This window comes from Catellatospora paridis, assembly GCF_009720365.1.
Classification (GTDB): Bacteria; Actinomycetota; Actinomycetes; order Mycobacteriales; family Micromonosporaceae; genus Catellatospora; species Catellatospora paridis.
In genome coordinates this window covers 87,752-145,043 of record NZ_ML769319.1, presented here as the reverse complement: position 1 = coordinate 145,043, position 57,292 = coordinate 87,752, and the positions used below count along the sequence as shown (strand labels likewise).

Sequence of the window (57,292 nt, the reverse complement as noted above, 5' to 3'; positions counted from 1 at the left end):
CCGACGTGTCCAGCACCAGCACCACACCGCGCCGCGCCGCGGCGGTCTCCGCCGACGCGACCTGCTTCGACGTGGCCTCGAAAGTGCGGTCGCCGGCCTTGACCGCGACTTTGTCGAACGCGGTGCCGGCCGGCAGGTCCTGTGCCGACAGATAGAACTCCAGCAGCCCCGCCTCCTGGCGCAAGCCGGAGATGCTCAGCGCGGGATCCGCCGCCGCGGCGGGCGTGGCGGCCAGCCCGACCATCGTGGCGAAGACCGCGGCGGACAGCGCCCCGAAGCCGAATCGGCGCTTCACAGGCCCCTCCCGAAGAGTTCCGGCGCGATGACGATGCCCTGGTCGGCGAGCTGGTCCACGAACCTCGGACGCAGCCCGGTGCTGGTCAGCGCACCCTGATGGCGGCCGTACTGGTCCTGGCCGGCCCGGTAGTCGAAGGCGAACAGGTCCTGCATGGTGATGACGTCGCCCTCCATGCCGGTGACCTCGGTGATGTGCGTGATGCGGCGGGTGCCGTCGCGGAGCCGGGCAAGTTGCACGACCACGTCGACGGCGCTGGCGATCTGCTCGCGGATCGCCCGGACCGGCAGGTCCATGCCCGCCATCAGCACCATCGTCTCGAGACGGGCCAGCGAATCGCGGGGCGTGTTCGCGTGCACAGTGGTGAGCGAGCCGTCGTGGCCGGTGTTCATCGCCTGCAACATGTCCAGCGCGGCACCGTCGCGGACCTCGCCGACGACGATGCGGTCGGGCCGCATCCGGAGCGCGTTGCGGACCAGGTCGCGGATGGTGACCTCGCCGCGGCCCTCGATGTTCGGCGGGCGGTACTCCATCCGCAGCACGTGCTCCTGGGCCAGGCGCAGCTCGGCGGAGTCCTCGATGGTGATGATGCGCTCGTCGGCCGGCAGGAACGAGGAGATCACGTTGAGCAGGGTGGTCTTGCCGGTGCCGGTGCCGCCCGAGATCAGGATGTCGAGCCGGCCCTGCACGCAGGCGCGCAACACGTCGGCGACGCGGGCGCTCATGGTGCCGAATCTGACCAGGTCGTCGACCGTGTACGGGTCGGCGGCGAACTTGCGTACCGTCAGCGCGGCGCCGTCCAGCGCGATCGGCGGCACCACGGCGTTGACCCGGCTGCCGTCGGGCAGGCGCGCGTCGACCATGGGCGAGGACTCGTCGACGCGGCGGCCGACCCGGGACACGATTTTGTCGATCACCCGCCGCAGGTGCGCCTCGTCCATGAACGCCGCGTCCACCGCGTGGATGTGACCGAACCGCTCCACGTAGATGCGGTCCCAGGCGTTCACCATGATCTCGGTGACCTCCGGGTCGCGCAGCAGCGGCTCGATCGGCCCATGCCCCAGAATCTCGTCGAGGATCTGCCGGTATGCCGTCGAGCGGTCGCCGGCGGTGAGGTTCGCCTCCTCCTTCGACAGCACCTCGGGCAGCGCGTCGCGGACCCGCCGCTCCAGCTCGGCGTCGTCGGCGACGGTGTCGTAGAGCTGCGGCCCGAGCAGGTCCAGCAGCGCCTGGTGGGCGCGCTTGCGCACGCCTGCCAGCGGGTCGTACGCCCGCCGCGTGTTGCGGCGGCCGAACTGGATGCCGCTGACCGGCATGGCCGACACCGGCGCGGCATGCGAGGCCGAGGCACCGGAGGCCTCGTTGGCGCTGCCGATCCGCTCGCTGAGCACGCCGCCGCTGCTGCCGGCCGTGGTGGTGCGCTGTCCGAGACGATCCTGCAGGGACATCGGGTCAGCCCTTCTTCCGTGCGAACATCCCGCGCTTGGCGGGTGCGGCGGTGCCGAGGAATCGCTTGACAGCCAGGTCGCGGATAGCCGCACTGACCGCGTGCTGCGGCGCAGCCGCGGCCAGCGGCACGCCGCGGTTGGCGGACAGGGGCACGTCGCGGCTGCTGGGGATGAACCCGGCAATCGGCACCCGGATCACCTTCTCCACCTCGGCCATGGAGAGGCCCACCTTGGAGTCGGCCCGGTTCAGCACGACGGTGCGGGCCTCACGGCGGTAGTCGAGCAGGTCGAACATGTCGAGGGTGACCCGCAGGTTCTTCAGCGAGGGCAGCTCCGGCGTGGCGACCAGCACGTAGTGGTGTGTGGCGTCGAGCGCGGCCAGCATCTGCTCGGTGAACGCGCTGGCCGTGTCGATGACCACGAAGTCGTAGATGTCCCGGGCCAGATGGATGATCTCCGTGATGAGGTCGCGGGTCACCTCCTCGGCGATCGCCGGCTGCACCGGGGCCAGCAGCACGTCCACCTCCGCACCACCGTGTTGGTAGCGGGTGAGCAGGGTGCGCAACCCGGTCTCGTCGATCCGGTCGGCCACCGGGATCGCGTCGGCGATGGTCCGCTGGGGCGTCAACTGCATCATGATCGCCACGTCGCCGAAGGCGAGATCGAGGTCGATCAGGCATACCCGGCGGGGCCCTGACGCTTTGGTGCCCTGCGCCAGGGTGATCGCCAGGTTGGTGGCGACGGTGCTCTTGCCGCACCCGCCTTTGGCCGCAAAGACGGTGATGACCTGACTCTCAGCCGGCTCGCCCGGCCCCGCCGTCGGAGGCGGGGCGAGCGGGGCCGCCGGGGTCGCCGGGCCCGCCGGGGCGGCAGGGGCGGCAGGGGCCTTCTGGCTCGGCACTGCGGCGCGGCCGGTGGGTCGACTGAGCAGCTGCCGGGACAGATCCCGGGACCGCGCTGTCGCGGCCAGCACCGCCGCATGATCTGAAGGATCGACCACTTCACGCACACCCGCCTTCAGAGCATCGGCCAGCACGGTGACGTCGAGGGAGGACCGCAGCAGCAGGACCCCGAGTTCGGGACGCCGCAGCCGGCACTGGTCCGCGAAGGCGAACGCCTCCTCCAGCGGCGCGCTCGGCCCGAACAGGACCAGCTGCTCGGCGCGGTCGGAGTTGACCTTCTCCAGCAGCTCCGCAGCGGTCGGGACGGCCACCGCCTCGCCCAGCAGGAAGGTCAGATGCTGGGCGAGGCCGTGCTCGCGTTCGTAGATGATCGTCATTGAGGGCTCTCAGCGCAGGATGGTGCGGTTGTCCACGGCGGTGCCGGGCAGCGTGCGGGTCTCCGACGAGTCGGTCAGCAGGGCCAGGTAGAGCTCCGCGATCCGTACCGAGTGGATCAGCTTCTCGGCCTGCTCCTGAGTGACCGCGACGGTCACCAGCAGGGTCACCTTGCCGGCCTCGGCCGGGGCGTCGTTGCGCTGCGCGGACGTGACACCGTCGTCGCCGTACGCACCGACGGCCAGCACCTCGACGCGGGGCAGCAGCAGCTTGGTGCCCTTGTTGTTCTCCCCGACGACCTTCTTGTAGGGATCGTCCACCAGCGTGTACGTGCTGAAGACGGCGATCTGCGAACCCGGCCGGACAAACCCGCCGACCTCTTCCTCAACCGCCATCTTCAGGCTGACGGCCATCATCTTCTCCGGCACCGCGATGCCGCCGGAGAGCGTGGTCGGCGCGCCGAACATGCCTTTGAGCAGCAACTGACGTGGCTGGACGTCGTGGGTCAGCACCAGCTCGTCGAGCTCGGCGGGCAGGGCGGTCAGGCTGTCGGCAGGCAGCGCGCCGGCCGGCATCACGACCTCCTCGAGCAGCTCACGGGTTTTGATGGACGCGCCGCTGGTGCCCGCGGAGATGCGCTGCTTGGCCACCAGGACGGTCACCGCCGTCTGGCCGTCCGCCACCGAGCTGCGGGTCTTGCTGACATACAGGAGCACCGCGCCCGTCCCGATGACAGCCAGGACGATAGCGAGCACCACACCGAGAATGCGCCGGGTCATAGAGAGGTCCTTCGAGTATCAGCCGATGGTCTTGATGACGGTCGCCCCGAAGTTCGGCGTGGATCCGAACCCGCCGTCCCACGGCACGAGAGCGTTGGTGAAGTAGCCGAAGATGCAGTCTTCGCCGCTGTCACAGAGGGTGCTGGCGGCACGGCCGGTCAGGGTGGAATTTGCACTGTGGAGGCCGTTGGGCAGGTTGCCCCAACCCGTGACCACGAAGGCGGCGAAGCCTTCGATGCGGTACGAGCCGGTGTTGCCGGTGCCGGTGTTCTGGTTGTAGATCGGGATCGAGACCGGCTGGCCACTTGCCCGTGCGTCGCGCAGCGCCTGCTCGCACGCATGGGACACGTTCGCGCCGGGTTCGACCGTGTAGGAACCGGCCGCCGTCACGACGGTCTGGCAGAGACTCCGGTCCGGAGTGTCGGTCCAGCCGAAGCCGCCGGGCAGATCGCCACCGGACGGGCGCGCCTGGCAGGGATCAACCGGACCACCACCACCGCCGTTGCCGTTGCCACCGCCGTTGTTGCCACCACCGTTGCCGTTGCCGTTGCCACCGCCGTTGTTGCCACCGCCGCCGTTGTTTCCGCCCGCGTTTCCGGGGTCCTTGGTCTTCAGCACGACCTCGAACGAGGCGGCTGGGACGGCCGGCGGAGCCGGTGCGTACCCACCCGCGGTCCCGTCCGTCCACTCGCTCAGGCAGAAGGTCAGTGCGAGGCCGCCGCTCGGTGATCCCCAGCCGACCCGGGCACACGCTTCCACCGTGCTGCCGGAGTACCCGCCGGCCAGCGTCTGGGCGAAGCTGGGAGGCAGGATGAAGCTGCCGCTCGGCAGTCGCGTGTTCGTCCGGACCTCCACCCACGTGGCATTCGCGGGAGGCTGCCCCAGGCAGTCCGTGAGATTGCCCTGCCCCGCACCGGTACAGCTGGGCAGACGCGCGTCGGTGCCGCAGACATGGCGGACTCCGCTGGAGCCGTCACCGGCATTGTTGTTGGCATAGCCGGGTGCGGTGCCGGCCGCGGCACGGCATTCGCGATCACGGTCCGGGTCGTTCCGCTTCGCGCAGTCGAGCGCGACCGCCATGGCGGCGGCATCGGCCCCCGACTGGAGGTCCTCACGTTCGACGTAGAGCCTTCCCACGTCGACGACCAGGGCGGTCATGCCCAGCAGCACACCCCCGGCCAGCAGGATGGTGACGATCGTCGCCGCGGCGCCCCTGTCCCGGTCGGCCCCGGCGCGCAACTTCAGGAACGGCATGGCATGACTCCCGTCGCGCTCAGCTGCACCGTGCCGGGGCTAGGACCACGGCCGACGAGGGCTGCTATCGCGGATATCGGCGTGACGAAATTGAAGTTGTGGTCGACGCGCACCGTGGCGTCGGTGCCGGGGGCCGCATTGGCGCAGGGGGCGCTGCCGCCGGAGACGCTCACGGACACCGGGGTGGCGCCGAGCACGGTGGCGACTCGGGCCCGTGCGGCGGTGCTGGTGTTCAGGATCGTCGCGGCCCGCGCGCCCTCCCGGGCCGCTTCGGTGATCTTGATTTGGGTGCTCAGCATCCGCCCGAAGTCGATGATGCCGAAGACGAGCAGCAGGAGGATCGGCAGTACCAGTGCCATCTCCACCGCGGCTGCGCCGCGATCGCGCCTTGTCATCGCTGCCTCGTTACTCTTCGCGGGAGGTGACAGCAGGGCCGACGACGTGGTCGGCCCTGCTGCAGGGATTCAGATCGCGGCCGTGACGGCGTCGAAAGCCGCGTCGATGTCGACGCCGAGCGCCCGAACGGCGACGATGATGACCACCGCGATCAGGGACACGATCAGGGCGTACTCGACGGCGGTGGCGCCACGGTCCCGGTTGGCCCAGGCGGCCTGGGTCTTGGTGATGATCTTGCGCATGTGCGAGTGCACCCCCAGCTACGGCCGATCCGCATCCAGGCGGGCCGGTCCACGACGGATGCCGGCCGTGTGGCCGACGACTGGGAGCCTGCCCACTGAGCTACGCGCCGTCACTCCGTTGTCACGTCATGGTCATGACGCGATCAAGACGGCGGCGTTTGGCGTTCAGTTGGACACTCAACGTGATCGTGGTGCCGGCATCCGCCGGGCGGCGACGTACCCCACGTGACACGGATCGCATGATCGGGCGATGCGATAGGGCTTCGAAAAGGAGCGAAAGGGATACGCTCTCCGGCACGGTCGAGGTCGCGCCGGCTCACCATCGCCATCGGCCGGGCGGCACAGTCGGGTTGCCGACACCGCGGGCCGCGGTTCGTTCATCCGGATGAAACGGATGCCTGTTCAGGCTGCCGGGGGCAGCAGCAGTCCGATCGTCACGACGGCCAACAGGGCAGCGCCGAGCAGCGAAGGTCCCATCGGGAGCGACCCGCGCCAGCTGATCCGGCGCAGCACCAGCAGCACCACGGCGACGGCCCCGTTCAGCAGCAGGGCCAGCAGGCCGCCGAGCAGCACCGGGCCCCAGCCGTACCAGCCGAGCAGCAGGCCCAGCACCCCGGCGACCTTGGCGTCGCCGAGTCCGATCTGGCCGCCGGTCAGCAGCGCCATCAGGCCGAACCCGGCCAGCAGGGCGGCCCCGCCGCCGAGGGCGCGACCGTACGCCGCCCAGTTGCCGCCGGTCGCGGCCGCGAGCGCCAGCAGGCCCACGACGGCCACGGCCAGCCGCCACACGATGGGGTCGGGCAGCCGCTGCACGGCGAGGTCGATCGCGGCCAGCAGCACGCCGACCATGCTCAGCAGGAGGCCGGCGGCCAGCACCCAGCCCTGCCCGGCGAGGCTGGCCGCGGTCAGCCCGGCCGCGAGCGCCCCCACCGGCACGGTCCACCACAGGCTCGGCCCCTGGCGCACCCCGCAGGAGGCGCACCGGGCCGCGAACCGCCACCAGCCGGCGGGGCCGGCGGCGAACGGCGTGCCGCACTCGGCGCAGGCGACCAGCGCCGGTTCGCCCCACGCCACCGACAGCCGGTACGCCACCCGTGGAGTGAGTGCGCCGAACAGTGCCCCCACGGCTAATGACAACATCGTGACGGAGGAATCGAGGGCCATGGCGCGCACGGTACCTTGGCACGCATCCCGATCTCGTCCCCGCGGAGCACCGCTTTGCACACCCCTGACCGATACCCGTCCGAGCCCCTGGCACAGCCGACCGAGCTGCTGCCTATCGTGCAGCCACCACCCCGGCCGCGCATGGGCGGCCGAGGCCCAGCCATCATCGGCATCGCGCTGCTGGTGGCCTCCCTAGTGATCTTCGTCGGCGTGCTCGTCGCGCTGAAGATCGTGCCGAACCCGTTCGGCGCCGACGCTCCGCCGATCCCCGTCGCCACCGCGACCCCCTCCGGGCCGCCGCGCACCGCGCGGTTCGCCCAGCCCGGTGACTGCGTGGCCAACCAGGGCACGGAGAAGGACCCGGAGCTGGTGCTGACCGAATGCTCGCCCGGCGCGCTGGAGGTGCTGGCGCGGTTCGACGCGACCAGCGACACGGATGAGTGCGCCGCAGTGAAGGACTACCGCTACCACTACTTCTTCGACAGCGAGTTGGAGGGTTTGGATTTCGTCCTTTGCATGGGCGAACGTCCTTGATAATGGCGGTATGAGACCAGTACGAGGGGTCGCACGCGCCCTGCTCGGCGGACTGTTCATCGCGGCCGGGGCGCAGGCGCTGCTGAAGCCCGACCGGTACGCCGTCAAGGCGGAGCCCCTCGCGGAGCAGGTCGTGCCGCTGCTGGAGGCGGTCGACTCGCGCCTGCCCACGGAGACCAAGACGCTGGTCCGGGTCAACGCCGGGGTCCAGGTCGTAGCCGGCGCGATGCTGGCCACCGGCACCGCGCCCCGGCCCGCCGCGGCCCTGCTGGCCGGCACCCTCATCCCGGCCACGCTGGTCGGCCACCCGTTCTGGCGCATCGAGAACCCCGAGGTGCGCAACAACGAGATGGTGCACTTCGCCAAGAATCTCGGCCTGCTGGCCGGCCTGCTACTGGCAGCCGTCGACACCGCCGGGTCGCCCAGCCTCGGCTGGCGGGGCCGCAAGGCAGTGCACGACGCGCAGAAGTCCGCCCACAAGTCGCTGCGCAAGGCGCAACAGAAGGCGTCGACGCAGTTACATCTCGGGTGATGCGGGTAGCCGACCAGTGAGGTGCCCGGACATCGGCGTTTCTTCGTTCCCGTCTGTGCCGTTGCGCCATACAGAGAGTGCGTTTTCGCAGCCAGAGGTGATGATGTGACGCCAATCACCTGAACTTCGCAGGCAGCGTTAACCAGCTAGAAATGTCGCAAAGTCGTGTGGGATCGGACACGGTCGGGTAACACGGGAGGTACTGGAGTGGTGCGCCGTTCTAGGCTGCTCAGCAGACACGAACGGCCCGGCCGCGGATCATCGCTACGCGACGATGCCGAGACCCGACCCTTTGAAGGAGGTGGCGACGCCATGCCGGCACGCGGCGTGCGCAGTCTGCCCCGCCTCACCAGGAGCCCCCGATTCATCCGTGACTGGAGATCCCCGCAGTGGGATCGTCGCACGCTCGTCCGGGTCGGCATCGTCGCCGCCATCTGCTACGCCGCCTGGGTGACGGAGCAGAACTTCGGACGGTGGTACGACTTCTTCGACATGAAGATCTATCACGGCGCGGTGGAGTGGTGGAGCGGCGGCGGCGAGCTGTACGAGTTCATCGCGCCCGACACGACGCTCGGGTTCACATACCCGCCGTTCGCGGCACTGCTGATGCTGCCCATGGCGGCGCTGACACCCTCCGCCGCGGGACTGTTCAACATGGTCTTCGGCCTGGTCGCGCTGGGCATGGTGCTCGCCGCACTGCTGATCCCGGTCGCCGACCGGTGCGGCTGGCCGCGCTGGATGACCGTCGCGGTCGCGCTGCCGCTGTTCGCCGCGATCGAGCCGGTGCGCGAGACGCTCGGCTTCGGACAGGTGAACCTGCTGCTGTTCGCGCTGATCATGGCGGACCTGGTGGCGCTGCGCCGCGGCTGGCGCTGGGCCGGCATCGGGGTCGGCATCGCCATGGCGATCAAGCTGACGCCCGCGCTGTTCATCGTGTACTTCCTGGTCAGCAAGCAGTGGCGGGCCGCGCTCAGGGCCACGGTGTCCGGCCTGGCCGCCACCGCCGCCGCCTGGGTCATCGTCCCGCACGAGTCCGCCCTGTACTGGGGAAGCGTGATCTTCCAGACGGAGCGGGTCGGCGTCGCGGACATGACGCCCAACCAGTCCCTGGCCGGGCTGCTGTCGCGGCTGTACGACACCGCGACCGCACCCAGCCCGCTCTGGATCGCGTTCGCGCTGGTGCTGCTCGCGGTCGGGCTGACCCGTGCCGCCGCGGCCCACGCCGAGGGCGACGAGCTCATCGCGTTCACCCTGGTCGGCCTGACCGCGAACGTGGTCAGCCCGATCTCCTGGACCCACCACCTGGTCTGGGTCGTGCCGGCCGTCATCGCGCTCGCCGACCAGGCGCTGCGCCGCCGGGCGGCCGGTCGCGGGCTCGCGGCACGCGGGCGGTCCACCCCGGGCCTGCGGGAGCCGATCTGGTTCCCGGCGCTGGTCGGTGCGCGGCACGCGGGTGCGGCGATCGCGCTCTACCTGCTGTTCCTGATCTCGCCGATCTGGCCGTACGAGCACCAGGCTCCCGCGGTGTCGCACTACGCCGACGGGCTGTTCGGCATGCTGGCCGAGAACTCGCTGGCCATCGCGCTGATCGTGCTCGTCGCGGCCCTGCCGTCGCGGCCCGGCGCCGAGCCGGCGTTCGGCGGCACCACGCCCCAGCGCGTGCCCGCCGCCCGCCCGGCACCCCTGCCCACCCGGCGCGAGGAACCCGCCACCGCGGGCGCACCGACCGAGCGCTGACGCCGAACAGGGAAACCGCTGCTTCCGGGATCACGGAAGCGGCGGTTTCCCTGTTTTCGCTGGTGTCAGGGGCAGTTGACCCACTCGTCGGTGCCGTCGGTGAAGGTCTGGTGCTTCCAGATGGGCAGGCGCTGCTTGACGAGGTCGACCAGCCGCGCGCATGCGGTGAACGCCGCCGCGCGGTGCGCGGTGGAGACGGCGGCGGCGAGCGCGACGTCACCGATCTTCAGCGGGCCGTACCGGTGGGACACCGCCACCGCGTAGACGTCGGGGTCGTCGGCCAGTTCCTGGGCCACCTCGCGCAGCACCTCGGCCGCGCTGGGATGCGACTCGTAGGTGAGCGTGTCCACCGACCGGCCGTGATCGTGGTCGCGGACCACGCCCGCGAAGCTGACCACCGCCCCGGCCCGCGCGTCCGCCACCGCGGCCTCGTGCGCGGCCACGTCCAGCGGCGCGGTGGTGAGCTCGGCCAGCACGACCCGGTTCACGGGACCTCCACCAGTTCTACGGCGTCGCCGGCACGGCCGGTGGCGCCGGGCGGGATGACGGCGAACCCGCGGGCGCCGGCCAGGCCGCGCAGCATCGCCGAGCCCACGTGGGACACCGGCCGGGCGAGCCCGTCGACGGGATCGATCCGGACCAGCGCGAGATGGGTGTAGTCGCCGCGGCCGGGCACCGGCTCGCCGAGGGTGACCCGCGGCGATGCCGGCTCGGGCCGGCCGGCCAGGCCCGCCAGCAGCGGGACGACCAGCGACACCAGCGCCACCACGGCCGACTGGGGGTTGCCGGGCAGCCCGGCGACGAAACGGGTCCGCCCGCCGTGCGGCACCGCGGCGATCAGCATCGGGAAGCCGGGGCGCACCGCCACCGTGTTGACGACGTACGACGCGCCCAGCTCGGCCAGGGCCGGATGCAGGTGGTCGACGGGGCCGTGCATGGTGCCGCCGGTGGTGCAGATCAGATCGACGCCGCTCTCCAGCGCCGCCCGCACCCCGGCGACGTGCGCGTCCAGGGTGTCCTTGATCGGTGCGGTGGCGGGCTCGCAGGCCACGCCCAGCCGCCGCAGGTAGGCCGGGATGGACGGGCCCAGCGCGTCGCGGATGCGGCCGTCGGCGGGCGGCCCGGCGGTCAGCAGCTCGTCGCCGAAGACCAGCATCGCCGCCCGGGGCGCGGGGCGCACCGGCAGCGTGTCATGGCCGCAGGACGCGGCCAGGCCGATCACCGCCGGGGTGACCGGCGTGCCGGCGGGCAGCAGCGGCTCACCGGCGCGGGCCTCCTCGCCCGGCACCCGCCATTCCTGCTCGCTCTTCGGCGTGCCGTCGACCAGGTCGCCGCTGCGGGTGGAGTGCTCGACCCGCAGGATCGCCTCCGTGCCCTCGGGCACCATGGCCCCGGTGGCGATCTCGACGGCGACGCCGTCGCCGGACAGCGGCGCGGGCACGCTGCCGGCCAGCACCCGGCCGGTGATGCGCCACGGGCCGCGGCCGCGCAGCGCCCAGCCGTCGACGCTCGACGTGGGGAAGGCGGGCAGATCGCTGCGCGGCGCCAGCGCGGTGGCCAGGGTAAGCCCGTCGGCCTCGGCCAATGGCACGGTGACCGGTGCGAGCTGTGCCCGCCAGCCCGCGGCGTGCACCGCGCGGCGGGCCGAGACCCAGTCCTCAGGAGCGGTCATGCTCCCTCCCCGCTTTGCTCATCGTCCACTTGACCTGGCCCTACTCGTTCGTTCGTCGGATGACCCGGACCGAGCCGGACATGCTTGCTCATCTTCTTGACCCTAGCCCTGCACAGCGGAGCCGGCCGACGCCGGATGGTCCGCGCCGCGCAGCTGTTCCACGGCGTGCGGCAGCACCTGCGCCAGCACGGCGAGGCCGTCGCGCACCCCGCCGGTCGAGCCGGGCAGGTTGACCACGAGGGTCCGCCCGGCCACCCCGGTGACGCCGCGCGACAGGGCCGCGAGCGGGGTCGCACCGCTGCCGCGTACCGCGTCGGCGATGCCGGGCACCTCGTAGTCGACGAGTTCGCGGGTGATGTCCGGGGTGCGGTCGGTCGGGCTGATGCCGGTGCCGCCGGTGGTGACGATCGCGTCGGGCCGCTCGGCCAGGGCGGCCCGCAGCGCCTGGCGCACCGGCTCGCCGTCGGGCACCACCACGACCTCGTCCACCTCGCAGCCGAACGCGCGCAGGCCGTCCGCGAGCAGCGGGCCGCCCCGGTCCTCGTACACCCCGGTCGCCGCCCGGGTCGAGGCGACGATGACCCTGACCTTGGGCGCACCGGTGTTTACCGCGGGGGCCGCCGGGGAAACCGCGGGCATGGTTCCGCGCTCCCAGAGGCCGGTCTTGCCGCCCTCCTTGCGCAGCACCCGTACGCCGTCGATCGACGCCGCGGGATCCACCGCTTTGATCATGTCGATGAGCGCCAGTCCGGCCGCGGCGACGCTGGTCAGAGCCTCCATCTCGACACCGGTACGGTCAGCGGTGCGGACGGTCGCCTGGATGTCGACACCGTCGTCAGTGACGGTGAGATCCACGGTGACGCCGTGGATGGCAATGGGATGGCAGAGCGGAATGAGATCGGGAGTGCGCTTGGCGGCCATGATGCCGGCGAGCCGAGCCACGCCGAGTGCGTCGCCCTTCGGCATGCCCTGCCCGCGCAGCAGGTCGAGCACGTCACGCGTGGTGACCACGCGCCCTGCCGCGACGGCGACACGCAGCGTGATCTCTTTGCCCGCGACGTCGACCATGCGGGCCTCCCCGCGGGCATCCACATGAGTCAGTTGAGGTGAGGAGGGAGCTGTTCCTTCTGTCACGACATGAGCCTAGTTGCTTCACGGGCGAACACTGGAAGTGAACACAGCGCGTAAACGACTCACCACTAATCGTGATAAATCGCCTTAGTTATTTGAAATGTGAACCCTCTACTAGAAATAGGCCGTGCAGAAACTACGCTCTGCATCAGAACTTGGCAAGCGCGGGGCAGTTTCTGAAGGAGGCACACATGCGCACGACCGACTGGGCATGAAAATCGCTTAGGCTGTCGGCACTCACGACCATCTGTCTGCAGACGGAAGAGGTCCGATGTGACCGGCCAGAGCACGACCCCGCAGCAGACCGACCGGCAGCTTCGACTGCTCGTCGGTCTAGTTGCGTGTACCGCCGGGCTCGTGCTCGCGTCCACCGTCGTCGCCGCGGCCATCGCCCCCGTCACCGTCGATCTGGTCCTGCGGACCCTCGCGCTGACGGTCCTGGTCGCCATCGCCTCGCTGACCCAGGTGTTCATCCGCATCCGGTCCACCCATCAGGCGGTCCACTGGGCCGACGCCGCTGTGCTGGTGGCGGCGGTGCTGTTGCCCGCGCCCTGGGCCGTGCTGTGCGCCGCGGCCGGCACCATCGCCGCCAAGGCCGTCAACCGCATGGCGCCGATGAAGTTCGTGTTCGCCGTGGCCAAGCAGACCATCACCTGCGGTCTCGCCGTGCTGATCCTGAGTTTCGGCGACGGGTCCGGCACCGATCCGCTGGCCGACCTCGGCCTGCTGGCCATCGCCTTCGGCACGGCCTTCCTCGCCGACGAGCTCCTGGTCACCCCAGTGATCGCGCTGGCCACCCAGACCAGCGCCCGGGACCGTTTCCTCGTCCACTTCGACCTGCGCGTCATCGCCGCGGTCGTCCGCTTCGCGGTCGCCGTCCTGGCACTGGCGGTGCTGGCCGAGGAGCCGCAGTTGCTGATCGCCATTCCGGCGATCGTGCTCAGCCTGCACCTGACCTACCGCGGCAAGCTGCGCGCCCGCGCCGAGCGGCTGGCCTGGCAGCAGCTCGCCGAGGCCACCGACGCCATGAACGTGGTTCAGATGGAGACCGTGCTGCACACCGCCGTCCACAACGGCGCGCGGCTGTTCTCCGCGGACCGGGTCGAGGTGGAGGTCTCGCTCGAGGGCGCACAGCAACTCGTCCGCGGCACCCAGAGCCAGATCACCTATCACGACGCCCCCGACCACGCCGTGGTCGACGAGCACAACACCGCGATCGTGCCGCTCGTCGGGGACAACGACGGCGAGCGCGTCGGCGAGCTGCGGCTGTGCTTCCAGTCGCCGGTCGCGCTGTCCGAGCGGGAGCAGTTCACGCTGCGGGCGTTCGCCGGCGCGCTGTGCACCGCGATCCGCAACGCCACCTCGTACGCCCAGCTCGAGCACCTGGCCGGGCAGCACCAGCACGACGCCACGCACGACCTGCTCACCGGGCTGCCCAACCGGCGGCGGCTGCAGCTGGAGACCGAGGACGCCCTCGACCGGCGGCGCGGCGGGCGCGGGGTGACCGCGCTGCTGGTGCTCGACCTCAACCACTTCAAGGACGTCAACGACGCCCTAGGCCACGCCGCGGGCGACCAGGTGCTGATCGCCGTGGCGCAGCGGCTGTCCGCGGCCGCGGGTCCCGAGGCGCTGGTCACCCGGCTCGGCGGCGACGAGTTCGCGGTGCTGCTGCGGAACCTGCCCGCCCCCGCGCTCGCCCTCTACCAGGCCGAGCACCTGCTCTCCACGCTGCACGAACCGGTCGACGTCGACGGCATGCCGCTGGTCGTGTCGGCCAGCGCCGGGGTGGCCACCGGGCCCAGCGAGGGCGGCTTCGTGGAGCTGCTGCGCCGCGCCGACATCGCGATGTACCAGGCCAAGCGCACCGGGCGCTCGGTCACCGCGTACGCCCCGGACAACGACACGGCCGACCGGGCCCGGCTCGTCGTCGGCGGCATGCTGCCGCGGGCGGTGGCCGAGAAGGAGTTCATCCTCCAGTTCCAGCCCATCGTCGACCTGGCCAGCGGCGAGCCGATCAGCGCCGAGGCGCTGGCCCGCTGGCAGCACCCGGACAAGGGCATGGTCGACCCGCGCAGCTTCCTCGGCTCCATCGAGCGGTCCGGGCTGCTCACCGCGTTCACCGACGCCGTGCTCGACCAGGCCCTTGCGGGCGCGGCGCGCTGGCGTGCGCTGGGCTTCCGGTGGCCGGTCGCGGTGAACATCTCACCCCGCAGCCTGCTCGACCGCCGGCTGCCCGCGCTGGTCACCCGGCGGCTGGACGACCACGGCCTGCCCGGCGACGCGCTGGTGCTGGAGCTGACCGAGTCGCACAACGTCAGCCAGCTGGACATCGTGGACAAGGTGCTGGCCGAGCTGGTCGAGCTGGGCTGCATGATCGCGCTGGACGACTTCGGCACCGGATACTCCTCGCTGTCGGTGCTGTCCCGGGTGCCCGCGAAGGAACTGAAGATCGACCGCTCGTTCGTGACGCAGATGGAGAACACCCCCAGCGCCGCCGCCGTGGTCCGCTCTCACCTGGAACTCGGCCGCCACCTCGACCTGCTGGTGGTCGCCGAGGGCGTGGAGCGCGACAGCCAGCGGCGCATGCTGTGGGACCTGGGCTGCACCGCCGGGCAGGGCCACCTGTTCGCCAAGCCGATGCCGATCGAAGAAGTGCTCGCCCTGATCAGCGCCGACGACGGCCCGGTCCGGCTGGCCGAGCCGCTGCACGACCCGGCCGCGGTGGTGCGGATGCCCGCCAAGCGCACCCCCGGCCGGACCGCCCGGCCCTCCGGCACGACGGGCACCACCGGGACGGCCGGCGGCGAGCGGGTGTAAGACTCCTCCGCATGAGCGAGCGGATGACCGGCACGGCGGCGCAGGACGGCGCGGCTTTTCCCGAGGCGACGGCGTGAGCAGCGCACCTGGCCGCATCTGGCGCAGCATCGACCGCGCCGGGGACGGCCTCGCCGTCGACCTCGGCCTGTACGCCCTGTCCGCGCTGTTCGCCTGGCTCACGATCGGCTCGACGCTCACCTCGCACCGCGCCTGGGGCGCGATCGCCGTCTGGGGCTACGCCGCCGCGACCCTCGCTGTCCTCGTCCAACTGGCCCGCCACCGCCGTCGCCGCGCCGCCGGGCCCGCTCACGATCACTCGACTTGCCAGGCAGATGCGGGAAAGCGTGCCCAAGATGCGCACGAGTGCCAGGCAAGTCCGGCGATCTTGCCGGGGTCGGGCGTGGCGGGGGCGGGGATGAGCGGGGTGGTCGCGCGGGCTTGGGTCGTCGCGGGGGCGTGGGTCGCCGTCACCGTGGTGCCGCTTGTCGGGCAGGCGGTCGCGCGGGCGGGCGGGATGAGCGGACGGGCGCAGGAGGAGGTGCTCGTCGTCGAGGAGTCGGCGCGACGCCTGCTCGACAGCGGTACGCCCTACCTGGGGCGCGACGGCATCGCCGCCCTGCCCGACCCGCTGCTCGGATACACGCCGTACCAGCCGGGCATGTCGGTGTTCGGCCTGCCCCGTGCGGTTTTCGGCGACGTCTGGTGGACCGACGCCCGGATCTGGTTCGCGCTGGTCACCGCACTGGTCCTGGCGCTCGCGGCGCGGTTGCTGCGCGACGGCACCGCGGCCCGCGACGCGCTGCTGGTACGCGCCGTGCAGGCCGCGACCGTGCTCCCGCTGTGCGCGCTGACCCTGGCCACCGGCGGCGACGACCTGCCGGTGCTGGCGCTGTGCCTGCTGGCCTTCGCGCTCGCCGCCCGGCACCGGTTCGGCTGGGCGGGCGTGGCGATCGGCGCCGCGGCGGCCATGAAGCTGCTGGCCTGGCCCGTCGCGCTGGTGCTCGGCGCGTACGCCCTGGTCCGCCGGGCGGGCGGCCGCTACGCCCTGGGCGCCGCCGGTCTGCCACTGCTCGTGCTGGTCCCGGCACTGCTGGTGGAGCCGGCCGCGTTCGTCGAGAACGTGATCCGCTTCCCGACCGGCCACGGCCTGGTCACCAGCCCCGCCGCGTCGCCGCTGCTCGGCTACCTGATCGCCCAGCACCTGCCGGCCGGCCGGATCGTCGCGCTGGCCCTGCTGGCGCTCGCCGGCCTGGCCGTCGGCCTCTGGCTGCTGCGCCGACCGCCGCGTGACGCCGGCTCGGCAGCCCTGGTCACCGCCACCGGCCTGCTCCTCGCGATCGTCCTGATGCCCGCCACCCGCTTCGGCTACCTCCTCTACCCCGCAGCCTTCGCCCTCTGGTCCCTCCCCCTCCGCCCCTCCCTCCGTGTTGATCATGAACTTATGGCACGGGTCGACGGCGTGTTACCGGCACAACTTCATGATCAACCGAAAGAGGGCTGAGCCAGGGCGTAGCCGGCAGCGGCAGCGGCCACACCGGTCGCCACGCTGACGGCGACGTTGGCGAAGGCCTGGCCGAAGGCGCCCGACTCGACGAGCTTGAGCGTCTCGTAGCCGAAGGTGGAGTACGTCGTCAGCGCGCCGCAGAACCCGGTGCCCAGCAGTGCCGTCACGCTGCCCGGCACGGCCCCGGCCAGTGCGCCGCCGGTCAGCAGGCCGAGCACGAAGGAACCGGCCACGTTCACGGTCAGCGTGCCCCACGGGAAGACCGCGTCGTGCCGCGCCTGTACCGCCCGGTCCACCAGGTAGCGCAGCGGCGCGCCCACGGCCGCGCCGAGCGCCACCAGCAGGACGGTCACCGTTGCTCCTCGCGTCGCTCGTCGTCACGGTGCGCCTGAGCCTGCCGGATTCGCTCGCAAGACTCGCTCACCGCACCACCTCGACCGGGTCCAGCATGACCAGGCCCTCCAGACCCAGTTCGGCCAGTGACGGCAGGAAGCCGCGGACGCGTTCCTCCGCGTCCACGATGACGACCATCATGGGCAGCTCCTCGGCCAGCGACAGCAACCGGTCGGTGTGGATGCGCGAGTGCGTGCCGAACCCCTCGACGCCGCGCAGCACCGACGCGCCGGCCAGCCCGGCCGCGTGGGCCCGGTGCACGATCTCGGTGTACATGGGGCGGTGCCGCCACCGGTCGCCCTCGCCGACCAGGATCGTCAGGCGCAGGCCGTTCACCGTCGTACCAGCCATCTGGTCACCACCATCCCGCCGTACACCGCCGGCAGCGCGACCAGCAGCGTGCCCACCAGGTACGCCGCCGCGACCGCGACCGCTCCGGCGTCCGCCAACCGCACTATGTCGACGGTATAGGCGGAGAAGGTGGTATACCCGCCCAGCACGCCGGTGCCGAGGAACGGGCGCAGCAGCCGCCGCCCCGGCCACACGTGCGCGACCAGTGCCATCAGCACGCCGATGAGCAGGCAGCCGGTGGCGTTGACTGCGAAGATCCCCCACGGGAACCCGGTGGGGGAGGCCGGCACGGCCCGGCTCACCGCATGGCGGGCCAGCGCGCCGAGCACGCCGCCCGCGGAGATCACCGCGAGCACGTCCCACTGCCTGCGCACGTCTGCGGGCCTGCGGTCAGATCGCCATGTCCACGAAGCGCGAGAAGTGCAGCTGCGCGGCGACGGTGATGGTGTCGGTCGGGCCGTTACGGTGCTTGGCCACGATGAAGTCGGCCTCGCCCGCGCGCGGCGACTCCTTGTCGTAGTAGTCGTCGCGGTGCAGCAGGATCACGACGTCGGCGTCCTGCTCGATCGAGCCGGACTCACGCAGGTCCGACAGCTGCGGCCGCTTGTCGGTGCGCTGCTCGGGGCCACGGTTCAGCTGGCTGACCGCGATCACCGGGCATTCGACCTCCTTGGCCAGCAGCTTGAGGCCACGCGACAGTTCGGAGACCTCCTGCTGGCGGCTCTCGGTCTTCTTCGGCGAGCTCATCAGCTGGAGGTAGTCGACGACGATCAGCTTCAGGTTGTGCCGCTGCTTGAGACGGCGCGCCTTGGCCCGGATCTCCATCAGGTTCATGTTCGGGGTGTCGTCGACGAAGATCGGCGCTTCGGAGATCTCGCCCATGCACCGGGCGAGCTTGGTCCAGTCGTCGTCGGACAGCTGCCCGGAGCGAAGCACGTGCAGCGGCACCCGCGCCTCCGCCGACAGCAGACGCATCACGATCTCGGTCTTCGACATTTCCAGCGAGAAGATCGCACTGGCCATATCGGCTCGAACCGCAGCATGGCGGGCAAAATCCATAGATGCCGTCGACTTGCCCAAACCAGGTCTTCCAGCAACAATGATCAATTGTCCGGGCTGGAGGCCGCTGAGCAGTCGGTCGAGGTCGCTGAAGCCGGTCGGCACGCCGCGCATGCTGCCGTCGGCCGCGCCCACCGCCTCGATCTCGTCCAGCGTCGGCTGGATCATGTCGGCGAGGATGGCGAAGTCCTCGCTGACCCGGCGCTCGGTCACGTCGTAGATGGCCTGCTGGGCGAGATCCACCACGTCGTCGACGTCGCGGCCGGAGCCGGCCGCGGAGCCGTAGCCCAGTTGCACGATCTTCGTGCCGGCCTCGACCAGGCGGCGCAGCACGGCGCGCTCGCTGACGATGCGGGCGTAGTAGGACGCGTTGGCCGCGGTCGGCACCGTCGAGATGAGCGTGTGCAGGTACGGCGCGCCGCCGATGCGGGCCAGGTCGCCGGCGCTCTCCAGCACCGCCGCGACCGTGATCGCGTCGGCGGGCTCGCCGCGGCCGTAGAGGCCGAGCACGGCCTCGAAGATGGTGGAGTGGGCGGGGCGGTAGAAGTCGTTCGCCCGCAGGATCTCGACCACGTCCGCGATGGCGTCCTTGGAGAGCATCATGCCGCCGAGCACGCACTGCTCCGCGGCCACGTCCTGCGGGGGAGTCTTCTCGAAGGGCACCTGCTCGGCCGCCGGGGCTGCCTGGGCCGCGGTGAACTGCCCGCGTACGCCGTCCCCGACCGATGTCACGGCGCCTCCCTCAGAACCCGATTCGATTGACCCTAGGCGCGTGAATCACCCCGCACAAACACCCGTGGGGACGAGGCTGGGGGCAACCTGTGGACAACCCGCCCCAGGCTGTGGGGGACCCTGTGCACAGGGTGTGGACAACTTTCCCCCACACCCTGTGGATAACGCTTTGACCTGCTATTTCTCTCCACACAGGCTGTGCAAACAAGATTCTTTCCAAGATTTTCGCCCGGCGTGGCGCAGATCATAAGATCGCCAGCTGCCTATTCTCGCCGGTTCGGGGGATTGCCTGGGATATCGGTCTCCGACAGGCTCCGACCGTGGGATATCCGGATTGGTCGGCGCAGGGTGACGGCCGGGGAGCGCAGCAGCCTGCCACGCCCAACACCAGGGCGGGCGGCTGGCCGCACCCGTCGGATCCCGCCGTGCCCCGGCAGCGCTCCGCGGCCGACCGCTACGGCCCGGCCGACGATCACGGCCAGTCCACCGACTACGGCCCGCCCGCCGACGCGGGGTTCCACACCTACGTCACCGGCGACAACTACGACAGCTACGACAGCTACGACAGCTACGACGACCGTTGGCCGGACAACCTCGCCGATCTCCGCCCGCCGGAGGCGCGCACCGGTCACGAGTACGGTCATGGCGCGCCGGCCCACACCGAACGCGACTACTGGACCGCCCTGCTGTGGGCGTCCGGCTTCTACGCCGTGCCGCTGGTGGTGCTGATCGTGCGGGCACTGCTGCTGTCCGGCGAGCCCGACGCCGCCTGCGTCGCGGCCGGCCTGGGCGGCTGCGAGTCGGCACGCTCGGCCGCCCTCGGCGATCTCATCGCCGGTTCCCCCCGCTGGGGCCTGGCGCTGCTCGGCGCCCTCGCCATGGCGGCGGTGCTGCGCTGGGCGAGCGACAGCTGGCGCGCGGCCACCATCGGCTTCTGCTCGGCCGTGGTGGCCGGCGGCGCGACCACCGTCCTGCTCAGCATCATCTGAGGCACTCCCGCCAGATCACGGCGAGCGCACGGTTTGGTCACGGCCGGTTCCGCTTTCGTCTCAGGTGCGCCACGGAAGCGGTAAATGATCATCAATGCGCTTGCTATGAAGTCCGGTATCCGACCCGGCCGGAATCACCCGGCCCGGACCGGCTTCACGGGAGGTCCCGATGAGACTGAAGAGCGCCGCGGTCGTGTTCTGCACCCTGATCGCCCTGGCCGGCTGCGGCTCCAGCGACGCGCCGGACAGTGCCCCAAACCCACCCAGCAGAGGCGACGGCGCGCAGAACGAGACCGGCCCGCAGCGTCCCTCGCGGGACGACCTGTCCACGTTCGCCCTCGATGTCGACACCGCCTCGTACGGCTACGCCGCCGGACGGCTGCGCGACGGCCGCCGTCCCGCCCCGGACACCGTGCGCCCGGAGGAGTTCGTCAACTCGTTCGACCAGCACTACGCGCAGCCGAAGGGCGACGGCTTCGCCGTGCACGTGGACGGTTCGCGGCTGCCCGCCTCGCACGAGGCGTCCCGCGACACCCGGCTGCTGCGCATCGGCCTGCAGACCCGCGGGGAGGACAGCGAGCAGCGCAAGAACGCCGCGCTCACGTTCGTCATCGACGTGTCCGGCTCCATGGACGACCCCGACCGCCTCGGCCTGGTGCAGGACGCGTTGCACACGCTCGTCGACCAGCTGCGCCCCACCGACGCGGTGGCGATCGTGACCTTCAGCGACAAGGCCAAGCTGGTCCGCGAGATGACCCGGGTGTCGGAGAAGCAGCGGCTGCACGCCGCCATCGACTCGCTGAAGGCCGGTGGCAGCACCAACCTCGGCGACGGCCTGGTCACCGGGTACGAGACCGCGCGCGACGGATTCCGTGAGGGCTTCAGCAACCGGGTCATCCTGCTTTCCGACGGCCTGGCCAACACCGGCACCACCGACGCCGACCGCATGCTGCGCCAGGTCCGTGAGGAGGCGGACAAGGAGATCGCGCTGCTGGGTGTGGGTGTCGGCAGCGACTACGGCGACGAGCTGATGGAGCGGCTGGCCGACCGCGGCGACGGCTTCGTGGTGTACGTCTCCGAGCGCCGCGAAGCCCGCGACGTCTTCGTGCGGCGGCTGCCCGCCACGCTGGCGCTGCGTGCCCTGGACGCCAAGGCGCAGGTGCAGTTCGACGCCAAGACCGTCGCGTCCTACGAGCTGATCGGTTACGAGAACCGCCAGGTCGCCGACGACGACTTCCGCAACGACCGGGTCGACGGCGGCGAGGTGGGCCCCGGCCACTCGGTGACCGCCCTCTACCTGGTGCGTCTCAAGGCCGAGGCCACCGGCCGCGTCGCGGAGGTGCGGGTGCGCTGGCTGGACCCGAGCACGAAGCAGCCGTCCGAGACGTACGAGTCGATCGCGGTCGGCGACCTGTCCGGGGACTTCACCGGCGCGGACGTGCGGCTGCGGGTGTGCTACACGGCCGCCTTCTTCGCCGTCGCGCTGCGCGGCGGTGAGGGCGCCGGCGCCGTACGGCTGACCGACCTCGCGAAGATCGCCGACGAGGCCGCCGCCCGGCTCGACGAGCGCCCCGTCGACGACCTCGCCGAACTGATCCGCACTGCCCAGCGGCTTTCCTGACCCGGAACGGCGGCAGGCCCCCGGACCGATCGGTCCGGGGGCCTGCCGCTGTGTTGCGAGTGCCTTACTTGGAGGCGACCACGTTCAGGTTGAACTTGGCGGTCACGTCCGGGTGCAGCTTGATCTGCACCGTGTAGCCACCGGTCGACTTGATGGCGGCCGGCAGCTCGATCTTGCGCTTGTCCAGCGTCGGACCGCCCGCGGTCTTGACCGCCTCGGCGACCTCGTTCGCGGTCACGGAGCCGAACAGACGGCCGCCCTGGCCGGCGCGCGCCGACAGGGTGACCTTCAGGCCCTCGAGCTGCGACTTGATCTCGTTGGCGTGACCCAGGTCGCGGACCTCACGAGCCCCACGGGCCCGCTTGATCGACTCGACCTGCTTCTCCGCGCCCTTGGTCCACAGGATCGCGAAACCCTGGGGGAGCAGGTAGTTACGGCCGAAGCCGGCCTTGACCTCAACGATGTCGCCGGGGGTGCCGAGACCGGACACCTCGTGCGTCAGAATGATCTTCATCAGGTGCCCTCCTCTCAGCGACCGGTGGTGGTGTACGGCAGGAGCGCCATCTCGCGGGCGTTCTTGACCGCCCGAGCGATCTGCCGCTGCTGCTGCGTGGTAACGCCGGTCACCCGTCGCGCGCGGATCTTGCCGCGGTCGGAGATGAACTTGCGCAGCAGCGCGGTGTCCTTGTAGTCGATGTAGGTGATCCCCTCCTTGTCGAGCGGGTTCACCTTCTTCTTCGGTTTGCGCAGGGCCGCAGCCTTCGCCATGATCTCTACCTCAGTCTGTTTCCACTGACCGGGGACCGTGCACGGTCACCTGTCAGAACGGTGGCTCGTCGTCGAAATTGCCGCCACCCGAACCGCCTGCGGGAGCAGCCGTCGCCCACGGGTCGTCGGAGAAACCTCCGCCGCCGCCGGAGCTGTTGCCGCCGCCGCTGGAGCCGGAGCCGTAGCCCCCACCGCCTCCGCCGCCGGAACGCGACATCTTCTGCACCTTCGCCGTGGCATACCGCAGCGACGGGCCGATCTCGTCGACTTCCAGCTCGTAGACCGTGCGCTTCTCGCCCTCCTTCGTCTCGTACGACCGCTGACGCAGTCGTCCGGAGACGATGACGCGGGAGCCCTTCTGCAGCGACTCGGCTACGTTCTCCGCCATCTGCCGCCACATGTTGCAGGACAGGAAGAGCGGCTCGCCGTCCTTCCACTCGCCGGACGCGCGGTCCAGCGTGCGGGGGGTCGATGCGAGACGGAACTTCGCCACTGCCGCACCCGACGGGGTGAAGCGCAGCTCAGGGTCGTCGACAAGATTGCCGATGACCGTGATGGTGGTTTCTCCAGCCATGACCTTCTCCTCGGTTCACATATGTTCTGCCGCAAAGGTTCCCACAGGGATGCGACAGCACACGTGAAGTGGTCCGGGCGTCGCGGGTGTCAGGAAGTCAGCGGACTTCCGGACGGATGACCTTGGTGCGCAGCACCGACTCGTTGAGTCGCAGCTGGCGGTCCAGCTCGGCAACGGCCGCAGGCGTGGCCTGCAGGTCGATGACGGCGTAGATGCCCTCGGTCTTCTTGTTGATCTCGAAGGAGAGCCGGCGACGGCCCCACACATCGAGCTTCTCGACCGAACCACCCGAAGTGCGGATCACGTTGAGGTACGTGTCGAGCGACGGGGCGACGGTGCGCTCCTCGAGACTGGCGTCGAGGATGACCATTACTTCGTAGTGACGCAAGACGTACTCACCTCCTATGGGCTTGGCGAGACCGGTGACCGGCCTCTTCGGCTACGGACTGTCCGTAGCAGGAGGTCTGCGTCGTTCCATGCGAATGCCGCGGGATAGGCCCGCGGCACACGGAACCCGACCATGTTACCTGGTCGGCCGCCCGCCCCCGGCGTCGCCGTCCCCACCGCGGTCGGCCGACCCCCACGAGGCCGCGTCGGCATGCGGACAGACAGCGAGACGCGGCCACCGGTGCGGTGGCCGCGTCTCGTCGAGGAGGACCGCGGGGCGCTCTATCCGAACTGCTGGGTGGGACCTGGGGAGGAACGACCACACCGACGATGTTGGAGAGAAGCGCCCCGCGGAGTATTTAATATTCTACGCGAACTCTGCCCGAGTTGCTCGCTGAGCGATAATAGCGCGGATTGCCCCGGCTGCAACACCAACGACACACACTGTCGCGATAATTGCAAGAAGTCCGATTGGCCCCTTGTCGGGAGAGGTGGACGACACCCGGGTGGAGTCGAGCGTCTCACTGCCACCGACCACCGACACCGCGGGTGGGGACTCCTGCGCCCCGGCCGGCTCGCCGTCGTCCTCACCGGGGGTCGGGAACAGGGTCTCCTCCGGCGCGGCCACGTCCGGCTCCTCGGTGCCAGGGGCCGGCGGGTCGTTGCGGCTCGTCGACCGGCTGGAGCTCGGCTGGCCCGCCGCCTTCGTAGGGCTGGGCTTGGCGGACGGCTTGCGGCTCGGCGTCGACCCGCTGCCCTGCCCGCCGCTGCTCGAACTGCTGCTCGACGGGGTCGAGGTCGAGCGATTGACGACGTCGACCGTCAGCGGCTCGAAGGTCGGGTTCAGGTTCAGCAGGCATTCGGGCACCATGGCCACCTTGACCGGCCCCCGGTGGAACTGGACCTCCACCGTCTCGCCGTCGGCGACCTCCGCGCTGTCCTTGCCGTCGATCTTCAGCGTGGCACCCTGGCCCAGGCCGTTGGTGAGGCGCACCTTCGCCTCGGCGTTGACGGTGATCTTCGTGGTGGCCGGCTTGGAGCCGCACAGCAGCAGACCGAGACCGCCGCCACTGAAGCTGACGCCGGGCGCCGCCTCGGGCTCCGCGGCTCCGGCCGGGCTGGCGGCGAGCAGCGGCAGGCCCGCGAGAAGTCCGGCCGCCGCGAAGGCCGCGGCTCGCCGACGAATGGCGTACGACATGAGCGCATCTCCCCCTGGGGCGTGCGCCCCGGATCCGGTCGCCTCGCGGGGGGCGAGGAGGCACGCCCCGCAAGGTCCCCGGCTGGGGGAGCACGGTGCGGCATAGAAATCAACGCAACAAACCGGCTCCGGTTGCGCATGCGACCCGAGCGCGTGCGGAGCGGAGCGGTAATACTGGTCGAATGCTTATCGGGGCTCACGTCGATTATGAAGATCCACTAGCTGAGGCGACCGCGCGAAACGCCGATGTCGTGCAGTTCTTCCTCGCCGATCCACAGGGCTGGAAGGCCCCGGAGATCCGGCCGGACGCCGAGGCGCTGCGGGCCAGTTCGGTGGAGATCTTCGTGCACGCCCCTTATGTGCTCAATCTCGCATCGACGAACAACCGGATCCGCATCCCCAGCCGCAAGCTGCTCGGCCAGCACGCCGCCGCGGCCGCCACGGTGGGTGCCAGCGGCCTCATCGTTCACGGCGGTCACGTCAACAAGGGCGAGGACGTCGCGGTCGGCATCGACAACTGGCGCAAGGCGCTGCAGAAGGCGCAGGACGACGGCGGCCTGCCGACCCGGGTCCTGATCGAGAACACGGCGGGCGGCGACAACGCCTGCGCCCGGCGCTTCGACGAGCTGGCCCGGCTCTGGGACGCGGTCGGCGAGTTCGGCGTGGGTTTCTGCCTGGACACCTGCCACGCCCATGCGGGCGGCGAGGAGCTGCTCGACATCGTGGACCGGGTGAAGTCCATCACCGGGCGCATCGACCTCGTGCATGCGAACGGATCGCGAGACGGATTCGACTCCGGCCGCGATCGGCACGACAATCTGACAGTCAAGAACGTTGAACCCGGGATGATCGACCCCGAGCTGGTGGCCGCCGTGGTGCGCGCCGCCGGCGCGCCCGCCGTGGTGGAGACGCCCGGCGGGGCGGAGGGTCAGTCCGCCGACATCGCGTACCTGCGCGCACACCAGTAGAGGGGAACCTGTGAACGGGACCGACGCCGCGCCCGCCAAGGAGCCGACCGCCGTCAAGGAACCGGTTGCCCCTCGCCACGCCGCACCCGAACCGGAGCCGGTCGAGGACGACGCCTTCGCCCGGTTCAGCCCGGCGACGGAGGAGGAGAAGCCGACCAGGCTGCGCCGGGTGCTACGGGGCACCGGGCGTGCGCTGCTGCACGAGTGGGCCCTGGCCGCGTACGCGTCGCTGGCGCTCGCCGTGGCGATGACCTGGCCCACCCTGCGCTACCCGGCGTACACGATCCCCCAGGACACCGGCGACCCCACCCTGCAGGCGTGGCAGATGGCCTGGTCCGGGCACGTGCTCAAGACCGACTGGTCCCAGCTGTGGAACTCCAACAGCTTCTACCCGGAGAAGTACAGTTTCGCCTTCTCCGACACCCTGCTCGGCTACGCGCCCGCCGGCCTGTTCGGCACCGGGCTGGAGGCGGCGCTGGTCCGCTACAACATCATGTACGTGCTGCTGCACGCGCTCGCCTTCTTCGGGGCGTACGTGCTGGTGCGGCAGCTGGGCTCGGGCAAGACCGGGGCGGCCGTGGCGGGCGCCGCGTTCGCGTACGCGCCGTGGCGGCTGGCTCAGGCCGGGCACATGCACGTGATGTCGGTCGGCGGCATCGCCCTCGCGCTGGCCATGCTGGCGCGCGGGCACGGTTACTCGCTGCGCCACGGCTACCGCCCGGAGCTGCGCAAGCCGGGCTGGGTGCTGGCGGGCTGGCTGGTCGCCGCCTGGCAGATCAGCCTCGGCTTCGGCATCGGCCTGCCCTTCGCGTACGTGCTGGCGACGATCGCGCTCACCTCGGTGATCACGTACTTCGTACGCCGCAAGTGGTTCTGGAGCGAGCCGAAGCCGTTCGGCTGGATGCTGCTGGCCTGCAACGCCGTCGGCGGCTTCTTCTTCGCCGCGACCGGCGGCCTGATGGCGCTGGCCTACTTCAAGGTCCTGGAGCTGCACCCGTACGCCGAGCGCTCCGACGTCGAGGTCAGCTGGTATTCGCCGCCGGTGCTCGGCTTCTTCACCAGCCCCGCCCAGTCGATGCCGTGGGGCGAGGCGCACTCCGGCGCCCGCGAGGCGCTGGGCTGGGCGGCGGGGGAGACCAGCCTGCTGCCCGGCTTCGTGCTCTACGGCCTGGCCTTCGCCGGACTGATCATGTCGATCTGGACCCTGCGCCAGCGGCTGCTGCTGTTCGGCGGCGTGCTGCTGACGGTGATCCTGGCCATGGGCACCAAGTTCTTCGGCGGCCGCCCCGGCTACCTGACGCTGTACGACATCCTGCCGGGCTGGAGCGGCATCCGCACCCCTGGTCGGCTCGTCATCTGGACCACGCTGCTGCTGGCGATCCTGGCCGCCGGCGCGGTGACCGCGTTCGTCGAGCAGGCCAAGACGGTCGCGGAGGACCGGGTGCCGTCCCGCCCGCACCCGCTGCTGCGGCTGGCCACCTTCCTGCCGCTGCTGTTGGTGCTGGCGGAGGGCCTGAACGTGACCGAGCACCCGGTGGTGCCGCTGCAGCCGCCGTCCATGGCGACCGCGCAGGCGCCGATGCTGGTGCTGCCCAGCGACGCGCTGATGGACATGAAGGTGATGGCCTGGTCCACGGACCGGATGGCGCCGATCGTCAACGGCAACAGCGGCTTCACCCCGGCCACGCTCACCGAGATCCGGGAGCTGACCAAGACGTTCCCGGATCAGGCCAGCGTCAACCGGCTGCGCGAGCTCGGCGTCAAGACCGTGCTGGTGCTGCGGGAGGAGGCCAAGGGCACGCCGTACGAGCCGGCCCTGACCGCGCCCGCGGACGGTCTCGGGGTGCAGCGCACCGACGCGCCGGACGCGGTCGTCTTCACCCTGTCGTAGGCAGGCGGCACGACGGAGCCCCCGTCACCAGGGAGACGATCCTGGTGGCGGGGGCTCTTGCCGTCTGGTCGGGCAGCTAGGCGAGCGCGGGCACTCCCCGCTCGGTGGCCGGCTCGGCCGCTGTCGGCTCGTTGGCCGGGCCGCCGTCCGGGTCGGGAGTGTCGGTGTCGGCGTACGTGCGCCGCACCACGTCCAGTTCCGGGCGGACCATGTCCCGGATCACCAGCACCACGAGCAGGATCACGGTGGACAGGCGCAGCACCGAGGCGAAGATGAACACGCCTTCGGGGAAGACCTGCTTGCCCGAGGCGCCCATCAGCTCGCCGTAGAAGGCGATGAAGTAGCAGACCTCGGCGAGCTGCCAGGCCAGGAAGGCGGGCCACTTCGGGCGGGCCAGCACCAGCAGCGGCAGCAGCCACAGCGTGAACTGCTGCGACCACACCTTGTTGGTGATCAGGAAGATCGCGACGACCAGGAACGCCAGTTGCGCCAGCCGCGGCGGCGTCTTCACCCGCAGGCCGAACACCAGCAGGCCCACGCAGGACAGCACGAACAGGCCCAGCGACAGGTTGGTCACCAGCGGGACGTTGTTCCACAGCTCGAGCCCGAACGGGTCGAAGTGGCGGCCGACGTACCAGGAGGTGCCCCAGTCGATGATGCGTTCGGAGTTGAGGTCGAGAAAGCGCCGCCAGTTCTCGAAGTTGATCAGCATGACCGGCACGTTCACCGCCAACCAGGCGATCACCCCGGCCGCGATCGAGTTGACGAGTGCGGCGTACTGCTTCGAGCGCAGCGAGACGATCAAGATCGGCAGGAACAGGAAGGCCGGCCAGAGTTTCGCCGCCATGCCCAGGCCCAGCATCACCCCCGCCGCGGCCGGATACTTCTTCGCCCACAGCCATATCCCGGCCACCGCCAGCACGATGGCCAGCATGTCCCAGTTGACCGTCGCGGTGACCAGCAGCACCGGGGACAGCGCGAACAGCGCCGCGTCCCACGGTCTGCGCCGCCGCAGCGACAGGATCATGGCGACCGAGGCGATGGCGAACAGGCTGAGCACGAACGCGTTGGTGTCGTAGAACAGCGTCGCCTGCGGGATCGCGCTGTTCTTCTCGCCGAGCGCGTGGATCGGCAGCCCCAGCGCGCCCATGAACGCGCCGGTCAGCACCGGGTACTCCACCGGGTAGTCGACGTAGGGCACCATGCCCTCGTTGAGGTGCTCGGCGTAGTACAGCGCCAGCACGTCGGTGTAGCAGAACTGGGTGTACTGGCTGTGGTCGGCCCACGCGCCGTCCCGGCAGGGCGACTTCTGGACCCAGTGCAGCGCCAGCGTCAGGCAGGTGAGCGCGAGCACGATCCGCGCGGCCGTCCAGAACCGCCCGCCGCGCGAGGGTGTCTCGGGCACGGCGTGCTCGCCGCGCGGTCCGCCGATCGCCTCGCTGAGCCCCCGGACGAAGCCGTCCTCCCCGGCGGGTGACACCACGTGCTCACGAACATCACTCATAGCCCGACATCCTGCCTCAGAAACCTGGGAAGTGCAGCAAGGCGCTTCCCGCGTCGTCGATGCCCGGACAGACGAAGAGGGACCCACGCGGGGGTCCCTCTTCGGTCAGCCGGCGGTCACGGGCAGGTTTTGCCCGGCCGCGGTATGCAGATCCCACCACCGCCGGTGCCCGACGGCGTCGGGTTCGGGTTGGGGTTGTTCGGGTCACCAGGGTTGCCCGGGTTACCGGGCTGGTTCTCGCAGCCCGGCTGCTGCGGGTTGAGGAAGCAGGCGTTCGGGTCCGGGGTCGGGCTCTCCTTGCCGTCGCCGGCGCCCGTGTCGCCGATGCAGCCGCCGCAGCCGACCTCGATCGGCTTGGCCTTGAAGCCGAGCACGTCGTCGGCCTTGTCCATGAACTGCTTCCAGATCGTCTTCGGCAGGTTGCCACTGCCGATCTTGTTTTTGTTGGGGTCCCGGATCGGCTCGGACTCGTGCAGGTAGTTGCCGACCCAGACCGCGGTCGCGATCTGCGGCGTGTAGCCGACATACCAGGCGCTGGAGTTCTCGCCCTTGAACTTGTCGCTGGCCTGCCAGGTGCCCGACTTGGAGACCGAGTCGCGGTCGTTCAGCTTGGTGCCGCTGTAGTTCTTCAGCACGGCGTTGACCTCGCCGACGATGCGCGGCTCGATGCGCGGCTCGCCCTTGGTCTTCGCCCCGGTGCCGGGCACCGGCTTCCACACGACCTTGCCGTCCTCGGTCGACTTGCGCTCGACCTTCGCGATGAAGTGCGGCGCGTGGTAGACGCCGTTCGCCGCGAAGGTGGCGATGCCCGAGGCGTGGTCGAGCACGGTGATCGGGTACTGCCCGAAGCCGACGTGGTTGCCCAGCGGAACCGAGTCCGCCTTCGTCTTGGTGAGGTCGAAGGCCTTGTTGCCGTCGTCCCAGATCATGGTGACGCCGGCCTTCTTGGCCATGTCCACCACCGCGGACGGGCCGATCTTCGCGGTGACCTTGTAGAACGGCACGTTGAAGGACTTCTGCGCCATCACGGCGAGCGTGCAGTTCGTGTCGCAACCCGCATCGCTGCCGTCCCGGCCGGCGTTGCGGATCTCGCTCTTGGCGCCCTTCGGGACGAACGGGGTCGGGTCCCAGTGCGACTCCACCGAGATGTCGTGCGCGACCGCCGCGGCCAGAGTGTAGATCTTGAAGGACGACGCGGGGGAGTGCCCGCCGCTGACGAACGGGCCGCCCTCGCCGTTCTTGCCGGCCTTGTCGTACGTGGTGCCGTCCATGCCGCCGTAGTAGGCGAGCACCCCGCCGGTCTGCGGGTCGATGGCGACGGCGGCCGCCGTGACGTTCTTCGGGTACTTGTTCAGCAGCGAGGTCGACTTGTCGGTGACCTTGGAGACGTCGGACCGGCAGACGACCTTCTTGTCATCGGTCGACAGCGGCTTGCCGTCGGCACCGAGCTTGGTCTTTCCGTCCTCGGCCAGCGTGAACGGGATGGCCTTCTTGGTCTTGACGTCCGTGCAGCCCTCGGTGACCGTGTACTCCCGGTAGAGCCGCTTCTCCAGCTCCGCCTGTGCCTTGGCGTTGATGGTCAGCGTGATCCGCAGGCCGCCGTTCTTCCAGTCCGTGATGCCGATGGCCTCCAGCGCCTTCTTGACCTCCGGAGTCTCCATCTCCTTCTTGATGTAGTTGATCACCGGACCGGTGCTGGACCCCTTGATGCCCCAGGTGGCGTTGTTCTTACCGCCGGGGGTGAACGGAATCGGCATGGGGTATTCCTTGGCCTTGACCTCGTCCACCTCGGCCTGCGTCAGGGTCTTCATCTTCACCACGCTGTTGAGCACGTAGTTCCAGCGGTCCTTGGCGGCGGCCTCGTCGTTCTGCGGGTCGTAGCCCTTGTACTTGCAGTCCTTGAGTTCCACGTCACCGCACTGCGGCTCGGGCTGCTTGAGCACCGCGCCGAGCACCGCCGCCTGACCGATGGTCAGCTTCTCCGCGTCGACGCCGAAGTAGGCCCTGGCCGCCGCGCCGACACCCGTCGCACCCCGGCCGAAGTACGCCGTGTTGACGTAGTAGCCGAGGATCTGGTCCTTGGTGTGGTTCTGCTCCAGCTCGCGGGCCCAGACCGCCTCGCGCAGCTTGCGGGCGTAGGTGACCTCGAGGTCCTGCGCCGCGGCGCGGGCGTACTGCTGGGTGATCGTCGAGGCGCCCTGGGTCGCGCCGCCGGTGAGGTTGTTCCACGCGGCGCGGGCGATGCCCCAGATGTCGATGCCGTCGTGGTTGTAGAAGTCCTGGTCCTCACCCGCGATCAGGGTGTCCTTGATCTTCTTGTCCAGCACGGACATGTCGACGATGCGGCGGTTCTCCGTGCCGAGCTGCGCGACCTGGGTCTTGCCGTCGGAGGCGAAGATCAGGGTGTTCTCCTGCGTCTTGAACTCGCCCGGCTCGGGCACGCCGCTCAGGAACGAGGTGAACGCGATCATCCCGCCGCCGGCGAGCATGATCAGCACAGCCACCGCGGCGAGCGCGATGGTGAGCTTGTTGCGTTTCTTCTTGGGCTTGCCGTTCTTGCCGACCTTGCCGTTCTTGCCCTTGCCGGCAGGCCGGTCCTCGTCGTCCGTGTCGAGGCCCGCGGGGCGCACGCCGGCACGGCCGGCGACGCTCGCGCGGCCCGCCGAGCCGCCGACGGATGCCGAGCCGACAGCCGCCCGGCCGCCGACGGTCGCACGTCCGGCCGAGGAGCCGACACTGGCGCGCCCGGCGGCCGGGCTGACCGGCGGGTTCACCGGAGCCTGGCCGTAGCCCTGGTCGCCGTAGCCGTGCTGGTCAGCGCCACCGTAGCCGCCACCCTGGGGCGCGTATCCGCCGCCATTGGCGGAGTACTGCCCTTGGTCCGCCTGGTCGCTCGACGAGTAGTCGTAGCCGTAGTCGGCGGATGGCACCGAGGCGCGGCCCGAACTCTGCGCGGGCGCCGGGTATGACTGACGATATTGCTCGTCGTCATACCCGGGGCCGGCGTTGGGGTCGCCGTACGAAGTCATCTGTCACACCGTTCCGGTCGGGGATGGGGCGGTGGCGGCAGCCGCTGACAGCTGGGGGGCTGTCCTGTGTGCGCGTCCCAGAAGGTACTGCTCCACCAGGTGGTTCCAGTCACAGCCGCGGCACACCTCGACCACGTAGACCTGGAACTCACCGAGCGTGTCGGCCAGCACCGCGAGTTCCGCGCGCGAACGCGCCTGTCCCGCGGAGTTCTTCAGCTGATCGCCGTAAATGTAGTGCACGTTGATCACGAACTCGCGCCGGCAAATCGGACACCGCTTCTCGGTGGCCTCGCCGTGGAAACGAGCCGCGCTCTTCAGGTAGGGCGAGGCATCGCACACCTCTGACGTGCCCACCTTTCCCGCGTACACCTCACGTAGCAGAGCTCGCCGCTGGAGGGAATAGTCAACGAATCCGTCGCCCTGCCGCTGGGCGGCACGAGGCGACGCAGAGACCCGTTGCTGCGCGCGCATGGAAAGCAGGGTAACCCCTCGTTCGGCGAGCCGCGACCGCCGTTACACAGCGTGACCAGGGTGAAGCCCAGTGCTCAAAGATCATCGGTCCGGGTGATCGTCGGCACCGCCGTATTGCCTCGACAGGTCCGGCCGTTCTAACGTAACGATGTATCGCCGCGATACATCGCGACGAACCCAGACCGCGAGACCGATCAGAGGGGGGTGGCCGACATGCTCGACCTGGCCATCCTCGGCCTGCTGCATGAGTCCCCGATGCATGGGTATGAGCTGCGCAAGCAACTCAGCACCAAGCTGGGTGCGATCCGCGCGGCGATCAGTTACGGCTCTCTCTACCCCACACTGCGACGCCTGCAAACCGCCGGCTGGATCACCGAAGCCGGGGAGACCCCGGCCGGCGACGCCGACGTGCCGCCGCTGACCAGCCGCCGGGGCAGGGTGGTCTACAAGATCACGGCCGAGGGCAAGGAGCGGTTCCAGGACCTGCTGGCGCAGGTGGGGCCGGAGGCATACGAGGACGCCGCGTTCGGCGTGCACTTCGCCTTCTTCTCCCGCACCGACGTCGACATCCGCCTGCGCATCCTGGAGGGCCGCCGCCGCAAGGTGGAGGAGCGCCGGGAGGGCTTCCGGGAGGTGCTCGCCCGAGCCGCGGAACGACTCGACGCGTACACCCTGGAACTCCAGCGCCACGGCCTGGATGCCGCGGACCGCGAGGTCCGCTGGCTGGAGGAGCTCATCGCGAACGAGCGCTCCGGCCGCACCCCGCCTCCGCGCGGGGCCGAGGGCGAGCTCCGTGCGAGCCCGCGCACCACAGATTCCGCACGACCGCTCACGGCCCGACCGGGCCCTGACGACTCCGCCGAGTGAGTTGGGCGGCGCAGCCGATCGGCTGTCCGCCCGAATATGAAGAAGGAGGCAGGAGCTATGGGCTCCGTCCGCGTTGCCATCGTCGGTGTCGGTAACTGCGCCTCGTCCCTGGTCCAGGGCGTGGAGTACTACCGGGACGCCGACCCGTCCGAACGGGTACCCGGCCTGATGCACGTCGATTTCGGCGGGTATCACGTCCGTGACGTCGAGTTCGTCGCCGCGTTCGACGTCGACGCCAAGAAGGTCGGCCGTGACGTCGCCGAGGCCATCGTGGCCAGCGAGAACAACACCATCAAGCTGTGCGACGTGGCGCCCACCGGCATCACCGTGCAGCGTGGCCCGACCATGGACGGCCTGGGCCAGTTCTACCGCGAGATGGTCGAGGAGTCCGACGAGACCCCGGCCGACGTGGTCAAGGTCCTCAAGGACGCCAAGGCCGACGTGGTGGTCTGCTACCTGCCGGTCGGCTCGGAGCAGGCGGCCAAGTTCTACGCCGAGGCCGCGATCGAGGCGGGTTGCGCCTTCGTGAACGCGCTGCCGGTCTTCATCGCCTCCGACCCGGTGTGGGCCAAGAAGTTCGAGGACGCGGGCCTGCCGATCGTCGGCGACGACATCAAGAGCCAGGTCGGCGCCACCATCGTGCACCGCGCCCTGGCGAAGCTGTTCGAGGACCGCGGCGTGGAGCTGCTGCGCACGTACCAGCTCAACTTCGGCGGCAACATGGACTTCATGAACATGCTGGAGCGCAAGCGCCTGGTCTCGAAGAAGATCTCGAAGACGCAGTCGGTGACGTCCCAGATCCCGCACGAGATGTCGAAGAGCGACGTGCACATCGGCCCGTCGGACCACGTGCCGTGGCTCGACGACCGCAAGTGGGCGTACATCCGCCTGGAGGGCCGCTCCTTCGGTGACACCCCGCTCAACGCCGAGCTCAAGCTCGAGGTGTGGGACTCGCCGAACTCGGCCGGCGTCATCATCGACGCGGTGCGCGCCGCGAAGATCGCACTGGACCGCAAGATCGGTGGACCGATCCTGTCCGCTTCGAGCTACTTCATGAAGTCTCCGCCGGTGCAGTACAACGATCACGACGCGCACGAGTCGGTCGAGAACTTCATCAAGGGCACTGTTAATCGTTGATTTCGGACCCGTTCTTGAAAAGTGTGAGCGGGCACACTCATTCACCTGACGATGGCCTGTCTACTGCGGAAATTGACGAACGTCACGCGGTAGATAGGCCATCGTCTGTACTAATAGGCCCCTGACGCGCACCTTTACGGCACGCTCGATGTATGGACCCTCGGCCCGCGGATATGCATAGTGGGGTCATGGGGAAGTCAGATCTGATGGATCGGGTGACCACGGACCTGTCACGTGGCCATACCTACCCGGCGATCCAGCGCATGCACAGCCTGGTCGCCGCGCATCCCACCGACCTGGATCTGCGGCGCAGGCTCGCCGCGATCTACCGGGCCACCGGCAACGTCGTCGAGGCCGGCCGCTGGTCCTACCTCGACGAAGCCGCCGAACCCGCGGAACTCGAAGCGTTCGAGGGCCGCTATCCGACACACCGTCGTCTCGACGCCCTGCGCTGGCCGATCGGCGCACCCGCCCCGACCGACCTCTCCCGCGTCAGGCTGGCACCGCTGCTGGCCGCTGCGGCTTCGGCACCGTCGTCGAAGCCGAACACCCACCGGGGATCACGCCTGTGGACCGCGGCCGCCGTCGCGGCACTGGTCGCTCTGTCCGCATTGGTGGTCGTCGGTGCCCGAACGGCACTGGACTGGATCTTCTAGCGCCGAAACATCGGTGTGATCTGTGACCCGGCCGTTATAAATGCCCCTGGCGTGACATGCCACCGGTCCATAAGGATCAGTGAGTGGCAAAGGCGGACGTACTCGCCCGGGTGCGCGCCGATCTCGCGGCCGGGCATACCTATCTGGCTGTGCAGCGTCTGCGGACCCTGCTGGCCGTCCTTCCCGACGACATCGACATCCGCGCGCTGCTCTCCTCCATCTACCGGCAGACCGGTAATCCCGTGGAGGCGGGCCGGTGGGGTTTCCTGACCGACGAGGTGCGCGACGCCGAGTTGACGGCGTTCGCCAAGGCCAACCCTGACCCCTGGCAGCGGCTGCGGCTGCTGCACTTCCAGGGCGACACCGTGCACCTGTCCGCGACCGCGGCCCAGCGGCTGGTGCAGCTGGCCGACGAGGCGGAACGGTCGGGCAAACCCACGCAGTGGGCCGGGTCCTACCGGGCGCCCACGAAGAAGCGCGGTGTGGTGGTGCCGTGTCTGTTCACCCTCGTGGTGATCGGCGTCGCGCTCGTACTGGCCGGCATCGGCGCCATCAAGGTCATCGGCTGGGTGGCCGACTGAGAAGTCGTCGCCCGCGGTAGCGGCCGCTCGGTGTCATCCGCAGCGCAGCGGAGGATGACACCGATTAAGGCCGCGGCAGCCGGCGAGCGTGTTGCCGTGACGGCCCGCTGTTGCCCGAGGTCGCTACGGTTCCCGGCGTGGGTACGGCGACACTGGTCTTTCTGATCATCGGGGCACTCGGCATCGTCATCGCGGCGGTCGCCGTGCTCGGCGGTGACCTCCTCGACCTCGGCGACGGCTTCGTCTCCACGGAGCTGCTCGCCACATTCCTCGGCGGCTTCGGCTTCACCGCGGCCATCGTGAACGAGCTCACCGACGACGCCCTGGGTATCGCCGCAGTGCTGTTCATCGCTACAGTCGCCGCGATACCACTGGCCTTTCTGGCCAGCTACCTGGTAAAACGCATGTCGAACATGCGCACCGACGCCACCCCCACCCGCGCCGATCTGGTCGGCACCCGGGGCGTGGTGGTCACCCCCATCCCCGCCGGCGGCTTCGGTGAGGTCCGCGTGCGCATCGGCGGGCAGCCGGTCAAGCTGTCCGCCCGCGCCGAGCGTCCCGTGCCGCTGGGGACCAAGGTCGTCGTGACGTCCGCCGTCAGCGACACCAGCGTGATCGTCCAGGAAGTCCCGGAGCAGTAGCTCCCCCGGAAGAAGGAAGGCAATGACAGCCCTCACCATTGCGATCGCGGGCGGCGTGCTGCTCGTACTCCTGCTCATCCTCTTCGTGCTGTCCCGGATCAAGGTGGCCGGGCCCAACGAGGCTTTCATCGTGACGGGCCGCAAGGGCCGGACCACCGAGACCGCCGACGGAGCGCGCTCCACCGACCTCTCGGGCCAGAAGGTCGTCATGGGCGCCTCCGTGTTCGTGCTGCCGGTGGTCCAGAAGCTGCAGGTCCTCGACCTGTCCAGCCGCCGCATCCACGTCGAGATCACGGGCGCGGTGAGCAAGCAGGGCATCCGCGCCAACCTGCAGGGCGTCGCGATCGTGAAGGTCGGCGGCACCGAGGACGCGATCCGCGCCTCGGCTCAGCGCTTCCTGCACCAGCAGAACGAGATCGAGGAGTTCACCCGCGAGGTGCTGGCCGGTGCGCTGCGCTCCATCGTGGGCCGGCTCACCATCGAGGAGATCATCCGGGACCGGGCCGCGTTCGCCTCCGCCGTCGCGGAGGAGGCGGAGCACTCGATGACCAACCAGGGTCTGGTGCTCGACACGTTCCAGCTGCAGGACATCCTCGCCGAGGGCTCGTACCTGCAGGACCTGGGCCGGCCCGAGGCCGCCCGGGTGCTCAAGGACGCCGCCATCGCCGAGGCGCTGGCCCGCCAGCAGGCCGAGCAGGCCCGCCTGCTCGCCGAGGAGTCGATCGCCGAGGCGCAGCGCAACCTCGCCCTCAAGCAGGCCGGCATCCAGGCCGAGATCGACGCCGCCAAGGCCGTCTCCGCCGCGGCCGGACCGCTCGCCGAGGCCGAGCGCCAGCAGGTGATCATCGCCGAGCAGCGCAAGGTGGCCGAGCAGAACGCGGAGCTCAAGCAGCGCCAGCTCGACACCGAGGTGCGCAAGCCCGCCGACGCGGCGCGATACAAGGTCGAGCAGGAGGCCGAGGCCGACCGCAACGCCCGGGTGCTGGCCGCCGACGCGGCCCGTCAGGCGACCATCGCCGCCGCCCAGGCCCAGGCCGAGCAGTCCCGCCTGACCGGTGAGGGCGAGCGGGCCCGCCGGGCCGCGCTGGCCGAGGCCAACGCGATCGAGGGTGCCAAGGAGGGTGAGGCCGAGCAGCGGCGGCGTACCGCCATCGCGGACGCGGTCGAGCGCGAAGGCACCGCGGACGCGGCCGCCATCCTGGCCAAGGGCCAGTCCGAGGCCGAGGCGATGCGCCTCAAGGCCGAGGCCTTCGCCCAGTACGGCGAGGCGGCCGTGCTCGACCTGCTGGTCCGGGTGCTGCCGCAGGTCGTCGCCGCGGCGTCCGCGCCGTTGAGCGCGATCGACAAGATGACCGTCATCTCCACCGACGGCGCGAGCTCGCTGACCAAGTCCGTGGCCACGAACGTCGCCCAGGGCCTGCAGCTGGGCAACGACCTGACCGGCATCGACCTGCCGGCGCTGCTGGCGAAGGTGACCGGCGCGGCGACCAGCAAGGAGTGAACCACCCGCTGCGGGCATTCCGGTCACGGATGACGGGACGCCCGCAGCGTCGCTGAAAAGGACCGCCGCTGCGGGCGTTCGGGTCGTGGATGACCGGAACGCCCGCAGCGTTCATGTACGGGGCGGCCCCGCCACGTAGGGTGGTGACGTGCCGCACCCCGTGATGCCGAACACCGTGCCCACGCCGAAGGTCGCCGCGAGCTCCCGCGCGATCCTGGCCGGGGTGCCGTTCCGACGGCTGCTCGGGGTGAGACTGACCAGCCAGATCGCCGACGGCTGGTTCCAGGCCGGGCTGGCCGGGTCGCTGCTGTTCAACCCCGACCGGCAGTCCAGCCCGGTCGCCATCGCCGCCGGCTTCGCCATCCTGCTGCTGCCGTACTCGCTGCTCGGCCCGTACGTCGGCGTGCTGCTGGACCGCTGGGACCGCCGCGCGTCGCTGTCGACGGCCAACCTGGCCCGCGCCGCGATGGTCCTGCCCGCCGCGGCGCTGCTCTGGTCCGGGGCGCAGGGCATCGGCTTCGCGGTCTGCGCGCTCATCGTCATCGCGATCAACCGGTTCTTCCTGGCCGGCCTGTCGGCCGCACTGCCGCACGTGGTGGAGGAGCGCAAGCTGGTCCCGGCGAACGCGCTGGCGTCCACGCTCGGCACCATCTGCTACTCGGTGGGCCTGTTCACCGCGGCGTCCGTGGTCGCGCTGCACGTGGTCGGCACGGACCGGCACGGATACGGCGTCATCGCGGCCACAGCCTCGCTCGGCTACCTGGCGTCCGGACTGCTGGCGCGGCGCTTCTTCCGCCGCGACGAGCTGGGCCCGCACGCCCACGAGCGGGCCACCTCGAAGATCAGTGAGGCCGTGGTCCAGGTGTTCCGCGGCATGATCAGCGGGGCCCGGCACCTGGCGGAGCGGCGCAAGGCGCTGCGGATCATGGCGCTGCAGTCGGCCTACCGCTTCCTCTACGGCGTGCTCACGCTCGCGGTGCTGCTGCTCTACAGCCGCTACTTCGGGCACGCCGCCGACCGGGCCGAGCAGGTGTCCGGCGCGGCGACGTCGATGGGGCAGCTGGGCCTGGTGGTGCTCTCCGGCGCGGCCGGCGCGGCGCTGGCCGCCGTGATCACCCCGCTCGCGGTCCGCTGGTGGGACGCGCGGCGCTGGCTGAGCGGCGTGGTCGCCGCGGTCGGCGTGGTGGTGCTGGTCTTCGGGCTGCCGTTCGTCGCGCCGCTGCTGCTGGTCGCCGTGTTCCTGGTGAACGTCGCCTCGCAGAGCATGAAGATCATCGTGGACGCGACCATCCAGCGCGAGTGCCTCGACGAATACCGCGGCCGCATCTTCAGCGTCAACGACACCGCGTTCAACCTGTGCTTCGTCACGGGCCTGTTCACCGCGGCGGTGACCCTGCCGCCGAACGGCAAGTCCGCGCTCGGCCTGATCATCACCGCCACGGCCTTCGTCCTGCTGGCCGCCTGGTACTGGTTCGCCACCGCGGCCCGTCCCGCTGCCCCCGCGGCCCAGGCCTGACCACCCGGCCCGCGGGGACGCGGGTCAGGGGATGAGGCCCTCGGTGCGGGCCCAGCGCTGGAGCTCGGCCTCGGCCTCGTCGCGGCTGAGCGGCCCGCGCTCCAGCCGCAGCTCCTTGAGGTGCTTCCAGGCGCGGCCGACGACCGGGCCCGCCGGGACGCCGAGCAGCTCCATGATCGCGTTGCCGTCGAGATCGGGCCGCACCCGGGCCAGGTCCTCCTCCTCCTGGATGCGGGCGATGCGCACCTCCAGCGCGTCGTAGTCCGCGGCCAGCAGGGAGGCCTTGCGCTTGTTGCGGGTGGTGCAGTCGGAACGGGTGAGCTTGTGCAGGCGGGCGAGCTGGTCCCCGGCGTCGGTGACGTAGCGGCGCACCGCCGAGTCGGTCCACTCGCCGCGGCCGTACCCGTAGAAGCGCAGGTGCAGCCCGACCAGCGCGACCACCGGCGAGATCACGTCCTTGGGGTACTTGAGCAGCTTCAGCCGCGACTTGGCCATCCGCGCGCCGACCATCTCGTGGTGGTGGAAGCTCACGCCGCCGTCGCCGCCGACTGCCTTGGTGGCCGGCTTGCCGATGTCGTGCAGCAGCGCCGCCAGCCGCAGCACCAGGTCGGGCCCGCCGTCGGCGCTGTCGAAGCCGACCGCGTTGCCGACCACCTTGAGGGTGTGCTCGTACACGTCCTTGTGCTGGGCGTGCTCGTCGATCTCCAGCTTGAGCCCGGCCAGTTCAGGCAGGAACTGGTCGGCCAGCCCCGTGTCGACCAGCAGCCGCAGCCCGGTGACCGGGTCCGCGCCGAGCAGCAGCTTGGAGAACTCGTCGCGGATCCGCTCGGCGGTGATCCGGCGCAGATCCTCGGCCATGTGCTCCATCGCGGTGACCACGGCCGGGTCGACGGTGAAGCGCAGCTGGGCGGCGAAGCGGGCGGCGCGCAGCATGCGCAGCGGGTCGTCGCCGAACGACTGGGCCGGGGTGCCGGGCGTACGGATCACCCGCGCGGCCAGGTCGGCCAGACCGCCGAACGGGTCGGCGAACTCGTGGCCGGGCAGGCTGACCGCCATCGCGTTGACCGTGAAGTCGCGGCGCACCAGGTCGTCGTGCAGGTTGTCGCCGTACTGCACCTGCGGGTTGCGGCTGACGCCGTCGTAGGACTCCGCGCGGTAGGTGGTGACCTCCAGGCGCAGGCCGCCGCGCTGCAGGCCGATGGTGCCGAACTCGCGGCCGGTCTCCCAGATCGCCTCGGCCCAACCCTTGACGATCTTGAGGGTGTCCTCCGGGCGGGCGTCGGTGCAGAAGTCGAGGTCGTCACCGAGGCGGCCGAGCAGCGCGTCGCGGACGGATCCGCCCACGAGATGCAGCTCGAACCCGGCCTTGGCGAACCGGCGGCCCAGTTCGTCGGCGACGGGGGAGACGCGCAACAGCTCCGAGACGGCGTTGCGCTGGACGGCGGTGAGTTCAGGTGAGGGCGACATCGATCATCCAGCGTACTGGGGAGGCTGGTCACCGGCGTTCGCAGGTATGGTGCATCCCATGACAGCCCCCGATCGTCTCCCCCCGGTCGAGTCGGACCACACCACGGTGATCCCGCACGTGGTGGGTACGGCGCTGCCCGCCGAGGAGCTCGAGGCCGCAGCAGAGCCTACCTTCGAGGACGAGCACAAGGGGGCGGCCGGCAACTCCGCCATGATGGCCGTCGGCTCCCTGGTCAGCCGGGGCACCGGCTTCCTGCGCACCGCGACGATGGCGGCCGCGCTCGGCGGCGGCCTGGTCGGCAACGCGTACACCACCGCGCAGATCTTCCCCGGAATGATCTACGAGCTGCTGCTCGGCGGCATCCTGTCCAGCGTGCTGGTGCCGATGCTGGTCCGCGCCCGCAAGGGCGACGTGGACCGCGGGCAGGCGTTCACCCAGCGGCTGCTGACCCTCACGGTGGTCGTGCTCGGCATCACCACGGTGCTGGCGGTGATCTGCGCCCCACTGCTGACCCTCGCGTACGCCAGCCGCGAATCGTCCGAGGCGACGCGGCACCTGATCACCATGCTGTCGTACCTGATGCTGCCGACGATCTTCTTCTACGGCCTGACCGGCCTGTGCAGCGCGGTGCTCAACACCCGGGGGCAGTTCGCCGCCCCCATGTGGACCCCGATCCTGAACAACGCCATCGTCATCGCCACCGGCGGCTTCTACCTGGCGGTGTTCGGCGCCAAGCAGATCGAGCCCGAGGACATGACCCCGGGGCGCATCCTGGTGCTCGGCGGCGGCGTGCTGCTCGGCATCGTGGTCCAGGCTTTCGGCCTGCTGCCCGCGCTGCGCAAGGTGGGCTTCCGCTGGCGCTGGCGCTTCGACTTCCGCGAACTGGGCCTGCGCCGGCTGGCCCGGGTCGGCGGCTGGATGTTCTGCTACGTGATCGTCAACCAGCTTGCGCTGCTGGTGCTCACGAGGCTGCTCAACAAGGCGGGCGACCAGGGCGCGGCCGGCCCGATGATCTACAACAACGTCTTCCTGCTGATGATGATGGCGCACGGCATCGTCGCGGTCTCGATCATCACGGCGCTGCTGCCCCGGATGAGCGCGGCCGCGGCCGAGGGCCGGGCCGGCGACATCGCCGCCGACCTGAGCCGGGGCATCCGCACGGTCGTCGTGATGCTGGCACCCCTCGCCGTCATCTACATGGTGCTGGCGCTGCCGATCTCGATCGCGCTGTTCCAGCGCGGGGCGTTCTACCGGGCGGACGCGATCCAGACCGCGCCCGTGCTGGCCATGGCCGGTCTGGCGCTGCTGCCGTTCGCGATCAGCCAGCTGTTCAACTTCAGCTACTACTCGATGCAGGACACGAAGACGCCGGCGCTGCTCAACCTGCCGGTGATCACCATGCGGCTGTCCATCCAGCTGGGCTGGTGGGCGCTGTTCGCCGCGTCGACCGCCGCGGTCGGCATGATGATCGGCAACGCCGCCTCGTACGCCTTCGCCGCCGTGCTCTCCGCGACCCTGCTCAAGCGGCGGATCGGCCTGATCGGCCTGCGCCGGATCTCGATCACCATCGGCAAGGTCGTGGTGGCCGCCCTGATCGCCGCCGCGGCCGGCTATGGCACGGTCAAGCTGCTGTTCATGGGTGCCACGCAGGGCAACGTCAGCATCTTCACCAGCTGGGTGACGCTGATCGCGGGCGGCATCGTGATCTGCGGCGTCTACGGCGCGTCCGCCCTGGCCCTCAAGGTCACCGAAGTCCAGGACGTCGTCGGCATGGTCCGCCGCAAGATCGGCCGCTGACCAGCAGTTTCGGGGAAAGTGTCGCTTCGGGCGCCCCCGAAGGCGCAGTTTCCCTGAAACTGGGGGCCGGCCGAGTCAGCGGCGCCGGCGGGTGCCGAAGATGGAGCGGATGATCGCGGTGCCGGCTGCGGCGGCGGCTGTGGTGAGCAGGCGTTTGGTGGTCTTGGAGCCGAGGATCTGCTCGGCGAGGTTCGGCTCGGGCCGGGCCGGCGGGGGAGCGGGCGGCTGGGTCGGCACGGGCGCGGGCTGCGGCGGCGGCGCGAGCCGGGCGGCGAGCATCTCGTACGCCGACTCCCGGTCCACCGGCTGGCTGTACTTCGCGCCCAGCGGCGACCCGGCGACCAGCGCCGCCATCACCGCGGGCTCGACCGCCGCCATCAACGACTGGGGCGCCCGCAGCCGGGTCCAGGCGACCGGCGTCGGCGCTCCCTTCTCGTTCAGCACGGTCACGATCGCCTCGCCGGTGCCGAGCTGGGTGAGCACCTCCTCCAGGTCGTAGTCCGACTTCGGAAAGGTGGAGACGGTCGCCCGCAGCGCCTTCGCGTCGTCGGGGGTGTACGCCCGCAGCGCGTGCTGGACCCGGCTGCCCAGCTGGGCGAGCACGTCGGCGTGCACGTCCTTGGGGGTCTGCGTGACGAAGAAGACCCCGACGCCCTTGGACCGGATCAGCCGGACCGTCTGGGTGATCGACTCCAGGAAGGCCTTGGAAGCGTCCCGGAACAGCAGGTGCGCCTCGTCGAAGAAGAACACGAGTCGGGGCTTGTCCGGGTCGCCGACCTCCGGCAGCTCCTGGTAGAGGTCGGCCAGCAGCCACATCAGGAACGAGGAGAACAGCGCGGGCTGGGCGACCACCCCGGGCAGCTCCAGGATGGTGACCATGCCCCGCCCGTCGGGGGCGTTGCGGAGCAGGTCGGTGGTGGCGAACTCGGGCTCGCCGAAGAACGCGTCCGCCCCGGCGTCGCTGAACCCGATCAGCTCGCGCAGCAGCACTCCGGCGGTCTGCTTGGACAGCCCGCCCAGGCTCTTCAGTTCGGCCGCCCCCTCCTCGGACACCAGATACTGGATCACCGAACGCAGGTCCTTGACGTCGACCAGCGGCAGCCCTTTGGCGTCGGCGAAATGGAAGACCAGATTTAGCGAGGAGGTCTGCACCTCGGTCAGGTCCATGACCTTGGCCAGCAGCAGGGGCCCGAAGTCGGTGACGGTCGCGCGCACGGGCACGCCGACGCCCTTGCCGCCGAGGGTGAGGAACTCGCAGGGGTACGCGGTCGGGGTCCAGGACTGGCCGAGCTCGGCCATCCGCTCGCTGATCCGCTCGCCGGGCACCGCCGGGGCGGCCATGCCGCTGACGTCGCCCTTGATGTCGGCGAGGAAGACCGGCACGCCCGCCGCGGACAGCTGCTCGGCCATCACCTGCAGCGTCTTGGTCTTGCCGGTGCCGGTGGCGCCGGCCACCAGGCCGTGCCGGTTGAGCATGGCCAGCGGGACCCGGATCGGGCAGTCGGGGTCGGCCTTGCCGCCGTCGCCCACGAGTGCGCCGAGGTCGAGCGCTGGGCCGCCGAAGGTGTACCCCGTCGTTATCGCCGCCGCGTCCACCATGAGTTACGTCCCCTTGCCATATTTTGCCCGATATGGAGGAAGCATAGCTATTTTGGGTCACGCGCACGGAGTATCCGTACCGGCGACTGATATACGTTCGAGTCCGGGAACCGGCCCCTTGCCGGTGCGCCGATTCGTCGGATAGCTGTAAGGTCGCACTCGGCAACCGAGCGGAGCGCCTAGGCTCTCTAGATAGCGGACAACAATGCGACGGCTTCGACACGCGCCAGATGGCTGATCGAATCCGAGCCGAGCTGATAGAGAGCGACTGCTTGATGAGGGAGGACGGGGTGACCCAGGTCGGCGAGGGTCAAGCGGCCGGGTCCGCTGCCGGATCGCTGGGTGGGCTTGCGGTGGGCGACGTGCTCGCCGAACGCTACCGCCTTGAGGAGCACATCAACGACGACAGCGCCGGCCGCCAGGTCTGGCGCGGGGTCGACATCGTGTTGCGCCGTCCGGTCGCTCTGGTGCTACGTACGCCGGGTGGAGCCTCCGCCGAGGAGATGCTCTCCGCCGCGGTGACGGCCAGCCGCGTCGTGCACGGCAACCTGATCGGCGTCTACGACGCGATCGACGAGGGCGAGCGGGCCTACGTGATCCGCGAGTGGATCGACGGCACCGCCCTGCGCGACCTGGTCGCCGAGGAGGGCCCCTTCGACGCCGAGCGCACCACCTCGGTGCTGCACGCGGTCACGGACGCGGTCTCCGCGCTGCACGCCAGCGGAATGGCGCACGGCAACGTGCACCCTGGCACGGTCCTGGTCGCCGCCGACGGGCGGGTCGTGCTGGCCGACGCCCGGGTCGACTCGACCACCAGCAACGAGGCCGACGTGCGCAGCCTCGGCGCGCTGGCCTACTTCATGCTCACCGGCCACTGGCCGCGCGCCGAGGCCGACCGCGTCACCGCGCTGCCCGACGGCCGCCGCGACAGCACCGGCGCCCTGGTCGCGCCCCGCAACGTGCGGGCCGGCGTCCCGACCTACCTCGACGACCTGGTCATGGACCTGCTCGACGCGAAGCTGGCGCTGCCCACGGCGCAGGTGCTCACCGGTGAGCTGGCCCGCCTGGACACCGGCGACCGCATGCTGTTCGGCGGCAACGGCACCCTGCGCTTCGCCGACGAGACCGCCCCGGCGGAGCCCGCGCCCCGCGCCGCCACCCCCCGGCTGCTGGTCGCCGGCGGTGTCGCGCTCGCGCTGGTCGTCTCCGGCCTGGTGCTGGCGGTCCGCGCGCTCAACGCCGACGCGACCGAGCCGTCCTCGAGCCAGCCGTCCGGCAACACCGTCCAGGCCAGCGCCAGCGCCGCGCCACAGCCCAAGGCGCTCAACCTGACCAAGGACCAGGTGCGCATCATCGCTCCGTTCGGGGACCGGGACAACGCCACCCAGGCGCCGAACATGGTTGACGCCAACGCGAAGACGGTGTGGAAAACGACCGGCTACACGCAGCCGAACTTCGGCAACAACGGCAAGAAGGGCATCGGCATCCTGATCACGCTGGACAAACCGCAGTTGGTGTCCAGCGTGACGGTCGAGCTCTCCGCGCCCGGCACCTCAGCCTCGCTGCTCGGCGGCTCCGCGGACGCGCCGAACTCGAAGGCCGGCGACAAGACCATCGTCGACACCTTCAAGCCGGTCGCCGGGTCCCAGGCCTTCGGCAAGGAATCGGGCACCACCATGGTGTTCTCCACCGACGCCTCGACGCCGTACCAGTACCTGGTGGTCTGGATCACCGAGCTGCCGCGGGACCCCTCCGAGTCGGAATTTCCCTACCGCGTCGGCGTGCAGGAGATCGTAGTAGAGGTGCAGTGACCGGGCAGGACCCCCGCACGGACGAGGAGCTGCTGGCGGCGCACGCCGCCGGTGAGCCCGACGCCTTCGGGGTGCTGTTCCGCCGCCACCGGGACCGCCTGTGGGCGGTCGCGCTGCGGACCACCAACGACCGCGAGGACGCCGCCGACGCGCTGCAGGAGGCGATGCTGTCGGCGCACCGCGCCGCGGCCAGGTTCCGGGGCGAGGCGGCGGTCACCACGTGGCTGCACCGCATCGTGGTGAACGCCTGCGTGGACCGGCTACGCCGCCGTCAGGCCCACCTGACGGTGCCGCTGCCCGGCCAGGCCGGCGCGGACGACGACGACCGGCACGCCCCCTCCCGCAACGAACCCGCCGCGCCCAGCACCGACCACGACACGGCCATGGTGGTCCGGGCCGCGCTGGCCGAACTGCCGTACGACCAGCGTGCCGCGCTCGTGCTCGTGGACCTGCAGGGCTACTCGGTCGCGGAGGTCGCCCAGTTGATGGGAGTGGCCGAAGGCACGATCAAAAGCCGCTGCTCACGGGGCCGGTCCCGGCTCGCTGTGATGTTGGGGCACCTGCGCAACCTCAGCGACTCCCCTGACGTCGGAGGGACACGACCACAGGACGTCACACCGGGAGGGGGGCTCTGATGAGCGCAGTTGATCTCGACTTGCTGGCCGACTACGTCGGCGGTGCGCTGGACGGCACCCCGGAGCACGACCGGATCGCCCGCCTCGTCGCCGACGATCCCGCCTGGCGTTCCGCCGCCGACGACCTGCGCTCGGCGCTTCTGCTGGTCGACGCCGACCTGGCGGCACTGGCCGCCGTCGCCGAACCGATGCCCGACGACATCGCCGCGCGCTTCGACGCCCTGCTGGCGTCCCCCGAGTTCGCCGCGTCCCCGGCTCCTCCGCCGCGGGTCGCCGTGGGCGAGCGGACGCTGGACCGGGACGCCCGCGGTGCCCGCCCGGCCAGGCGCGGTTGGCGGCGCTGGGCCGCCCCGGTCGCCGTGGCCGTCGGCGCGCTCGCGCTGGCCGGCATCGTGCTGCCGTTGGGCCCGCTCGCCACGTCGGTGCACGACACGGCCACCGGCTTCAGCGCCGAGGACGCGGGCGTGCCCCCGGCGGTGCAGACGGAGGGCAGTGTGGCGGTCACCGCGAGCGGCACCGACTACCGGCGCGAGATGCTGAGCGGCCCGAACGTCATGACGCAGAAGACCGCTCCCAGCTCCGAGGCCGCCAGGACGGGCGACAACACGATGTCGGCGACGGCCGACCTGGACCGGCTGACCTACTCGACCACGGCATTCACTGGCTGTCTGGACGCCATCCGGACGGTCCTGCCGGGCACGGTCACCGGAGCCGACTTCGCCCGCTTCGAGGGGCGTCCCGCCATCGTCGTGACGGTCGACACGGCCGGCGGCGGCTGGTGGTTCGTGGCCGGTCCGCGGTGCGGCGAGAACGGCACTGACGAGCTGTTCCGCAGCCCCCGTAACTAGACACAGTGAGCTGACCCACCGCTGGGGCCGTAATGGAATGCTCGCTCCGTACGATGGCGTTTCAGCCAGCGACAAGTACGGCGCGAACAGTTCGTGCCGACCCAAGGGAGCGCGTCTCGTGGAGAACGTCCGAAACCTGATCATTGTCGGCTCGGGTCCGGCCGGGTACACCGCCGCCGTCTACGCTGCGCGGGCCAACTTGAAGCCCCTGCTCATCGAGGGCGTCGAGTCGGGCGGAGCGCTGATGACCACCACCGACGTGGAGAACTTCCCCGGCTTCCCGGACGGGGTCATGGGTCCCGAGCTGATGGACCAGATGCGCAAGCAGGCCGAGCGCTTCGGCACCGAGTTCATCACCGACAACGCCACCCGTGTCGAGCTGTCCGGCGAGGTCAAGAGCGTATGGGTCGGCGACCGGGAGTACCGTGCCCGCGCCGTCGTGCTGACCACCGGTTCCGCCTGGCGCCCGCTGGGCGTGCCCGGCGAGCAGGAACTGCTGGGCCACGGCGTGTCCTCCTGTGCCACCTGTGACGGCTTCTTCTTCAAGGGCCAGCGCATCGTGGTCGCCGGCGGCGGCGACTCGGCCATGGAGGAGGCGACGTTCCTCACCCGTTTCGCCGAGCACGTCACGATCATCCACCGCCGCGACGAGTTCCGCGCCAGCAAGATCATGGCTGAGCGCGCGCTGGCCAACGAGAAGATCTCGGTCGAGTGGAACACCGTGATCGACGAGATCCTCGGCACCGACGGCAAGGTCTCCGGCATCCGCGTGCACAACGTGATCACGAACGAGTCCCGCGAGCTCCCGGCGACCGGGGTGTTCGTCGCCATCGGCCACGACCCGCGCAGCGAGATGTTCCGCGGCCAGGTCGAGCTGGACGACGAGGGCTACGTGAAGGTCGACGCGCCGAGCACCCGTACCAACATCCCCGGCGTCTTCGCCGCGGGTGACCTGGTCGACCACACCTACCGCCAGGCCATCACCGCGGCCGGCACCGGCTGCACCGCGGCACTCGACGCGGAGCGGTTCTTGGCGCACTGAGCGCCTGGCGGGCGGCATCGCCCGCCAGGCGCGGTCCGGCGGCGCCAGCCGCCGACCGGACAACAGACTGAACGATTCTGAGATAGGAGATACCCGAATGGGATCCGCGAAGGCGGTCACCGACGCCACGTTCGTCAGTGACGTACTGCAGTCCGACAAGCCGGTGCTGGTGGACTTCTGGGCCGAATGGTGCGGGCCGTGCCGCAAGGTCGCGCCGGTGCTCGAGGAGATCGCCACCGAGATGGGCGAGAAGGTCACCATCGTCAAGCTGGACATCGACGCCAACCCGGAGACCGCGCGGGCCTACCGCGTCATGTCCGTGCCGACGCTGACCCTGTTCAAGGGCGGCCAGCCGGTGCAGTCGGTCGCGGGCGCCAAGCCCAAGGGCGACATCGTCCGGCTCATCGAGTCGGCGCTCTGATCGTGCGCCACCCCATGGGGCTCTGAGCTGCGGCTCGGGGCCCCACGGGTTTGTCGGCGGCCGGACCGTGGAACATGGTCGTGGTCCGGTCGAACACACCGGGACGGCGCGTCGGAACGACTACAGGTTCGAGGTCCCTACCGGCCCGCGCGGCGCGATAGGCTCCGGTGGCATTTGTGAGGTTTACCAGGAGGTCCGCTGTGCGAGCCATCAAGCGCGGTGAGCGCGGCCCGGCCGTCACCGAGATCCGGTCGATCCTGGTCGCGCTGGGGCTGTTGGAAGCCCCGGCCGACCCGGCCGAGGCGGACCACTTCAACCCGCCCGTGGAACGGGCCGTGCGGGCCTTCCAGCAGGACCGTGGGCTGTCCGTGGACGGCGAGGTGGGTGCCGAGACCTGGCGCGCCCTGGACGCGGCCCGGTGGACCCTGGGCGCCCGCACGCTCTACTTCAGCGTCTCCGAGCCGCTGCGCGGCGACGACGTGCGCCAATTGCAGGAGCGGCTGCTGGAGATGGGATACGACGTAGGCCGCACCGACGGCGTCTACGGGCCGCGCACCGCGCGGGGCCTGTCGGCCTTCCAGCGCGAGATGGGCCTCACCCCGGACGGCACCTGCGGCCCACAGACCCTGCACATGCTGCGGCGGCTCGGGCGCAAGGTGGTCGGCGGCTCCCCGCTGAAGCTGCGCGAGGAGGTCACCTTCCGGCAGACCGGGCCGAGCCTGGTCGGACGGCAGATCATCGTCGACCCGGGGCACGGCGGCTCCGATCCGGGCGTGGTGGTGCCCGACGGCCCGCTGCGCTGGACCGAGTCCGACCTGGCATACGACCTCGCCACCCGGCTGGAGGGCCGGCTCGCCGCGGCCGGCATGCGGGTGCACCTGACCCGCGGCCCGCTGCCGATCGAGGCGCCCAGCGATCTCGACCGTGCGCAACTGGCCAACGACCTGGCCGCGGACCTGCTGATCTCGCTGCACATCGACGGCCACCACAACCCGCAGGCCGACGGGGTGGCCACCTACCACTACGGCACCTCCAACGGCGTCACCTCGACGATGGGGGAGCGGCTGGCCGGCCTGGTACAGCGCGAGATCGTGGCACGCACCGGCCTGCGCAACTGCCACACCCACGCCAAGACCTGGGAGCTGCTGCGCTACACCCGCATGCCCGCGGTACGGGTGGACGTCGGCTACCTGACCTCCCCGAAGGACCGCGCGCAGCTGATCGACCCGATGTTCCGCGAGCGCGTGGTCGAGGCCATCGTCGCCGCCGTGCAGCGGATGTACTTCCCGGTCGAGATCGACGTGAAGACCGGCACCATCGATGTGAGCGCGCTGCGCCTCGCCCTGCCGAGCTGACCATGCCGACCACCCCCACCGCAGAACAGGCGCGCCGCTACGCCGACCGGATGCTGGTCGAGATCGCCGCCGCGATCCTGCAACGCGACCACCGGCGCTACCGCGTCGTCTGCGACCAGGTGTACGCCAGCACCCTCGACCCGCAGGCCGTCGACGCCGCCGTGTCGGACGCGCTCGAACAGGCGGTGCAGCACGCCTGGAACAGCAACTGGCGGCCCGTCGAGCTGGACCACACGCTGCGCCGCTTCGCCGTGCGGGCGGGAGCCCCGAAGTCCGCCGGCAACTGGATGGCGCAGCTGCTCGCCGACGTGACGGCGAGCCGGATGCGGGCCCACGACCCGGCGACCGTCGACCGTCGCTGGGCGGCCGAGTTGGCGGCGATCGACGCGACCGTGTGGTGGCACGGCGACGCCGGCCAGCTGGCCCAGTTCGGCGCCAGGCACTCGCTGGACCGGCTCAAGGTGCTCGGCGGTGCGTTCGAGCTGATGCGCTGGCTCTACCAGGAGCTGCCACCACTGGAGCACGCCGGGCACGCGCCGGGGTCGCCGGTCCGACCGCGCCGGGCCACGTCCGATGCGACAGAGTACGCAGACAAGCGGATGCTCGACCGGATCAGGGCGTTGCTCGCCAAAGCGGAGTCGACTGACTTCCCGGAGGAAGCCGAAGCGTTCACCGCCAAGGCCCAGCAGCTGATGGCCCGGCACAGCATCGACCACGCGCTGGTCGACGCCGCCGCCGGAATCAGCGACGGGCCCGAGAGCCGCCGCATCGTCATCGCCAACCCCTACGAGGGGCCGAAGGCGATGCTGCTCCAGGTGGTGGCCGAGGCCAACCGCTGCCGTGCACTGAACTTCAAGGACCTCGGCCTGAGCACCATCGTCGGCTTCGGCCCCGACCTCGACGCCGTCGAGATGCTCTACACCTCGCTGCTCGTGCAGGCTATCCACGCGATGACCACCGCGAACCAGCGTGCCGACCGGTACGGCCGCAACGACGTGCGCTCGTTCCGGCAGGCGTTCCTCAGCGCGTACGCCCACCGCATCGGGGAACGGCTCACCGAGGTCCGCGAGGAGGTCGACGCGGCAGCGTCCCTGGGCACCGACCTGGTACCCGTGCTGGCCGCCCGGTCCGAGGCCGTCGACACCGCGTTCGAGGACCTGTTCCCACACCGCGTCAGCCGGACCTCGCGGGTCGCCAACGCCGCGGGCTGGGCCTCCGGCCGCGCCGCCGCGGACCGCGCCGAACTGGCGGTCCGCAGCCCGCTGCCCGCGACGACCGAGCGATAGCAGCGCCTCAGTTGGTGGTGCTGCGCACCGCCGGCCGCACGCCCGGGCGCAGCAACTCCGGGCTCATCGAGCCGAGCAACTTCTCCAGCGCGTACTCCACGTCGGACTTCCACGACAGCGCGGTGCGCAGTTCCATGCGCAGCCTGGGGAAGCGGGGATGCGGGCGCACCGTCTTGAACCCGACGGCGAGGAAGAAGTCGGCCGGCGCGAGGCAGCTGAACTGCTTCGCATCCTCCTCGGCGTGGTCGCCGAACTTCGCGTCGCCGAACGCCTCGATGGCCCGGACGCCGCGCTTGGTCAGGTCGCGCGCCACGGACTGGATCAGCACGCGGCCGAGCCCGCCGCCCGCGAACGCGGCGACCACGTGCGCCGTCATCAGCTGCACCGCGTCGGGGGAGACCGGAGAGGTGGGGAAGGCGTTGCCCCGCGGGACGTACATCGGCGGGGCGTAGAGCACGAAGGCGGCGGGCATGCCGTCGACATACGCGATCTTGCCGCAGGATCCCCACTCCAGCAGGGTCTGCGAGACCCACGCCTCCTTTTCCAGACCCGGGTCGCCCGCGGCGCAGGCACGCTCGGCGGAAACCGGATCAAGCTCCCAGAACACGCAGTTACGACAGCCCTTGGGCAGATCCTCCAGGGTGTCCAGCGTCAGATTCACCACTCTGCGTGACATGAGCAGCTCCGTGCCCTTACGCGGCGCAGCCGCGATCGCCGAATTCGGCCCGTCACCGAGCCAACCAACTGACTTTACGCCCGATTAAGGCCTTGCTGCACCCTATCCCGTTGGATGGATTCGACCGAATGTCGGTTCAAGACCCACATGACCCAGCGTACGATTCGATGACCAACTGTTTGTCTGGCCGGGGAGGGACCGTGTCGGAGACGGGCACCACGCTCGACGACTACACCGATCGGTATGCGCAGCGCATGATCGGGATGACCGCCTCGGAGATTCGAGCTCTCTTTGCCGTGGCCAACCGCCCCGAGGTCGTGTCACTCGCCGGAGGTATGCCGTACATCGCCGCCCTGCCGCTGGACGCGGTCGGCGAGGTCATCGGCGACCTGGTCGCCAAGCAGGGCACCAGCGCCCTGCAGTACGGACTCGGCCAGGGCATGCCCGAACTGCGCGAGCAGATCTGCGCGATGATGGCCGACGTCGGCATCGACGCCTCGGTGGGCGCCTCGCCCGACGACGTCGTCGTCACCATCGGCGGCCAGCAGGCACTGGACCTGATCGCCCGGCTCTTCCTCGACCCCGGCGACGTCGTGCTCGCCGAGGGCCCCACCTACGTCGGCGCGCTCGGCGTCTTCCAGGCGGCGCAGGCACAGGTCGTGCACGTGCCGATGGACCACGACGGCCTCATCCCGGCCGCGCTGGAGGCGGCCATCGAGGAGCAGCGCCGGCTCGGCCGCCGCGTAAAGTTCCTCTACACCATCCCGACCTACCAGAACCCCGCCGGCGTCACCCTGTCCGAGGAGCGCCGCGAGCAGGTCCTCGACATCTGCGAGCGGGCCGGGCTGCTGGTCATCGAGGACGACCCGTATGGCCGGCTCGGCTTCGAGGGCGAGGCGCCGCGGCCGCTGCGGGCCCGCCGCCGCGACGGCGTCTTCTACCTCAGCACGTTCTCCAAGACGTTCGCGCCGGGCCTGCGGGTGGGCTGGATCCTCGCCCCCCACGCGGTACGCGACAAGCTGGTGATCGCCACCGAGGCGAACATCCTGTGCCCGAGCAACTTCGCCCAGTCCGTGGTGAGCACCTACCTGTCCACCATGCCCTGGCGTCAGCAGCTCAAGACGTACCAGCAGATCTACGCGGAGCGCCGCGACACGCTGCTGACCGCGCTGTCCGACCTGATGCCCGAGGGCACCACCTGGACCCGCCCCGCGGGCGGCCTGTTCGTCTGGGCGACCCTGCCCGCCGGCCTCAACTCCAAGGCCATGGTGCCCCGCGCCATCGCCGCGCGCGTCGCCTACGTGCCCGGCACCGGCTTCTACGCCGACGGCACCGGGCAGCAGCACCTGCGGCTGAACTTCTCGTTCCCGCCGCCGGAGCGCATCCGGGAGGGCGTACGACGCCTGGCCGGCGTGGTCGAGCAGGAGTTGGCCACGCGCGCCGTCTTCGGCGACACGGGCCCGTTGGACGCGGTCACCGACCTGCCGAGGCCCGGCGCGCACGCGCCCGGTCCCGACTTGGCATGATTCGAGGGTGACCGCACCGTCCACCGCGCCTGTCGTCCGAGCCGATCTCCGCTGCCTGGTGCTGGCGGGCGGCCTGTCCTACGAACGTGACGTCTCGCTCCGTTCGGGCCGCCGGGTGCTGGACGCCCTGCGTGCCGTCGGCGTCGAGGCGGAGATGCTCGACGCCGACGTGGCACTGCTGCCCGCGCTGAAGTCCGACCCGCCGGACGCGGTGTTCATCGCCCTGCACGGCTCCACCGGCGAGGACGGCTCACTGCGCGGCGTGCTGGACCTGTGCGGCGTGCCCTACGTCGGCCCCGACGCGCGCTCGGCCCGGCTCGCCTGGGACAAGCCCTCCGCGAAGGCCGTGCTCGTCGAGTGCGGCATCCCCACCCCCGAGTGGGTCGCCCTGCCGCACGACCGGTTCTCCGAACTCGGCGCCGTCGCCGTGCTGGAGCGCATCGTCGACCGGCTCGGCCTGCCGCTGATGGTCAAGCCCGCCCAGGGCGGCTCAGGCCTGGGCGCCGCGGTGGTCCGCGACGCCTCCGCGCTGCCGGCCGCGATGGTCGGGTGCTTCGCGTACGACCAGACCGCCCTGGTGGAACGCTATGTCGAGGGAGTCGATGTAGCGGTCTCGGTGCTCGACCTCGGCGAGGGACCGTTCACGCTCCCGCCCGTCGAGATCGTGCCCAGCAACGGGGTGTACGACTACGCGGCCCGATACACCGCCGGCCTGACCACCTGGCACACCCCCGCCCGTTTGTCGGCGGAGACGAGCGCCGAGGTGGTCAAGACGGCGCTGGCCGCACACCAGGCGCTGGGCCTGCGCGACATGTCCCGGGTCGACCTGATCGTGGCGCCGTCGGGGGAGTGCACGGTCCTCGAGGTCAACGTTTCCCCGGGTATGACCGAGACATCCCTCCTCCCGATGGCGGTCCAGGCCGGCGGGCTCGACCTGGGCGATGTGATCGCCCGCCTGGTGATGCAGGCGGCCGAGCGCGGCTGATCGGCCCCACCCCTCCACAGCGAAGCGCCCGGGTTCCCATGAACCCGGGCGCTTCGCTTTATGTCGCTGTCTTCTGGTGCCAGTCCTCGTCAGGCCCGACGCACCCGGCCGTGGCGAACCTCCGGCAGTGCCGTTCGGTGAGGCCTGTCGCCGTGGAGAGCGTCAGGAGTCGGTCAACTTCGCCGGCGCCTGCCAGTCGATCCGTGGCGGCTGCGCCAGCGGCGTGCCGCCGAACTCCGCGAGCCACGCCGCGACGTGGGCCAGACTCTCTCGCCACTGGTCCTCGGCGATCGGTGGCAGGATGTCGTCCCACAGCGGCAGGAACGTGCCGCGCAGCTGTAGTTGCCCGACCGGGCGAGCCATGAACCACACATGGAGGTGCGCAGCCCCGTCGCCCCACCGGTAGACGTGGACCCGTGCCACGTTGTCCAGCGAGCGGATGGCCCGCTCGAGCCGCACCGTCATCACGCCGAGTTCGGCGGCCAGAAGGTTCGGCAGGTCACCCAGGTCGAGGTGGGTCCGAGGCTCCAGCATGAGCACCATCGGCAGGCCCGTGGGCCGGTCCATGGTGCGCACGCGCCAGCGCTCGTTCACCCAGATGTAGGCGTCGTCGGGTGCGGTGCAAGCCGTGCAGTCAGCCGAGTCCTCACCCTTGCGGGCAGGCTCGGTGTCCACCGGCGGGTCAAGGTGCTTGATCTTCAAGTCGCCCTCGAATGGGAACGAGGGCCACGCAGTGAAGCCGGGAAGGGGCATGGGGGTATCGGCCACCTGCAGAATCTAGCCCAGCCAGGCGGTCCTGTCTCCCCCCGGCTGTGGATTCCCCCCGGTCGGTTTCACGTGAAACCACAGCCCACAGGGTGCCTGTGGATAACTTTGTGGATAGGCGGGGGCGTGCCTGTGGAATGTGGCATGGTGACCCCGGTTACTCGGGCATCACGCAGACCGGTGTCACATCTGTTCACGTGCTGATCCCGTTGGCAGTACATGGATTCGGCATGCTCGTGTCGGTGGTTTCACGTGAAACAAGGCCTGTGGATAACTTGCTTCTGGCTGTGGAAATCGGACGGTCCAGGGCTGTGGACAGCGGATACGTGACCTTCCTCGCACTTGGGCAGGCCGGTGGAGATCGTTGACCATGGGCATGCGGGTTGTGGATAACTTCGTGGACCTGTGTACGGCCGCCCGTCACCCGCTCGTCACCGCCCAGGTCCCCGGAACCGGGCCCGGCCCGTGGCGAATACACCCGTCCGGCACCTGTCAGTTGGACACGGCGGCGAGGGTGGAGACGTGCCCCGCCGGAGATCGTGGTCGTGGCTTGTTGCCGGATTTCGGCAGTGGCCCCGGTGCGCTGAGCGCGGCGAGAGTGTCCGGGCCTGTTGCCCTGCTACGACGACCGTGCCCGCGCCACCCTGGAACACGGCACCGGCGGCGCCGTGCCGTCCGACTCGGCAACTGCGCCCGACGCCGGGGTCGGCGTCAGGAAGAGGCGGGCGCCTCCGGTCACCGACACTGGCCCACCTGTGCCGGGATCCGGTAGCGGTCAAGTCATCTGGGTCCGCTCCAACGGCTGGAACGGTCCGGCAAAGGCCGGACAGCCGGACAGCCGGATAGGAAGTGAACGGCTGCTGTGGTGGTGACGCCTCCGGTAGTGCTCTGGTCGTGACGGCCGGCTGAGCCTCACACAGCCCGGCGTGCCTACATGCTCGCCTGGTGCCGGCGGCGAGCGTGCCACTTGTCGTCAGGCGGCAACATCCGCACGCAGGTTCACACAGTGGCATCGGCATGAGCGGGGTCGTCGTCGGGAACGCAGTGGGCCGCTGCCTGAAGGTGTGGTACCGGGCCGCTGTTACTCCATGCGCTCCGCGTGGACTGGCCGGTCTACCGCGAACCTGGGGGAGCCCAGCGGCTCCGCTGCGCCGGGCGGCCTCGCCAACGCACTGTCCGCTGGACCTCGCCCCGGCACTGACGCCACCCTGTGGCCCTGCCCGGCCGGAGCCGCGTTAGAGGGCTGGTGTCGTCGAGAGTCGACGAGCGCGGAGTCGCACAACACCAGACCCGCTTTACAGATCAACCCTGTGCCAGACACGACGCGTCGGGCGTCGGGCGTCGGGCGTCGGGCGTCGGGCGTCGGGCGTCGGGCGTCGGGCGTCGGGCGTCGGGCGTCGGGCGTCGGGCGTCGGGCGTCGGGCGTCGGGCGTCGGGCGTCGGGCGTCGGGCGTCGGGCGTC

General features: G+C 70.5%; 53 protein-coding genes and 1 pseudogene (1 of these 54 only partly in view). 26 read left to right on the top strand and 28 right to left on the bottom strand.

Translation table 11 applies throughout. From position 1 onward, the window contains the following. From F9C41_RS21910 to F9C41_RS21875, 8 genes are all read right to left on the bottom strand, one after another. Positions 1–295 carry the 5' end (the start) of a VWA domain-containing protein gene (locus F9C41_RS21910; protein ID WP_155388699.1) on the bottom strand. The gene continues 1,607 nt to the left of window position 1, outside the view, so 295 of the gene's 1,902 nt are visible here — the first part of the coding sequence; the start codon lies at positions 293–295; its stop codon lies beyond the left edge, outside the window. Further along, positions 292–1,743: a CpaF family protein gene (locus F9C41_RS21905; protein ID WP_155388698.1), complete on the bottom strand. Its 1,452-nt coding sequence runs from the start codon at positions 1,741–1,743 to the stop codon at positions 292–294. The genes F9C41_RS21910 and F9C41_RS21905 overlap by 4 nt, the downstream gene beginning before the upstream one ends. 4 nt (positions 1,744–1,747) lie before the next feature. After that, on the bottom strand, positions 1,748–3,022 hold the full coding sequence (locus tag F9C41_RS21900; protein ID WP_155388697.1) for an AAA family ATPase: 1,275 nt from the start codon (positions 3,020–3,022) through the stop codon (positions 1,748–1,750). Between the two features lie 9 nt (positions 3,023–3,031). Continuing rightward, the gene (gene cpaB / locus F9C41_RS21895; protein WP_155388696.1) at positions 3,032–3,799 is read right to left on the bottom strand and encodes a Flp pilus assembly protein CpaB; all 768 of its coding nucleotides are present in this window, start codon (positions 3,797–3,799) and stop codon (positions 3,032–3,034) included. An 18-nt stretch (positions 3,800–3,817) separates the two neighbouring features. After that, positions 3,818–5,038, bottom strand: a complete 1,221-nt coding sequence (locus F9C41_RS40775; protein WP_230689854.1) for a pilus assembly protein TadG-related protein — start codon at positions 5,036–5,038, stop codon at positions 3,818–3,820. Positions 5,039–5,040: 2 nt separating this feature from the next. Further along, complete coding sequence (locus F9C41_RS21885) at positions 5,041–5,448, bottom strand: TadE/TadG family type IV pilus assembly protein (protein WP_155388695.1); 408 nt, start codon at positions 5,446–5,448, stop codon at positions 5,041–5,043. Positions 5,449–5,517: 69 nt separating this feature from the next. Further along, positions 5,518–5,691 carry a Flp family type IVb pilin gene (locus F9C41_RS21880; RefSeq protein WP_155388694.1) on the bottom strand — a complete coding sequence of 58 codons (174 nt, stop codon included), beginning with the start codon at positions 5,689–5,691 and terminating at the stop codon, positions 5,518–5,520. A 402-nt stretch (positions 5,692–6,093) separates the two neighbouring features. Next, on the bottom strand, positions 6,094–6,855 hold the full coding sequence (locus tag F9C41_RS21875; RefSeq protein ID WP_155388693.1) for a prepilin peptidase: 762 nt from the start codon (positions 6,853–6,855) through the stop codon (positions 6,094–6,096). Between the two features lie 54 nt (positions 6,856–6,909). Here F9C41_RS21875 and F9C41_RS21870 point away from each other — a divergent pair, with 54 nt between their 5' ends. From F9C41_RS21870 to F9C41_RS21860, 3 genes are all read left to right on the top strand, one after another. Next, positions 6,910–7,389: an LppU/SCO3897 family protein gene (locus F9C41_RS21870; protein WP_155388692.1), complete on the top strand. Its 480-nt coding sequence runs from the start codon at positions 6,910–6,912 to the stop codon at positions 7,387–7,389. Positions 7,390–7,399: 10 nt separating this feature from the next. Beyond that, a complete protein-coding gene (locus tag F9C41_RS21865; protein ID WP_155388691.1) occupies positions 7,400–7,921 on the top strand; it encodes a DoxX family membrane protein in 522 nt (173 codons plus the stop codon). A 312-nt stretch (positions 7,922–8,233) separates the two neighbouring features. Then, positions 8,234–9,658 (top strand): glycosyltransferase 87 family protein, encoded by a 1,425-nt coding sequence (locus F9C41_RS21860; protein ID WP_155388690.1) that lies wholly within the window; start codon positions 8,234–8,236, stop codon positions 9,656–9,658. Between the two features lie 65 nt (positions 9,659–9,723). On the opposite strand, the gene F9C41_RS21855 is transcribed toward F9C41_RS21860, so the two are convergent. The 3 genes from F9C41_RS21855 to moaCB all read right to left on the bottom strand — a co-directional run bounded on the left by F9C41_RS21855 (position 9,724) and on the right by moaCB (position 12,431). Continuing rightward, positions 9,724–10,146: a molybdenum cofactor biosynthesis protein MoaE gene (locus F9C41_RS21855; RefSeq protein WP_155388689.1), complete on the bottom strand. Its 423-nt coding sequence runs from the start codon at positions 10,144–10,146 to the stop codon at positions 9,724–9,726. Next, positions 10,143–11,330 carry a molybdopterin molybdotransferase MoeA gene (locus tag F9C41_RS21850; RefSeq protein WP_155388688.1) on the bottom strand — a complete coding sequence of 396 codons (1,188 nt, stop codon included), beginning with the start codon at positions 11,328–11,330 and terminating at the stop codon, positions 10,143–10,145. The genes F9C41_RS21855 and F9C41_RS21850 overlap by 4 nt, the downstream gene beginning before the upstream one ends. 102 nt (positions 11,331–11,432) lie before the next feature. Beyond that, positions 11,433–12,431, bottom strand: coding sequence for a bifunctional molybdenum cofactor biosynthesis protein MoaC/MoaB (gene moaCB / locus F9C41_RS21845; protein WP_269058955.1), 999 nt, complete (start codon positions 12,429–12,431; stop codon positions 11,433–11,435). 303 nt (positions 12,432–12,734) lie between these two features. Here moaCB and F9C41_RS21840 point away from each other — a divergent pair, with 303 nt between their 5' ends. Together F9C41_RS21840 and F9C41_RS21835 are read left to right on the top strand one after the other, a co-directional pair. Then, positions 12,735–15,278, top strand: a complete 2,544-nt coding sequence (locus F9C41_RS21840; RefSeq protein ID WP_155388686.1) for a putative bifunctional diguanylate cyclase/phosphodiesterase — start codon at positions 12,735–12,737, stop codon at positions 15,276–15,278. Between the two features lie 73 nt (positions 15,279–15,351). Next, positions 15,352–16,779 (top strand): glycosyltransferase 87 family protein, encoded by a 1,428-nt coding sequence (locus F9C41_RS21835; RefSeq protein WP_230689852.1) that lies wholly within the window; start codon positions 15,352–15,354, stop codon positions 16,777–16,779. Here the strand turns inward: F9C41_RS21835 and crcB (F9C41_RS21830) are convergent. The 4 genes from crcB (F9C41_RS21830) to dnaB all read right to left on the bottom strand — a co-directional run bounded on the left by crcB (F9C41_RS21830) (position 16,761) and on the right by dnaB (position 19,344). Next, positions 16,761–17,135: a fluoride efflux transporter CrcB gene (gene crcB, locus F9C41_RS21830; protein WP_155388685.1), complete on the bottom strand. Its 375-nt coding sequence runs from the start codon at positions 17,133–17,135 to the stop codon at positions 16,761–16,763. The genes F9C41_RS21835 and crcB (F9C41_RS21830) overlap by 19 nt on opposite strands. A gap of 67 nt (positions 17,136–17,202) precedes the next feature. Continuing rightward, positions 17,203–17,526, bottom strand: a complete 324-nt coding sequence (locus F9C41_RS21825; RefSeq protein ID WP_155388684.1) for a DUF190 domain-containing protein — start codon at positions 17,524–17,526, stop codon at positions 17,203–17,205. Beyond that, positions 17,508–17,900, bottom strand: a complete 393-nt coding sequence (crcB, locus tag F9C41_RS21820; protein WP_155388683.1) for a fluoride efflux transporter CrcB — start codon at positions 17,898–17,900, stop codon at positions 17,508–17,510. Before crcB (F9C41_RS21820) ends, F9C41_RS21825 begins: the two co-directional genes overlap by 19 nt. Before the next feature lie 16 nt (positions 17,901–17,916). Continuing rightward, a complete protein-coding gene (gene dnaB, locus F9C41_RS21815; protein ID WP_456236818.1) occupies positions 17,917–19,344 on the bottom strand; it encodes a replicative DNA helicase in 1,428 nt (475 codons plus the stop codon). Between the two features lie 293 nt (positions 19,345–19,637). Here dnaB and F9C41_RS21810 point away from each other — a divergent pair, with 293 nt between their 5' ends. Both F9C41_RS21810 and F9C41_RS21805 read left to right on the top strand, forming a co-directional pair. Further along, complete coding sequence (locus F9C41_RS21810; RefSeq protein ID WP_155388681.1) at positions 19,638–20,306, top strand: hypothetical protein; 669 nt, start codon at positions 19,638–19,640, stop codon at positions 20,304–20,306. A gap of 169 nt (positions 20,307–20,475) precedes the next feature. Continuing rightward, positions 20,476–21,927 carry a vWA domain-containing protein gene (locus F9C41_RS21805; RefSeq protein ID WP_155388680.1) on the top strand — a complete coding sequence of 484 codons (1,452 nt, stop codon included), beginning with the start codon at positions 20,476–20,478 and terminating at the stop codon, positions 21,925–21,927. Between the two features lie 64 nt (positions 21,928–21,991). Here the strand turns inward: F9C41_RS21805 and rplI are convergent, their stop codons facing one another. From rplI to F9C41_RS21780, 5 genes are all read right to left on the bottom strand, one after another. Beyond that, positions 21,992–22,441: a 50S ribosomal protein L9 gene (gene rplI / locus F9C41_RS21800; protein ID WP_155388679.1), complete on the bottom strand. Its 450-nt coding sequence runs from the start codon at positions 22,439–22,441 to the stop codon at positions 21,992–21,994. Positions 22,442–22,455: 14 nt separating this feature from the next. Then, positions 22,456–22,695: a 30S ribosomal protein S18 gene (gene rpsR, locus F9C41_RS21795; RefSeq protein ID WP_120317647.1), complete on the bottom strand. Its 240-nt coding sequence runs from the start codon at positions 22,693–22,695 to the stop codon at positions 22,456–22,458. Positions 22,696–22,747: 52 nt separating this feature from the next. Continuing rightward, entirely contained in the window at positions 22,748–23,269 is a 522-nt protein-coding gene (locus tag F9C41_RS21790; protein ID WP_155388678.1) for a single-stranded DNA-binding protein, read from the bottom strand. Between the two features lie 97 nt (positions 23,270–23,366). Beyond that, positions 23,367–23,657 (bottom strand): 30S ribosomal protein S6, encoded by a 291-nt coding sequence (gene rpsF / locus F9C41_RS21785; protein WP_155388677.1) that lies wholly within the window; start codon positions 23,655–23,657, stop codon positions 23,367–23,369. A 366-nt stretch (positions 23,658–24,023) separates the two neighbouring features. Then, on the bottom strand, positions 24,024–24,854 hold the full coding sequence (locus F9C41_RS21780; RefSeq protein WP_155388676.1) for a hypothetical protein: 831 nt from the start codon (positions 24,852–24,854) through the stop codon (positions 24,024–24,026). Between the two features lie 182 nt (positions 24,855–25,036). On the opposite strand from F9C41_RS21780, the gene F9C41_RS21775 reads away from it, so the two are divergent. Together F9C41_RS21775 and F9C41_RS21770 are read left to right on the top strand one after the other, a co-directional pair. Beyond that, the gene (locus F9C41_RS21775) at positions 25,037–25,822 is read left to right on the top strand and encodes a deoxyribonuclease IV (protein ID WP_155388809.1); all 786 of its coding nucleotides are present in this window, start codon (positions 25,037–25,039) and stop codon (positions 25,820–25,822) included. A gap of 10 nt (positions 25,823–25,832) precedes the next feature. After that, positions 25,833–27,713 carry a hypothetical protein gene (locus F9C41_RS21770; RefSeq protein ID WP_155388675.1) on the top strand — a complete coding sequence of 627 codons (1,881 nt, stop codon included), beginning with the start codon at positions 25,833–25,835 and terminating at the stop codon, positions 27,711–27,713. Between the two features lie 76 nt (positions 27,714–27,789). On the opposite strand, the gene F9C41_RS21765 is transcribed toward F9C41_RS21770, so the two are convergent. From F9C41_RS21765 to F9C41_RS21755, 3 genes are all read right to left on the bottom strand, one after another. Then, a complete protein-coding gene (locus F9C41_RS21765) occupies positions 27,790–29,217 on the bottom strand; it encodes a glycosyltransferase family 87 protein (RefSeq protein ID WP_155388674.1) in 1,428 nt (475 codons plus the stop codon). 116 nt (positions 29,218–29,333) lie between these two features. Further along, positions 29,334–32,246: a transglycosylase domain-containing protein gene (locus F9C41_RS21760; RefSeq protein ID WP_155388673.1), complete on the bottom strand. Its 2,913-nt coding sequence runs from the start codon at positions 32,244–32,246 to the stop codon at positions 29,334–29,336. 3 nt (positions 32,247–32,249) lie between these two features. Beyond that, entirely contained in the window at positions 32,250–32,717 is a 468-nt protein-coding gene (locus F9C41_RS21755) for a DUF5318 family protein (RefSeq protein ID WP_196279884.1), read from the bottom strand. A gap of 213 nt (positions 32,718–32,930) precedes the next feature. Between F9C41_RS21755 and F9C41_RS21750 the strand changes: the two genes are divergently transcribed. From F9C41_RS21750 to F9C41_RS21720, 7 genes are all read left to right on the top strand, one after another. After that, positions 32,931–33,584, top strand: a complete 654-nt coding sequence (locus tag F9C41_RS21750) for a PadR family transcriptional regulator (RefSeq protein WP_155388672.1) — start codon at positions 32,931–32,933, stop codon at positions 33,582–33,584. 57 nt (positions 33,585–33,641) lie between these two features. Further along, positions 33,642–34,721 carry an inositol-3-phosphate synthase gene (locus F9C41_RS21745; protein WP_144119926.1) on the top strand — a complete coding sequence of 360 codons (1,080 nt, stop codon included), beginning with the start codon at positions 33,642–33,644 and terminating at the stop codon, positions 34,719–34,721. Between the two features lie 188 nt (positions 34,722–34,909). Then, positions 34,910–35,377: a DUF6584 family protein gene (locus F9C41_RS21740; protein WP_155388671.1), complete on the top strand. Its 468-nt coding sequence runs from the start codon at positions 34,910–34,912 to the stop codon at positions 35,375–35,377. Positions 35,378–35,460: 83 nt separating this feature from the next. Beyond that, positions 35,461–35,958, top strand: a complete 498-nt coding sequence (locus F9C41_RS21735) for a DUF6584 family protein (RefSeq protein WP_155388670.1) — start codon at positions 35,461–35,463, stop codon at positions 35,956–35,958. 137 nt (positions 35,959–36,095) lie between these two features. Next, complete coding sequence (locus F9C41_RS21730; protein WP_230689850.1) at positions 36,096–36,599, top strand: NfeD family protein; 504 nt, start codon at positions 36,096–36,098, stop codon at positions 36,597–36,599. Between the two features lie 22 nt (positions 36,600–36,621). After that, positions 36,622–38,100, top strand: a complete 1,479-nt coding sequence (locus tag F9C41_RS21725) for a flotillin family protein (RefSeq protein ID WP_144119922.1) — start codon at positions 36,622–36,624, stop codon at positions 38,098–38,100. Between the two features lie 148 nt (positions 38,101–38,248). Next, positions 38,249–39,616 carry an MFS transporter gene (locus tag F9C41_RS21720; protein WP_155388668.1) on the top strand — a complete coding sequence of 456 codons (1,368 nt, stop codon included), beginning with the start codon at positions 38,249–38,251 and terminating at the stop codon, positions 39,614–39,616. 24 nt (positions 39,617–39,640) lie between these two features. Here the strand turns inward: F9C41_RS21720 and F9C41_RS21715 are convergent, their stop codons facing one another. Then, positions 39,641–41,083 carry a CCA tRNA nucleotidyltransferase gene (locus F9C41_RS21715; RefSeq protein ID WP_155388667.1) on the bottom strand — a complete coding sequence of 481 codons (1,443 nt, stop codon included), beginning with the start codon at positions 41,081–41,083 and terminating at the stop codon, positions 39,641–39,643. Between the two features lie 58 nt (positions 41,084–41,141). Between F9C41_RS21715 and murJ the strand changes: the two genes are divergently transcribed. Further along, entirely contained in the window at positions 41,142–42,881 is a 1,740-nt protein-coding gene (gene murJ / locus F9C41_RS21710) for a murein biosynthesis integral membrane protein MurJ (protein WP_155388666.1), read from the top strand. 75 nt (positions 42,882–42,956) lie between these two features. Here the strand turns inward: murJ and F9C41_RS21705 are convergent, their stop codons facing one another. Next, entirely contained in the window at positions 42,957–44,480 is a 1,524-nt protein-coding gene (locus F9C41_RS21705) for a helicase HerA-like domain-containing protein (RefSeq protein WP_155388665.1), read from the bottom strand. 290 nt (positions 44,481–44,770) lie between these two features. Here F9C41_RS21705 and F9C41_RS21700 point away from each other — a divergent pair, with 290 nt between their 5' ends. The 7 genes from F9C41_RS21700 (at position 44,771) to F9C41_RS21670 (ending at position 51,878) form a co-directional block, all read left to right on the top strand. Further along, complete coding sequence (locus F9C41_RS21700; protein WP_230689848.1) at positions 44,771–46,291, top strand: protein kinase family protein; 1,521 nt, start codon at positions 44,771–44,773, stop codon at positions 46,289–46,291. Next, complete coding sequence (sigM, locus tag F9C41_RS21695; RefSeq protein WP_155388663.1) at positions 46,288–46,926, top strand: RNA polymerase sigma factor SigM; 639 nt, start codon at positions 46,288–46,290, stop codon at positions 46,924–46,926. Before F9C41_RS21700 ends, sigM begins: the two co-directional genes overlap by 4 nt. Then, the gene (locus tag F9C41_RS41860; protein WP_155388662.1) at positions 46,926–47,774 is read left to right on the top strand and encodes a hypothetical protein; all 849 of its coding nucleotides are present in this window, start codon (positions 46,926–46,928) and stop codon (positions 47,772–47,774) included. The genes sigM and F9C41_RS41860 overlap by 1 nt, the downstream gene beginning before the upstream one ends. A 118-nt stretch (positions 47,775–47,892) precedes the next feature. Further along, the gene (gene trxB / locus F9C41_RS21685) at positions 47,893–48,816 is read left to right on the top strand and encodes a thioredoxin-disulfide reductase (protein ID WP_155388661.1); all 924 of its coding nucleotides are present in this window, start codon (positions 47,893–47,895) and stop codon (positions 48,814–48,816) included. Between the two features lie 97 nt (positions 48,817–48,913). Beyond that, positions 48,914–49,237, top strand: coding sequence for a thioredoxin (trxA, locus tag F9C41_RS21680; protein WP_155388660.1), 324 nt, complete (start codon positions 48,914–48,916; stop codon positions 49,235–49,237). Between the two features lie 200 nt (positions 49,238–49,437). Then, entirely contained in the window at positions 49,438–50,592 is a 1,155-nt protein-coding gene (locus F9C41_RS21675) for an N-acetylmuramoyl-L-alanine amidase (protein WP_155388659.1), read from the top strand. Between the two features lie 2 nt (positions 50,593–50,594). Continuing rightward, on the top strand, positions 50,595–51,878 hold the full coding sequence (locus F9C41_RS21670; RefSeq protein ID WP_155388658.1) for a DUF2786 domain-containing protein: 1,284 nt from the start codon (positions 50,595–50,597) through the stop codon (positions 51,876–51,878). A 7-nt stretch (positions 51,879–51,885) separates the two neighbouring features. Here the strand turns inward: F9C41_RS21670 and F9C41_RS21665 are convergent, their stop codons facing one another. Beyond that, a complete protein-coding gene (locus tag F9C41_RS21665; RefSeq protein WP_155388657.1) occupies positions 51,886–52,554 on the bottom strand; it encodes a GNAT family N-acetyltransferase in 669 nt (222 codons plus the stop codon). A 254-nt stretch (positions 52,555–52,808) separates the two neighbouring features. On the opposite strand from F9C41_RS21665, the gene F9C41_RS21660 reads away from it, so the two are divergent. Together F9C41_RS21660 and F9C41_RS21655 are read left to right on the top strand one after the other, a co-directional pair. After that, positions 52,809–54,080 (top strand): aminotransferase-like domain-containing protein, encoded by a 1,272-nt coding sequence (locus F9C41_RS21660; RefSeq protein WP_230689885.1) that lies wholly within the window; start codon positions 52,809–52,811, stop codon positions 54,078–54,080. Positions 54,081–54,087: 7 nt separating this feature from the next. Beyond that, a complete protein-coding gene (locus tag F9C41_RS21655; protein ID WP_155388655.1) occupies positions 54,088–55,065 on the top strand; it encodes a D-alanine--D-alanine ligase family protein in 978 nt (325 codons plus the stop codon). Positions 55,066–55,239: 174 nt separating this feature from the next. On the opposite strand, the pseudogene F9C41_RS21650 reads toward F9C41_RS21655, so the two are convergent. Together F9C41_RS21650 and F9C41_RS42195 are read right to left on the bottom strand one after the other, a co-directional pair. Beyond that, positions 55,240–55,833: pseudogene (locus F9C41_RS21650) on the bottom strand (hypothetical protein); the annotation flags it as partial. Positions 55,834–56,911: 1,078 nt separating this feature from the next. Beyond that, on the bottom strand, positions 56,912–57,292 hold a 381-nt coding region (locus F9C41_RS42195; protein ID WP_407924720.1), incomplete at its 5' end, for a hypothetical protein.

Coding starts and splice junctions, on each gene's coding strand:
- F9C41_RS21750 (WP_155388672.1), top strand. CDS start 32,931: ATGCTCGACCTGGCCATCCTCGGCCTGCTGCATGAGTCCCCGATGCAT.
- F9C41_RS21905 (WP_155388698.1), bottom strand. CDS start 1,743: ATGTCCCTGCAGGATCGTCTCGGACAGCGCACCACCACGGCCGGCAGC.
- F9C41_RS21775 (WP_155388809.1), top strand. CDS start 25,037: ATGCTTATCGGGGCTCACGTCGATTATGAAGATCCACTAGCTGAGGCG.
- F9C41_RS21880 (WP_155388694.1), bottom strand. CDS start 5,691: ATGCGCAAGATCATCACCAAGACCCAGGCCGCCTGGGCCAACCGGGAC.
- F9C41_RS21765 (WP_155388674.1), bottom strand. CDS start 29,217: ATGAGTGATGTTCGTGAGCACGTGGTGTCACCCGCCGGGGAGGACGGC.
- F9C41_RS21740 (WP_155388671.1), top strand. CDS start 34,910: ATGGGGAAGTCAGATCTGATGGATCGGGTGACCACGGACCTGTCACGT.
- F9C41_RS21865 (WP_155388691.1), top strand. CDS start 7,400: ATGAGACCAGTACGAGGGGTCGCACGCGCCCTGCTCGGCGGACTGTTC.
- F9C41_RS21660 (WP_230689885.1), top strand. CDS start 52,809: ATGATCGGGATGACCGCCTCGGAGATTCGAGCTCTCTTTGCCGTGGCC.
- F9C41_RS21665 (WP_155388657.1), bottom strand. CDS start 52,554: ATGTCACGCAGAGTGGTGAATCTGACGCTGGACACCCTGGAGGATCTG.
- F9C41_RS21875 (WP_155388693.1), bottom strand. CDS start 6,855: ATGGCCCTCGATTCCTCCGTCACGATGTTGTCATTAGCCGTGGGGGCA.
- F9C41_RS41860 (WP_155388662.1), top strand. CDS start 46,926: ATGAGCGCAGTTGATCTCGACTTGCTGGCCGACTACGTCGGCGGTGCG.
- cpaB (WP_155388696.1), bottom strand. CDS start 3,799: ATGACCCGGCGCATTCTCGGTGTGGTGCTCGCTATCGTCCTGGCTGTC.
- F9C41_RS21755 (WP_196279884.1), bottom strand. CDS start 32,717: ATGCGCGCGCAGCAACGGGTCTCTGCGTCGCCTCGTGCCGCCCAGCGG.
- F9C41_RS21760 (WP_155388673.1), bottom strand. CDS start 32,246: ATGACTTCGTACGGCGACCCCAACGCCGGCCCCGGGTATGACGACGAG.
- F9C41_RS21780 (WP_155388676.1), bottom strand. CDS start 24,854: ATGTCGTACGCCATTCGTCGGCGAGCCGCGGCCTTCGCGGCGGCCGGA.
- F9C41_RS21825 (WP_155388684.1), bottom strand. CDS start 17,526: ATGGCTGGTACGACGGTGAACGGCCTGCGCCTGACGATCCTGGTCGGC.
- rplI (WP_155388679.1), bottom strand. CDS start 22,441: ATGAAGATCATTCTGACGCACGAGGTGTCCGGTCTCGGCACCCCCGGC.
- trxA (WP_155388660.1), top strand. CDS start 48,914: ATGGGATCCGCGAAGGCGGTCACCGACGCCACGTTCGTCAGTGACGTA.
- F9C41_RS21745 (WP_144119926.1), top strand. CDS start 33,642: ATGGGCTCCGTCCGCGTTGCCATCGTCGGTGTCGGTAACTGCGCCTCG.
- F9C41_RS21725 (WP_144119922.1), top strand. CDS start 36,622: ATGACAGCCCTCACCATTGCGATCGCGGGCGGCGTGCTGCTCGTACTC.
- F9C41_RS21860 (WP_155388690.1), top strand. CDS start 8,234: ATGCCGGCACGCGGCGTGCGCAGTCTGCCCCGCCTCACCAGGAGCCCC.
- F9C41_RS21715 (WP_155388667.1), bottom strand. CDS start 41,083: ATGTCGCCCTCACCTGAACTCACCGCCGTCCAGCGCAACGCCGTCTCG.
- F9C41_RS21900 (WP_155388697.1), bottom strand. CDS start 3,022: ATGACGATCATCTACGAACGCGAGCACGGCCTCGCCCAGCATCTGACC.
- F9C41_RS21670 (WP_155388658.1), top strand. CDS start 50,595: ATGCCGACCACCCCCACCGCAGAACAGGCGCGCCGCTACGCCGACCGG.
- F9C41_RS21805 (WP_155388680.1), top strand. CDS start 20,476: ATGAGACTGAAGAGCGCCGCGGTCGTGTTCTGCACCCTGATCGCCCTG.
- F9C41_RS21850 (WP_155388688.1), bottom strand. CDS start 11,330: ATGACCGCTCCTGAGGACTGGGTCTCGGCCCGCCGCGCGGTGCACGCC.
- F9C41_RS21705 (WP_155388665.1), bottom strand. CDS start 44,480: ATGGTGGACGCGGCGGCGATAACGACGGGGTACACCTTCGGCGGCCCA.
- murJ (WP_155388666.1), top strand. CDS start 41,142: ATGACAGCCCCCGATCGTCTCCCCCCGGTCGAGTCGGACCACACCACG.
- rpsR (WP_120317647.1), bottom strand. CDS start 22,695: ATGGCGAAGGCTGCGGCCCTGCGCAAACCGAAGAAGAAGGTGAACCCG.
- F9C41_RS21790 (WP_155388678.1), bottom strand. CDS start 23,269: ATGGCTGGAGAAACCACCATCACGGTCATCGGCAATCTTGTCGACGAC.
- F9C41_RS21885 (WP_155388695.1), bottom strand. CDS start 5,448: ATGACAAGGCGCGATCGCGGCGCAGCCGCGGTGGAGATGGCACTGGTA.